The organism is Peribacillus sp. NPDC060253, assembly GCF_042727425.1.
Taxonomy (GTDB): Bacteria; Bacillota; Bacilli; order Bacillales; family DSM-1321; genus Peribacillus.
Window position 1 is genome coordinate 1 of record NZ_JBHXAS010000032.1, and the last position, 45,689, is coordinate 45,689.

Consider the following 45,689-nt stretch of genomic DNA (forward strand, 5'->3'; position numbering starts at 1 on the left):
CAACAGAGAAAATAAAAGTTATTATACAATAATAAAAGGAGGGCTAGGTATGGCAACGATAAATAAACAGAAAATTGTGGATAGCGTACCCCAAAAAGGTTTTTTTGGGAACCCGAAAGGATTATTCACCCTTTTCTTTACTGAGTTCTGGGAGCGTTTCTCCTATTATGGCATGAGGGCCATTCTTGTTTACTATATGTATTATGAAGTTTCTAAAGGGGGACTAGGTCTTGATGAAACAACAGCACTTGCCCTAGTATCCATTTACGGATCTTTAGTATATATGTCCGGTATAATTGGCGGCTGGCTAGCCGATAGGATTTTCGGGACTTCAAAAGCCGTATTTTACGGTGGTATCTTGATCATGCTCGGGCATATTGTCCTTGCTGTACCAGGCAGTCTCTCCCTGTTCTTTGTTTCCATGGTACTTATCGTTCTGGGTACTGGTTTATTAAAACCGAACGTCTCCAGCATTGTTGGAGAAATATATGCGGAAAATGATGAGCGCCGGGATTCCGGTTTCAGTATATTCTATATGGGTATCAACGCGGGAGCATTCCTTTCACCGTTTGTTGTCGGTACAGTCGGAATGAACTACAGCTTCCACCTTGGTTTTGGACTTGCGGCAATTGGTATGTTACTTGGACTCATCGTCTTTGTTGCAACAAAGAAAAAGAACTTGGGCCTAGCCGGGACTCTTCCTGCTAACCCTTTATCACAAGATGAAAAGAAAGCGACATTCACTAAACTGGGAATAGCTACATTGATCGTAGCGGCCATCATTGGCATCACTGCTTCTGCAGGTATCTTGACGATTAAGACCTTTATTAATCTTGTAGGTATCCTAGGGATCGTTATTCCGACCCTTTATTTCATTTTCATGTATCGCAGCCCTAAAACAACTTCTGTTGAACGTTCCCGCTTGATTGCCTATATTCCTTTGTTTATAGCAGCTGTCATGTTCTGGGCGATTCAAGAGCAAGGTGCAACTATATTAGCAAGCTATGCTGACAAACGGACACAGTTGAATTTTGCTGGAATAGAAATAAACCCGGCATGGTTCCAATCATTGAATCCTTTGTTCATCATTACTCTTGCACCAGTATTCGCATGGTTATGGATTAAATTAGGTAAGCGCCAGCCAACCATCCCACAAAAATTCTCGTTAGGATTGTTCTTCGCTGGTTTATCATTCTTGGTAATTCTGCTTCCTGTTTATTTCGGCGGATCAGACTCATTAGTCAATCCACTATGGCTTGTACTAAGCTATTTCCTTGTAGTACTTGGAGAACTTTGTCTATCACCTGTTGGACTTTCAGCAACAACTAAATTGGCTCCAGCTGCCTTCTCGGCACAAACGATGAGCTTGTGGTTCCTGGCAAGTGCAGCAGCGCAAGCGCTGAACGCGCAAATCGTCAGATTCTACACTCCGCAAACCGAAATGGCTTACTTTGGCGTGATCGGTGTTGCTTCCATGATCCTTGGACTGGCCCTGTTGGCCTTATCACCAAAAATTCAAGGGTACATGAAAGGCATTCGCTAACACAAGGCCTGTCAGTTTGTTAAGAAAAAGAATATGTATATGAAGAAGATGACCTCTGTATAGGGTCATCTTCTTTTTTTATTCCAAATGTCATTTTTCGTGTTTCTTGCATAACGGGAGTGGGGGATTCAATTCGATATTATTTTGAAATTTTATTTAAGGTTAAGATTCAAAACTTTATTTATTAACTTTTTTTTAATAAGATCCACACTGAACACTAATACAAAAAACAAAATAATCTTGGGAATGTGTCCGATATCCATTAAAAAATAAATGCAAATTCCTAAAATTAAATAAATCGAAAATAGATAATAAAATAAATACCTAGCTATAGAACGAGCTGAGTATCTATCCCAATTCCGCTTAACACAATGGTCTTGCCTAGCCTTTTTTCCAGCAGCAGCTGCTTGAACATTTGATACATTCATACTGAAAAATAATGAAATACTCAAAAGAATAATTAATGCAGGGTTTACGAACATTTTATATATTTTTGCTTTTTTTTGCCATCACTATTACCTCCTGATTATATCCAGTAAATCCATAATAAATTGTTTTTTAACTTTGATAGATTCCAAAAGTGACCAGTGGAATTCCGGAAATGACACCGTTCCTCCTAGTTTTAGGAAAGACAAAATAGCCCTTAAAAAAGGGCTACTGGAAAGTCTTAAAATGTGATTTTACATTGGTTAAATAAACCTTAGAAATGAAAATGAATGATGCTGTGGAAAAGAGTGATTGGCTATTAATTACTCGAATGCGGGCACCTATAAAGTTGGGCAATTGGTTGCATTTTAGGGAAAGTCATACAATAAATACTGAACAATATCCGAAATGAACTCTCAAAGGTTCTTACAATCTTTAGACGGAAATAAAGGACAGTTAACTTTTGGTTATCATTACCAATAATAACAATGATAAGTATTTTCCTCGATAGATAACAAGGTCTATTACTTAGATTTGAAAATTAGAATATATTTCCCTATGTGAGCGTTAATAAGCTACCACTCCAAATTCCTCATTTTACAAAAACATATAGATTTTTCCATTTATTTGTAATAGTATCATCTTTATTAAAAGCTGAATTTTTTGAAAATGGAGGCGGAAAAAATCCTTAAAAGAATCGTGCATATTGAAGATTCAGATAGCGCGCTAGATCAAAGCAAACTTATTGGAGGATCTCCAATAGACTCTGTTGTATTCAGTAACATATTTTCTGATAGAACGAAAAAAGCTTCTAAAATGCTATATTCACAATTTAATATGGAGACCACTTTAGCCATACCATATACCGATCAACATTCAAATTTAATGAAAGATTACGTTAGCTTACTAACAGAATTAAAAATTGGAAAAATAATTTTGAAGATTGGAACATGGGGAATCAACAATTCATTCATGGATCCGGGTGGATTCCAGTATCAAAATAAAAAATCAATCCAGGATTTACAATCTTGGATTTCTGATTTTAAAAAAAATCATGATATCCCAATTTATTTACATCCGATTAGACAATTATCACTATCCCCTCAATTATTTTATAAAAAGATAATTACTGAATTGAGTGATTTACATATTCCTTTATCAATCGATTTAGGCTGTGTATTGTCTGACTATAAAAACTGGGGAACGGAGAACAAAAAAGAAATTCTTGGGATTCTTAAAGGAAATCCTTTAATCTCAATGTTTTGGTTAAGCGCTGTTAGAAAGGCTGGAGATGCCTATATACCATGTGCTTGTGAAAGAGTGGATGATGAAATATGGGATATGTTGGGTTTATTAACATGTGAAGATTCTGCATTGATATTAATGACAGACAGACTGTCTAATGATTCACAAATTACTGCGGATATAAAAAAACTAATGAATGTAAAGGGAGCCGTGCCTAAACATGAGTACTTCAATTAAGCATGAGATAGCCTTACAGGATTTGCTTGTGAAAATGAGCATTGACCCTAAGTGGAGTCCAGATATCAAAGGTGGAAAATTCCAGCAAACAGTAAAAAAAATGGGCAAAGAAGAACTGCTTCATGTGAATTTACATGCATTTCATTCAGAAAGAAGAGGAAGGTGGTTACAAATCCTAGCCCATTTAACAACCATATTCTCAAATGGTGTCCCCTTATTAAGCGAAGAATTAAATGCCTCTATTGATAATGAATTAATAGAAACAAGTATATTTAACGAATTCTTTTCATCTCCTTTTTTATGGAACATCGAGTTCAGCATTCCTCACCCCCTAGGCTATGGCAAAGGAATAGAAAAAGCTACTGCTTTTATTTACTTTCTTAGATCGCAAAAAGAAATGCTTCCATTAAAACTGGTGGAACTTTTCGAATTAGAATATGCCATATTCAAAGCTTCCTATAAATTACCTAGCAAAAATACGTCCTTAATTGAGGGGACTCTTTATAAAAACACTTCAGCTACAATTATCAAAACTAAATATGATGTATTAAGCGTAATTGAGGGTAACAATGAATTTCATCCATTATTACCATGCGAATCTTTTTATATCGTTTCACCATTAAATAAGACTTATAGAATAAATGCAGATTACTTTAACCTTTTATCTTCTTACGAGGAAGGATATACAACAGATAATCTTAATGATTCTGAAAGACATATAATTTCTTCTGCCTTAAAACTCAGAATACTTTGTGCTAACGCTTTGGATATAGATGAACAGCTTATTACACTTAAACACTAGCATTAATCAGTTTAGTACATGGATATGATATAGCGCACCAAACCAATAATAAATTTTAATACATAGTGGGGGAAGGAGGAACGTATATGGATAAATCAAATAAAGACCTAGATTTAAATGCAGATAAAAAAGAACTTTCATTAAATGAGTTACAAGAGCTTGTTGCTCCCGGGTTTCTTGAAGCCAATCCAAATGGTGGCTTACGAGATGCCGTATTAGGCCAGCTTCTTGGGCCACGTACTGATAACTAATTTTAAGGAGGGGAAGATTATATGGAAAAAATAAAAAAGAATACCGAACTAAATTCCGATAATAAAGAACTTACATTAAATGACCTGCAAGAACTTGTAGCACCTGGTTTTCTGGAAGCTAATCCAAACGGTAGCTTAACGGATGCCGTATTAGGCCAGCTTCTTGGACCACGTGTTGATAATTAAAGAGTAATTGACTAGTATTTAAATTTATTATTTTTGGTGCGTTATGCCATATCCATGTATTGGTTTTATTTAATATCATGTTCAATTTGGAGGTATAAAATGTGCGGTATATCTGGGTTTCTTGGAAGGGAAAATAACAAACCTTTATATGTAAAGCAATGTTTAAATGGAATGATGCATCGAGGACCTGATAATTGCAGAATTGTGGACTTAGATCATATTTCAATGGGAACTGTTAGATTATCAATTAGAGATACTAATGAAGAAGCCAATCAACCATTCATTAGTTCTTCTGGGAGATGGATCGTAACCTTTAATGGAGAATTAAATAATTTTCAGCAGTTACGGATTGAGTTAGATTGTTCATGGAAAACAGAATGTGACACAGAAGTAGTGGCAGAGCTGTTTGAAAAGTTCGGGAATGAAGGGTTACAAAAATTAAGAGGAATGTATTCCATTGCTGCATTTGATACTCATACTGAAAAACTTTTTTTAGCGCGTGATTTTCCAGGAATCAAGCCTCTATATTGGGCAAAAACTAAAAATCGAGAATATATCTATGCTTCTGAATTCCCTGCATTACTAAACACGTTGAAAAGTTTACATGAAGAGTGCCTAATAACAGAAGAGCAATTCTATGAATATCTCATGTATCGAGACACATTACTTGAACCAATGACTTTGATCGATTCTATTAAGAAGGTCTCACCAGGGGAAACGCTCGAATTAAGTTTAGATAAAGAGATCGTCTCACATAAGCTTTCGAATGCTTATGAAAAAAATAAACCAGCAGATTTAGAAAGTCTTTTTACTCAAGCGATAACAAGTGTAATGGAACCGAATCAAAAATTGGGCATGTTCCTATCTGGTGGAGTTGATTCAAGTACGGTTTTATCAGAATTAGTATCTCAAGGTGCCAATGTAGAAGCATTTACGCTAAGGTATGAAAAAACAGGTGATTTTTCATATTCTGAAGTGCCCTTTAGTAAGTATGTTTGTGAATTTTTGAATGTACCCTTAAATGAAGTGATTCTATCAGAAAAAGAGTTTATTGAATTATTGCCCGAAGCGTTATCTAACCAGGATGGATTATCAATGGATCCAACCATAGTTGCATATTATGCTTTAGGAAAAGCCGCAGAAAAAAGAGGTCTAAAGGTTGTTATTACAGGTACAGGCAGCGATGAAATTTTCGGGAGCTATGACTGGCTGCATTCGGATTCAATGGAACAATTCGATCATTGGATGAAATCGGCTACAACAAAAAAATTATTAATGATTGATGAGGATGTCTGGAATCATATTGGTGAAACATGCTTTCAAGACCGAAAACATAAAATAGAAGGTTTCATGACGAATGGAGAAAATTTAGGAAATGCAATCCGTAGCTTTGGTTTTTATCATTTAGAAGCTGATGCGTTACCGAGAGTGGATTTAGGGACAATGAATGCTTCAGTGGAATGTAGAGTGCCATTGTTAGATCAAGATTTTTTACATGCAGCCTTGTCATTACCACCCGATAAGGAAAAAAGCCTTTTCCGTAATCTCAGTAAAAACAGAATTCCTATTGAAATACAAAAAAGACCGAAATGCGGATTTCCTCATCCTGTTTTTATATGGATGAAACATGGTGAACTAGGAAGAGTTGCTTATGAATTTTTAAAAACAAGCCAGTTGAAAGACTTAATCAATTTTAAAGAATTAGATAAGTTCCTGAATGATCGTTCAAGTCTCTTAGGAAGGAATCCCTCTGCCCATTTATATGATTTAGGAAGTTCATTTTGGTATTTATATAGCTTTGCACGATGGTGTGATATACATAAAGTAAAAGTGCCAATTATGAAGCGTCAGGAGGTCATTTATGAAAACTGAAACACTTTCGAAAAAAGAAGCGACATTGGGAAAAAAATTAGGGATAGGTGTTGCTTGGATAGACTCTCAGGAGTATTTAAGATTTATAAACAGCGAATTAGATCCCTTATACCACTATATCGAGGTACACCTCCCATCCAATATTCAAAATGTGCCGTCAAATTTCGAAAAAATTGCTCATTGCAGCACACTGCCATTGGCGGATATACATGAACCAACAAAAGATCTAACAAAAGCAGTCTTTCAACAAGCCAAAGAAATTAAAGCCCATTGGATCGGAGAACACCTTTCCATTTTAGGAACTACAGATGGGCTTCAATTTGGTTATATTTTTGCTCCAATTAAAGATGCAGGTTTAAAGAATAGAGTTATAAAGAAAATTAAGAGTTATCAAGAAACATACGGGATACCGTTTGTTATTGAATTAGGACCTCGATATCATGATTGGGGAGGAGTAGATGTTTTAGAGGACTATAAATTATTGAAATCAATTTCCAGTGAAGCCAATATTCCAATCATTCTCGATATTCCTCATACATGGGCAACTGCTAAAGCGTTTAACAAATCTTTTGAGGATTTGTTAAGCCTTTTGAAAGGAGCTCATATTACCGAGATTCATATTGGAGCTAGCGGTGTATCCAAACAGGGACAGATTTCTTTTGAACAAAGCTGGAATCAACTAGTCATTTGTTTAGAAATGTTCCCTGATGTTCGAGGTATTACTGTTGAGTTGGGGAAAAATACAAAAATAGAAGACTATTGCAATACTGTGAGAGAAGTATCAAAAAGATTCCAAAGCAGTAAATGGAGGATTAATAATGAAAACAATTGATTTTAAAAACTTATTAACTCCAGCAAGTGTAGATATTAATAGCGATGTTCACAAACAATTGCTTTCTCTTAGAAATATTAAAGCTTTAGAGTTAATCCATGCAAATGAAGCTGAAAACCTAAAATGGTTGGGAGATGCAATCAAGATATTCAGGAATTGTAATGCAGTAGAAAGAAATATTGTTCTTAATAAGCCGTATGTTTACTTATGGATTGAACAGTATAAGAATTTTTCCTCAATGGACGAAATAGAAAAACAAACGTGGATTTGGAATGGTTTTCTGCACATATTCTTACAATTGAAATATAAAATAAATGCTACGCTAGAAAATTTCGAGCTCAGATTTAGCGTGGAACCAAAGGATCTTTTTTTCATGAAAGACCTGACAGAGAATCAAGATCCTAAAGAAATTCTGGTAATAAGTGAAAATAACCACATTACTTTTGAAGTGGAAAAAGAAAATTACAAAGTGAATGGAAAAGATCTTAACAAATTATCGAAACATCCATTCATTACAAATGAAGTTTTTTGGTTCGAGGAATATGTAAACATTGCATCCTCTGCCGAATTGCGTATGAATATGGGAAGCACTGAAATTGTATCGCAGGAGATAAAGGAGACTTTTGAAGAAGCGTTGCAATTAATCAAAAATACTTGGCCGGAAATGTTTGACGAAATTGATAATAATATAGAAAACATTGTGTTTTTCAACCCACCTGGTCTACCTTTCTTTTCTGATTTTCGAGTACATGGTATAATCTTTGCTTGTCATGTTTCAAGACCTGTAGTTAAAGTTGCTGAATGGTTAATACATGAGGCAAGTCATGGTAGATTAAATACACTTATGTGCGCAAGGCCCCATATTTTCAACGATATGAAGCCTATTTATAGGTCACCATGGAGAGATGAATTAAGACCTTTATACGGTATTTACCATGGATGCTTCGTGCATTGCAGAGTATTACATTTTTATCGGTTATTGAAACAAAATCGGTCTATTGATCATGCAGAATTAATTAATGAAGAAATAGATAGAATTAGAGAAGAGTTACAACTCGGTTTATCCACGATTCAAGACCATGCTTCCTTGTCGCCTGATGGAGAAACACTCGTACATGACATGCATAATTTGGTTATGGGATAGTTCCAAAAGGTTAAACGTTTTACAAGGTCATTTTGCATTCAAATTAGTTGGGGGTATCTTATTGCACTTATTACATCAATATAAGAAATATACACCATTATTAAATGAAAAAAGGTTTCCTTATTTATGCTTATCTGAATCACTTTCCACACTTGGTAACATGGCACAAGGAATAGCTCTTGCTGCCTATATTTTCACTTTATCTCAATCCGTATTCATCTTTGGTCTATTTCTCATTATTCGTTTCGCACCGCAATTTTTACTTTTTTCAATTGCCGGCAGTATAGTTGATAAATATTCTAGACGGTTTACCTTAACAATAATAAATATATTGTTAGCACTTTTAACATGTGTAATGGCATTTAATTCTCACAGTACAACCACCATTCTTATTATCACATTGCTAATTGGCATTATCGAGCTACCTTATCATCCTGCCCTTTCCTCAAGTATCCCATCTCTTGTGAATAAAGATCAGTTAGGCTTAGCTAACGGGCTAATGGGGATTTTAACAAGTATAGCTAGAGTAATCGGTTCAGCGATTGCCGCTTTCGGATTATTAAATGACACTGTAACCGGTTTGCTGATTTTTAATGCAATTACATTTTTTATTGCTGGAATAATAACTTGGACTAAGCTTCCCACTGCAAATCTGGATAATGATTCTTCTAGTTTGGAAGGTAGCCAGGAAAGCACAAGCTCCAAAGAAAGTGGATTAATAACCAGTGTCAAATATATAAAAAATCACATGGTTCTAAAAAACCTGATTTTCGGATCATTTTTGATTTGGGGATGTCTAAGCATCACAGATGTTTTGTTAGTTCCCTTGCTAAACTCCACCATTCAGGACGGTGAGAAATATTATGGTGTTTATCGATTTATTGCAGCTCTAGGTATGTTGATAGGGAATTATTTAACGGTTCCTTGGAGAGAAAAATATTTGTCTTTGAAAATAACTAAATATGGATATGTATTACCTTTGGTCATTTTATCGTTTAGTAGTATTGGTATTGCTCTGTCACCCTTTATATTAGGTCCCATATTATATTTATTTTTATGGATAGCCATGTTTCTTCCATCCAATTTATTAAATGTTGAACTTCAAACTACGCCAAATCACATTAGAGGGAAGGTAATTTCCATTGCGGATGCATTAGATGGAATTTTATTTATAATGTTGACTGGACTTTTACCTTATTTATCTTATTTCATAAGTGTTGAAAAATTGCTGATAGCTGCTTCTTTACCCTTTGTAGTTATAAGCTTAATTTTAACCTATAGCTTCATAAGATCCTTTTATATCAATAAAAAGAACAAAAGCTTGGAGGTAACATGAGAAGTGAATTTTTAACGAAAAACTTTAGAAATATCAACTTCCACCTTTTGCCTTCGAAAAAGTATTTTCAAACTACAATCGCTGTCAGAATGTATTTGGACCTTGATGAGAAAGTGGCTACTGGTGCTGCATTACTACCATATATTTTACTGCATGGAAGTGAACAATTTAGAAACAATCTTATAATCCAGTCAAAACTTGATGTAGAGTACGGAGCAAAAATAGGAGTTTCCATTGATAAAAAAGGCAATAAACAGGTTTTGTGTTTGTCACTTAAGTTTTACAACCAAAATCACAAAATAATCAATCCGGAAATATTAAATATTTTGCATGATTTATTAACCAAACCATTAATAACAAAGAAATCAGTTGAAATTGAAAAAAAGCTTCATGTATCAAGAATCCATAATGAGATTTTTAATGCGTATAATTATTCTTATAAAAAGAGCCTTCTATATCTACAAAGCAAACCACAAAACTTGTATATTGACCAGATAGGATCCATCCATGAAATAGAAGAGTGGAATGAGACAAATTTGGCCTCTCTCTATCAAAAGATACTTCAAACATCCTCCATACATATGTATGTAATTGGAGACTTTAATGAAGAAAATGTTTTGGAACAATTATGTGGCTATTTCCAGATAGAAACTGATGCCACAGGCCAAACAATTATTCCTCCATGCCCCGTGCAAAGCAATATAAAAACATATAATTCCGAAAAATATCAGTTTAAGCATTCGATAATGACGACATGTTTAAGTACAGGGGGAATCACGTTTAAAAACAAAGATTACCCCGCATTAGTGGTGTTTAATCGGCTTTTAGGTGGGTCCGCACACTCAAGGTTATTTATGAATGTAAGAAATGATCTCAATGCCGCTTATTCAATTATAAGCATACTGGATGCGATAAATGGTCTTCTATTCATACAAACAGCTATTGATCCCGCTTCTGAAGGAATGGTGCTTAGAAAAATATTTGATGAAATCAAGTCGATAAAAGAAGGGGCATTTACAAAAAAAGAACTAGAGGCCACTATAAAAACGTTGATAAATAGTTATAAACTATCTCAAGATTCCCCAATTAGCCTAATTGATTTTCATCAAAATGGGATCGTTAGCGGTCAAGTTAGGTCCATGGATGAAATGATAGATTACATGGATCGTATAAAACCTCAGGATATACAAGATGTCGCTCAAGTTTTACAAGGTTATTCCATTTACACTTTGGGGGAGAGATAAGGAGACCGCATGTTTACTGGTAGTTTTATAGAAAAAAAGAAAATAAACGGGTTAGATACTTATTTAGTAAATAAAACTGGTTTTCACGAAAATTATATTCTCCTATCCATCGACTTTGGAGGGATGGATAGCCATTCCATTTATCATGAAAAAGAATGTAATGGAAAAATCCCTTATGGAACGGCTCATTTTTTAGAGCATCTAATTATACAAAACAATCAATTCGATGCCTTACATAGATTTGGGGAAATGGGATCTTCTATAAATGCTAGTACGAATTATGAATATACCTCATTTGTAATATCTTGTACGGAACAGCTTGAGTTAAATATTCAAATGATTTTAAAACTTGTTCAATCCATCTCTATAACTAATGACATAGTGGAAAAAGAAAAAAAAATCATTAAGCAAGAAATTTTACATTCACAAAGTAATAAGAAAGCCAAATGCTTCACTAATTTATTATCAGACTTATACGGGGATGAAAGCGGGGGAGCACAACCAATCGTAGGGAATTTCGCGAGTATAGATTCAATGGATGCCAACATCATGGAGAGGTGTTTTCAGAAATTCTATTCTATTGAAAATATGAAATTGATTATAATTGGAGATATAATCCCTGAAGAAATCTATTCAATTATAGGAGATGAGGTTACGGGTTCTACTTTGAAAGAAAAAAATAGATACTTGCCTTTATTACCTGTCAAAAGAGAGAGTTTAAAGATCGAACCGATTAATACTAATCAATCGGTCTTATTATTGGGAAGTACGATTGCCAATGAAAGTGTGACCTCATCTGATACGGATATCCAAAATGAATTTATGATAAGAATAGGATTAGAAATACTATTTGGCAGAACCTCCGACTTTCAGCAAAAAATCTATAGTCACTCTCTTGTTGATAGAGACATCGATGTAAAATACGAAATATCCAATAGTTATTCTTTCGCCTTTTTAAGTGCCATTACAAGCAAACCATGTGTACTTATGGAAGAAATTAGATTTGCAAAAAATAAGATACAAGCGCGAAGTATCGATGATTATGAATTTTTGATTTCTAAACGAAGGATTATCGGAATGATTATCGACGTATATGATAATCCAACAAAATTAGCGAACTCCATTCTTCATTATTCTACAAGAGGAATGAATTTCTGTGATGTTATTAAAGTGATTAACAAGATTACAAAAAAGGAGGTTATTGATGCTTTATATTCACACATTTTAATCTAAAATGAGCAAGCGGCCATAAATTCCTTTGAGTCTTGTGGCATAATAATTTTTTTACTGGGTTTTCAGGTAAGAAGGATTATAGTAAAGAGGTTTTGGGACGTTTTGCGAAGAGGTTGGATTTGATATAGGATGTTTTGGCAGCTTACCAGATTTATAATGGTGTGAACTGGGGGTTCAGCTTTTTTCAATGAGGAAATCCTTGTGGACCTTATCCGTGTTCTTTCTTTTAATGGCTGCTTATTTCACGAAAACAAAAGATTCAATCGAAAAAGAACCGGAATGAAACACTCATCCGGTTCTTTTTGGGTCATTTTGCTGCTGGAATCAATCCTTTATGAATGGAGACTTCTTGTATGGACCGGTAGACGGTTTCGACCATGATCTTCAGTTCCTTTTCTGACATGGAAAGAATCGGCATCATCGTGATGACTGGACCAAGCTCCCGAATGATCAGGCCATTTTCCCGTGCGGTTTGGATGATTCCGGAAACGACGTTTTCCTGGAGCGTGAACGTTTCTTTTGTTTGGCGGTCTTTCACGATTTCCACTCCAATCATGAAGCCGCGCTGGCGGATATCGCCGACTATCGGAAGTTCGTATAGCGCTTGCAGTTTTTCGGATAGATATTTTGATTTTTTCTGGATGTCTTCAATGAGATTGCGGCTTTCCATTAGCTCGATATTCTTCAGGGCGAGTGCACAAGCTAGCTGATTTCCTGTATAGGTGTGGCCGTGATAAAAGGTTTTATGTTCTTCGAGTTCTCCTAAAAAGGACTGAAAGATCTGCTCGTTCATGATGGTTGCTGCAAGAGGCATATAGCCGCCAGTGATCCCTTTGCCCATGCACATGATATCAGGGACGACATCTTCATGTTCGCAGGCAAACATCGTACCGGTGCGACCGAATCCTACGGCCACCTCGTCACAAATTAAAAGGATATCGTACTTCCTGCATAATTGTTCGACCTCTTTTAAAAAGCCTGGTGGATGGGTTATGATGCCTGCGGCACCTTGAACGATTGGTTCGATGATCATTCCTGCAATTTCCTCTGATTGTTCTTGCAGTAACTTCTCCAGTTCCTTCAAACAATGGTTTTTCACTGCTTCTTGATCTCCGTATTCTGTCATGTGATACACATATGGTGAAGGGGCGGAAATCCGTTCGAATAATAGGGGCTTAAAGATTCTATGGAATAGATCCATTCCGCCCACACTCACGGCTCCAACCGTATCACCGTGATATGCTTCGTCCAGGGAGACGAATTTGTTTTTATGCTGATGTTTGACGGGATCGATATTCTGCCAATATTGATAAGCGACTTTAAGGGCGATTTCCACAGCTGCAGACCCCGTGTCAGAGTAGAAGACCTTCGATAAATGACCAGGTGTGATCTCAGCCAGTTTTTTTGCCAGTAAGATCGATGGTACATTTGCAGATCCCAGCAGGGTCGAGTGCGCGACTTTGTTCATTTGTTCAATAAGAGCGCCGTTTAATTCCGGCTCATTATGTCCGTGCACATTCACCCATAATGAAGCATAGCCGTCCAAATATCGTTTGCCATCCACATCAATCAGGTAGCTGCCTTCGCCGCGCTCGATGATTAACGGTTTACTTTCCCGATACGTTTTCATTTGTGTGAATGGGTGCCATACATATTCCTTATCCCATTGTTCTAATTCCTGTCCATTCATGCTTGGAACACCTCTTTCAGTTGTTGGGTATAATCTTGATCACGAAGTAAATCAAGGGTAAGGCTCCTTAAGTCTTTTCTAACATCGGCAAGTGTTGGAATGCAGGCGAGACCAGTGAGACCTGTCAGCTTTTCTATGGTTGCGATATTATCATTTTGAATCCGATCATCTGGAATATAATGGTTATATACAATCGCTTTAACGTATATATCATGAATTTGGGCATAGGAGTGTGTCGTCACGACATGATGGATCGCGCCTAAACCACATGTGGATACGAATACGACAGGCATGCTGCAATCCCTAATGAAATCCTTCGTCATATAAAAACTGTCCGATCGTTCAATGAGCGGGACAGCCAATCCACCTGCACCCTCGACTAATACGATGTCATACATTTCCTCAAGCTCATGGACTCTTTCCACGACTTTCTTTACATCGATCTGACTACCAGTTAATTTAATCGCCAAATGTGGAGAGGTTTCAGGTTCAAGCATGTAAAACCCTGATCCCTTTACACCTAGTTCCTGCTCGAACCAAGAAATGTCCGGGTATGTTTTCGATTCCTCGATGATTCCAGTTTGAAACGGCTTGAAAATCGTAACGCTTTTTCCTAATGCTTGAAGTGACAGATAAAGTGCACTCGTGACAATCGTTTTTCCGATATCCGTGCCAGTTCCGGTTATAAAGTAGGCTTGGCCCATGGATGATTCAGCTCCTTTATGTTTATATATCTTGCAATGCGTGGACGTACTTGTTGAATGATGACAGCACATAGAATGCACAGCAGCAAATCACCTGGTGTAGGTAATAAGAAGCCGTAAAGAATCGTTTGGTTGATTGAAAGCGGCGTTTCCACAATCCACTTCATTGCGCCGTACAGCCAGATGCAGCCGATTAAGTAAACAGTGAGCAATGTGGCAAGATTAGCAAAGAAAATGGAACGAATCGTGGAGAGATTATACCGGTTGATCAGTCTCCCGTTTACATAGGCCCCCAGTATATATCCTAGTAAATAGCCGAAAGTTGGTTTGAATATATAGCCTAACCCACCGCCCTCAGCAAACACCGGAACTCCGATGAGTCCAATCAAGACGTAGCATAACTGACTGAGCAAACCAAGACGTGGCCCCAACAATGCGCCGGCTAAATAGACTGCCAGAATTTGCAGCGTGAATGGTATGTATGGAATCGGTATTTTAATAAAGGCACCAATTGCGGTTAATGCGGTAAAAAGGGCCACATAAGAAATCGTTCTTGCTTTCAAGTTTCTAACCTCCTTTTTTGAAGTTGTAGACAAGATGCCCACTATTAGTTTGCCTGATTCATATTTTATATGTCAACTAATTTGTAGTTTAGTTAACATATAAAGTGCAATCTTCCTGATGATCAAAAGGACAGACTAGGAAAATATTGAAAATTAACATTGAATAATATTTTGTTTGTATGGTATTATTCATCCATATGTTAACTATAAAATGAATTGGTTAACATATTAAAGCGTTTGGAGGTTCGCTTATGACGGGAAATCTATTTTTGAATGATGAGCTTACTGCTGAAACATTATCTTATTCTGCAGAAAGCTTCAAGCGAGGATGGGGCGGATGTTTACACAAACGGTACGGGGCCCTCATCATGGTGGATGATGCACATGCGAGGCTGCAGTCGATATCATTCTAACTGAACCCGAACGCAGAACGCATCTTCAAAACATGAGCCGACGTCTTTTTAACGAATTGTCCGCTCTTGGCTACACAGTATCTGGGGGAGAATCTCCATTATCTGCGGTGAACCGGAACGGGACATTTTCCTTTCCAAATAATTACATAAGTACGGAATTTACGCATCAGCGATTCGTCCTCCAACAGTAAAGAATGGAGCTTCTCGAATTCGGCTCACTTTAATGGCGACACATCATGAACAACACATCAATCAGGTGATAGATGTGTTGAAAACAATCCGTTCCAATGGATTCAGTTAATAGGGGATTCGTCGCGGCAACAGTTATCGGAAGGCATATACAACACTAAAAGAAAAGAGGAATGGGATTTGGAAACATTAACAAGGGATTGGAAGAGGTTAGCGGAAAACGTAATCAAAGGGTATAAAGTGACAGCGGATGAGGCATTATCCATCGTGCAAGCCCCAGATGAAGAAGTTTTGGAAATTTTGAATGCAGCATACCTCATACGTAAACATCATTATGGAAAAAAGGTCAAATTGAATATGATCATCAATACGAAGTCAGGGTTATGTCCCGAAGATTGCGGTTATTGCTCGCAGTCCATCGTATCGGAAGCCCCAATCGATAAATATGCATGGCTGACTAAAGAAAAGATTGTCGAGGGAGCACAAGAATCAATTCGTCGTAAAGCGGGTACGTATTGCATCGTTGCTTCCGGCCGGCGTCCAACCAACAGGGAAATTGATCATGTCATTGAAGCCGTCAAAGAAATCCGCGAAACAACGGACCTTAAAATCTGTTGCTGTCTAGGCTTCCTGAATGAAGAACATGCCGGCAAACTAGCGGAAGCTGGGGTTCACCGCTACAACCACAACTTGAATACATCACAGGAAAACTACAGCAATATTACATCGACACATACATATGAGGACCGGGTAGATACAGTCGAAGCTGTGAAAGATGCTGGAATGTCTCCATGTTCCGGTGCCATTTTCGGTATGGGGGAATCTGAGGCGGAAACGGTGGAAATCGCTCTATCCTTACGCAGCCTTGATGCGGATTCCATTCCTTGTAATTTTCTCAATGCAATTGACGGAACGCCACTTGAGGGAACTTCCGAGCTTACACCTACTAAATGCTTGAAATTGATTTCAATGATGAGATTCGTTAATCCGAGTAAAGAAATTCGTCTGGCCGGCGGTCGTGAGGTCAACCTCCGTTCCGTGCAGCCCATGGCACTTTATGCAGCCAATTCGATCTTCGTCGGCGATTATTTAACGACAGCTGGCCAAGAACCAACGGAGGATTGGGGAATCATCAAAGATTTAGGGTTTGAAATCGAAGAGTGTGCTCTTTAGAGCAGTAAGAAAACATGGCAAAAGAGAACAGGAAGGCTGCTGATCCAGTAGCCTTCCTGTTTTAAAATGTCTCGTGAATGATAGAGCCTGTCCGGGAAACATCGTAATCACCTAAAGCATCGATTTCCGCTCGAAATGGTTCCGAGGATAGGATACTTTTGACGATGTTTATGATGTGCTCGTTTTTCGGCGTTTTTAATAGAACAAGGTCGTAGCGTTCCGTAATTAATGGAATGAAATCGACTCCGACCATTTTTGCCGCTTTTTCAATTCCAACTCCTACATCCGCACCCCCTGACGAAACAGCTGATGCCACACTTAAATGGTTGGTTTCTTCGTTTTCATACCCTTTAAGGTTTTTGGATGGAATTTTGTGGATCCTTAGCTGCTCATCAAGAAGGATTCTTGCACCAGAACCTCTTTCCCTATTGATGATGGTCAGGTCCTTGTTTAAATCAATCCAGCTGGTGAGATTGAAAGGGTTACCCTTTTTAACATATAAACCCGCTTTTCTTGAAACGAGATTAAGTAAAATATAGGGGTAGCCGACCAAGATCTTTTTTATATATGGAAGATTATATTCACCTGTATCTCCGTCAAACATGTGTAAACTCACGATGTCCGAATCACCATTGTACATGGATATAAGTCCGCTCAAACTTCCTATATTGGACCGTAGTGTTTTATGGCCGGAATCCTTCGTGATATACTGCCCAAGTATATCCAGCACCATGTCCTGACCGCTGATGACAAGAGTTTGTGTTTCCTTCACTTCGTTCTGATGAGGCTCGGCAACAGGGACCTGGGATGCATGGGATTTCCCGTCAGTGATATATTTCTCCAGGTCCTTTGCATCCATTCTCATTTGCCTGCCCACTCGGAATACAGGCAGTTCCCCTTTTTTAACAAGGTCATATATCGTCAATTTAGATACTTTTAAAAGCTGTGCAACTTCTTCGATTGTATAGGATAGCTCCTGCGACATGTGCATCCCTCCGCCCTTATTGTATCTTAGTGCCCTTTAGAAAGTAAATTCACAGGGAAAGGGGATTGATGTAAACCCTGAATTTTTGTTTTATACTGTTATATCTAATTATAACTAGTTATAATTAGATGTAATTATTTATAACAAGATAGGAAGGAAAAGTGACAATGAAAAAAATATATCTAATGATTTTCTCGATTATGCTGCTTGTGATTGTGGGGACTGGGTGTTCAAAAGATGAAGGGGAAAATACGGAAAAGAAGGCGCAGCAAGACGGCGAGAAAGTGGAATTGACGGTTTCCGCAGCTGCAAGTTTACAAGATGCTTTAAATGATATAAAAGCGGATTTTGAAAAGGAAAACGCAAATGTGAAAGTTCAATATAACTTTGGCGCTTCGGGAGCTCTTCAGCAGCAAATATCCCAAGGTGCACCTGTTGACCTGTTTTTCTCAGCTGCAGAAGATACATTTGATAAATTAGTGGATGAAGATCTTATTGAAGAGAAAAACGGGATCGATTTAGTCGGTAATGAACTGGTGCTGGTGGTGCCAAAAGATTCAGATAAGGAAATGGGTTCGATGGAAGACCTCACAAAGGCTGATAAGATTTCGATCGGTACGCCAGAGTCTGTACCAGCAGGGCAGTATGCGAAACAAACATTGGAAAACTTGAATCTCTGGAAAGAGGTTGAGGATAGAGTGATATATGCCAAGGATGTCCGGCAAGTGCTTACATATGTAGAAACGGGAAACGTGGAAGCAGGGCTCGTTTATAAAACGGATGCGATGAACTCATCAAAAGTTGATATCGTTGCAACAGCCAAGGAAGATATACACGATCCCATCATTTATCCGGCAGGCATCATTAAAGAAAGTTCTCACCCTAAAGAAGCGAAGCTATTTTACGACTATCTTCAAAGCGAAGATTCTGCCAAGATTTTTGAAAAATATGGATTTGGAGATTTGGACTAATCCCGCAGTTTTGTTAAACGATCAGCTTCTACCTAAAGATAGATTTCTTTCCATAAAATAAAGGCCACCAATTTGGTGGCCTTTATTTTTGTCGCTCAGCATGGGTGAATGAGGGGAATCCTCCAAATTTATGAATTCTCCTTATCTTCTAATGTTTTATAAAGACACTTATTCAAGTCAATCTTAACGCAATTTGAAAAAAGGATTAAAAATTAATTAAAAAGCGAAATAAAAAGCAAAATAATGCTAAATTGAAGAAAGAGCATTTCAAGAATTAGTGGAAACGATTAAAATGCAGGACTTTGGATAAATATAGAGGGAATTGAAATTTTAAACGGAATATTTAGGTTCGTGTAAAGTATGGAGCTAATATTCAAATTCGATAAATACATATGGATATGGATGCATATTCCACTCAAGTAGGAGGGTTTTAAATGAAACAGCGTATTTTGGTTGTAGAAGATGAAATCCAGATAGCAACGATATTAAAAATAGAACTCGAATTTGAGGGGTATGAAGTGCTTGTTGCCCATACCGGCAAGGCGGGGCTGGAAGCCGCATTGCACGAAGAATTAGATTTAGTACTTTTGGATGTTATGCTACCTGAGCTGAATGGCATTGAGGTTTTAAGAAGGATACGAAATGAGAACACATTACTGCCAATCATCCTATTAACAGCTCGTAATATTACAATGGATAAGGTGGCAGGGCTGGATCAAGGAGCCAATGACTATATAACGAAGCCTTTTGAAATCGAGGAATTATTGGCAAGAATACGTTCATCCATACGTCAGAATTCAATAACTGCCAATGCTACAAGAGAAGAGGAAACAATCTTATCAATAAAAGATTTATTCATTAATCTCGATACGAGAGAGGTTAAGAGGGGGGATTCTTCCATAGCGTTAACCCCAAAGGAATTTGATTTACTCGTTTATTTACTTTCCAATAAAAACAAAATCGTGACGCGAGAAAATATCCTGATGAATGTATGGGGTTATGAGTATGAAGGGGAGACCAATGTAATTGATGTGTATATCCGTCATTTAAGAAAGAAAACGGAAGAAGGTTTTTCTGATCCGATCATTATTCAAACGGTTAGAGGAATTGGCTATACAGTAAGGGAGAAATAAGTAATGAAAATTACAACAAAAATTAACCTGATTACGACAGCTTGGATACTCTGTGTGTTGGTTGCAGTCAATGCTGTTGTATTTATTTCTTTCATGAAAATTACTGTAAATATGGAAGAGGATGTATTGGTGCACAAAGCCCAAAATGTCATTGCCGAAATAAAAATGGATGATGCGCCTCAAGAAATGGAAAAAAAATTAACCACATATTTAACGAATCATTCATTTATAAGAATTATACAACCTGACTCGCAAATTAGAAGTGAAGTGTCCAGCGACCATTATTTGCTTACTAAATTTAAAGGAGAATTTTCTAGCGAACAAGAAGCCCATAGAAGCACAATTAGACAAGCTAGCAAAGAAGAACAAATATTAATCGTTAGGGTTCCCATCCTATCTAAAGGTAAAGTTGTTGGAACTTTAGAAATTGGAGATAGATTACTAGGACTGGAATTAGGGAAGGATGTATTACTTTCCATTCTGACATTTTGTACCCTATTAGGGGCAGGGTTATCGCTGCTAGGCGGCAGGTGGTTATCAAGTGTAATTATGAGACCTATTTCCAATATGATAAATACGATGGAGGATATTGAACAAAGCGGTATACCCAAAAAAATCATCATTCAACATGAAACAAAAGATGAACTGCAAAAAATGGCGGTTACTTTCAATCGGATGATGGGCAGATTGGATGTGAATTTGGATAAACAGAAGCAATTCATTTCAGATGCTTCTCATGAAATAAAGACACCGCTAACGATTATAAAAAGTTATGCCGATCTCTTGAGAAGACGCCGCATAAAAAGTGAAGAAAAAGCACTTGATGTGATAAATGTCATTCATTCAGAGGCAACCCGAATACAGAAAATGACGGAAAGGCTGCTGGAATTAGCCGATACGGAATTGGAAATTACCTTAGATTATAAATCAGTGAATGTAATAACGTTATGTGAGAACGTATTTAAACAATTCAAAGAGGTTTATGGGCGAGAAATAAACTTTCATTACGAAGAAGATTCCATTACGGTTATAGCAGATGAATTGAAGATAAAACAGGTGATCATCATTCTTTTAGATAATGCAATCAAATATAGTACAGACAAAATTGATGTGTATGTAAAGGTTCAGCTATACTCTACCGTCATTCGGGTAAAAGACTATGGTATTGGAATACCTGAGCGTGACATAGAAAATATCTTTGAGCGTTTTTATCGTGTGGATAAGGCTAGAAGCCGTGAGACAGGTGGATCAGGGCTAGGTTTATCGATAGCAAATAATATAATGAAGCAACATAATGGAGAAATTAAAGTGGTTAGTGAAGAAGGAATTGGAACGGAAGTGGCATTATTCTTACCCAAAAGGTAATCCGTTTCTTGTGCATGAAAATTTGCCGTAAAATACAAGATTGAGGTGTTCTGTGAGTGACACAAATATGGATGATTAGCTTGGGTATCATATTATTGTTTTTTCTAGTTTATACGATTGTCCCTACCGTAATTATTCGTGTAAGCGGATCGGGCATAACCCAAAAAAACAAGAGAAATAATGGGATAGCCCTAACTTTTGATGATGGTCCCAATCCTGAATATACGACACGATTACTTGATCTTTTAAAAAAGTACGAGATAAAGGGTTCGTTTTTTGTTGTGGGCAGTAAAGTGAGAAATAACCCTGATATCATTAAACGAATGCATGATGAGGGACATACAATTGGGATTCATCACTTTGATCATGTTTCAAGCTGGATCCTTTCGCCCTTTCGTTTAAGGAAACAGTTAAATATGACTGAAAAGGCCATTACGGATTGTACGCATGAAAAAGTCACCTTTTACAGACCGCCGTGGGGCCATTTTAATCTATTTACACCCATGATCAGTAAAAAATATAGAGTGGTCATGTGGTCGGCCATTTTTGGAGATTGGAAGGTGGAAACATGCAAGAATGACCTGCTAAATCAATTGCGAACAACGTCAACGGAAAGTTCCATTATCTTGCTCCATGACTGCGGGGAAACCTTGGGTGCGGATAAAGAAGCACCTCACTATATGATTGAAGTTTTGGAAATTTACTTAGAGGAAACAATTAAAAAGGGAACAAAATTTATTACATTAAAAGACTTATAACTGATTCGAGGGGATTTTATGAACATAGATAGTATTTTACATTTTATTGACTTATATGGCTATCTTATCATTTTTCTTTTTTTGTTCATGGGCATTGTGGGCATTCCCGCTCCAGAGGAATCTCTTCTATTTTTAATCGGAGTCTTAATTGGACAAAATAAGCTCTCTTTTGGTTTAGCAACCCTGAGTGCATTTCTTGGAGCCTTTTTAGGGATGCTTATCGCTTATGTATGTGGGAAATATGTTGGATATCCATTTATAAAGAAATTTGGGAAATACGTGGGCATTACCAATGAACGATGGGAGAAAGTACAGGAAAAGTATATGAATAATGTCCAAAAAACAATCGTGTTTGGGTTTTATCTACCAGGAATAAGGCAGATTAGTCCGTATTTTGCAGGAATCAATAATATTCCCCTCTTTAAATTCATTCTCTTTTCCCTGCTAGGCACGTTTCTCTGGACTGTCCCTTTTATAGTGGCAGGGTATTATATGGGCAACGCCTTTCATATAAATCCAGAATATGTTCCACTTTTAGGTGTCGTATTCATCGTCTTTTTTTTGATATATGCTTTTATCAATTACATGAAGAGCAAAAAAAAGAATGGATAGAAGACTATTCAAGCGGGCTGCCTAAGTTTAGGGAACGGGGGCTTGTGATAAGGTGAACGTATCATTAAAAATTGATTAAAATGAAAGTTATTAACAAAAAAAGTGTTATATTGTAAAGGGAAAAAAACTCTTGAACATGCAAAACGTCTTTTTTCCAAGTCCGTAATCATTACATTAAAAAGAATGATTTCAATAGGGGATGACATATATGAAGAAGGTTTTGTTTTTACCTCTCTTCCGCATGCAGTCGGGACATCATCAAGTTGCAGAGGCCTTAATGGATATGTTTAAAAAGCATACAGACGGAGTTATTTTGAAAAAAGTAGATTTGTTAAGTTATACGAATAATTCTTTAGAAAAAATGATAACAACCGGTTATTTGAAATGGATCCGTTATGCACCAGAAAGCTATAATCTCGCCTACAAAAACCTTTTTTACGTTAACTCGCAGAAGGAACGTTCATTTAAATGGTATCAACATATATTTTTGAAAAAAATGGAACAATTGATAGCGGAGGAAAGGCCAGATTTAATTGTGTGTACACACGGATTCCCTTCCTATCTTTTAAGCCAGTTAAAGATAAAAGGGAAGTGCAGCACCCCGATTATAAACGTGTATACGGATTTCTTTATTAATAATGTATGGGGAAGCAATGGGATTGATTTTCACTTTCTTCCAAGTCAGGAATTGAAAGAAAAGCTATTAAGCAAGAATCAAATATCGAAACATAGTATGATGGTAACAGGTATTCCTGTGCATGAGGAAATCACTAAAAGGGCACGTGTATTTAACAACACAGATCGCCCCAAAGTTTTAATCTCAGGAGGAAATAGTGGTTTGGGCGGGATTTTGAATTTAGCTGGTGAATTAAAAAAATCAACCGCTTTTGATTATTTTGTACTTTGTGGTAACAACAAAAAGCTACATGATGAGATTAATACATGGGGTTTAGCTCATATTAAACCATTGCCTTATATCTCATCAAGAATTGAAATGAACAAAATTTATGATGAAGTGGATGTAATCATCACGAAACCAGGTGGTGTCACCATTAGTGAAGCACTTCGAAAAAGGCTTCCGATTTTCGTCCATTCGATGCTGCCAGGACAGGAGGAAATTAATCTACAGTATTTAAAAGACAATAAACTTGTATTTGAAATCAATCCTAAATCTTCATTTGAAAAACAAATGCTTACTATTTTAAAGGACCATGAAAAAATGGATCAGTGGGATAAATCGATCGAAACCTATCAAAAGGAACTGGAATTGGAAAACCCTGAGGGAATGGTTGAAATTATGAAAATGATTCTTAATCTGAAACAAGCCGATAAGCCATCATATTTCACAAATCAGTCAAAAGTTATTTATAGCTAGGGGACATTCTATTTTTCCTGCCGTCAAGCGGCCCCATTTTTAATAATAACATTCGAGATTCATATAAGAGAAAAGAAAGAAAACGAAAGAGAGAAGTTGAATGATAAACGACTTTATCCAATCTATTTTACTTACACTCATGGATTATGGGTACCTAGGAATTACACTTGGACTTATGATTGAAATTATTCCAAGTGAAATTGTATTATCCTATGGGGGCTTTTTAGTTTCCCAAGGAAAAATTGGCTTTGTTGGCGCGGTTATTGCTGGAACAATTGGCGGAACCATCGCTCAGATATTTGTTTATTTAATCGGATATTATGGTGGAAGACCATTTTTAGAAAAATATGGAAAGTATATATTCATTCACAAAAAACATATTGAACTATCGGAAACTTGGTTTACTAAATATGGACCAAGCGTCATTTTTACGGCTAGGTTCATTCCGGTTGTCAGACATGCTATTTCCATTCCAGCAGGGATTTCCAAAATGCCATTAATGAAGTTCACGAATTATACGCTGCTAGCTGTACTTCCGTGGTCTGTGCTTTTTGTATTCCTCGGGATGAAGTTAGGAAGCAATTGGGACCAGATTAACGAGATGGCCAAGCCCTATATCCAGCCAGTCGCATTCGTGGCGATCCTCATTATTGCCGGAATGATCATTCGCGGGTTCATGAAAAAAAAGAAAAACAAAGGTTTTTTATGATTTTAAATAGTGAAGGGACCTCCTATTAGGTGGTCTTTTTTTTTTGTCGACGAGATGGTGAATCTCTAGGGTTATTCCCTTTATTTTGAAACTTTGGTATGTGTTATCCGTATATAATGTGAGTAAATACCTATTACCAAGGAGGATAATAATGTGGAGAAAGCAATAGTTGATTATCTTATTGTGGCTCTGTTGATTATTGGTTTCACATACGGTCTTATTAGAGAAATTAGGCAATGCGTTAGCATCATAAAAGGAAATAAATCTGATGATGTTCATTACAAGAGGAGACTGATTGGGAACTATCTATCTTGCCTATCCTATGTGGGCTTTCTTTTTTCTTATATTTTGAATCTATTATTAGTATTAATGATTATACCAGATGCATTTTTCACAAGTGATAATACGAGTTTTTGTTGTTTTGGGTTTCTTGCGATGCTTTTAATCGCTAAATTTGGGATTATTCCAAAAGAAATGAAAGAAACTAATTACAAAATATGAGCCACGAATACATAATTGAGAAAGTGAAAATATGAAGTGAAGGAAATCCGAAATGACCCCACATATATGTCCTTTATGAACATAAGAAGATAGATCGTCATTCGAACGAAATGGAAAAAAAGATGTTTGCCGAAACTTCATGGAAGTGGGTGATTAAATGGAAAAACCAATCAAAATCGAAGATTATAAGCCCGAGTGGGTAAGTGAGTTCGAACAGGAAAAAGCGAGGATAATGGAGGCATTAAAAAATTATCCCCTTTTTGTTGAGCATATTGGAAGTACATCTGTCGAAGGATTGGGGGCAAAACCCATTTTGGACATCATGGCTGGCGTTCATCATTTAGATGAGGTGGATATGTTCATTGAACCCTTGCAATCGATTGGGTATGTATTTGTCGCACATAAGGAATTTCCCGAAAGGCGTTTTTTTAGAAAAGGTCAATGGAGAGCGGGGACACACCATTTGCATTTCTATAAATACGGAAGTGAACAGTGGAAAAATCAACTTTCATTTAGGGATTATCTAAGAACTCATCCTAACGTACGGAACCAACATCAGCAATAAAACGGGAATTATCTCAAATCCATCCAGCTGATGTGGTGGGTATACGGAATCGAAAGCTCCATTTATTCAATTTGTTCTGGAACAAGCGAATAAAGAACGTAATGGGTATGTGATTTTTTTAAAAAGGAAACGTTTATTATTTTTTGCACGCTCCAGATCAATGAGATATAACCTGCATTGGAAAAAGGAGGCTTTCATGAGAAAGGTCGAGGTCGTTTCACATAAGAAAGAGTGGTCGATTCTGTTTCAAGGTGAATGCAAAGAATTACAGGATATATTTGGGGATGAATTGATAGGGCTATACCATATTGGCAGTACGGCGATACCTGCCATTCATGCCAAACCTGTAATAGATATTTTGGCAGTCGTTCGTAGTATAGAACGTGTCGTTGGGTTTAATCAAAAAATGGAACAGATAGGTTATGAAGCCAGGGGAGAGAATGGGATCGCTGGACGAAGATTTTTTAGTAAAGGCGGGAATGAGAGGACGCACCATATTCACATGTTTCAAAAAGGACATGAAGAAATAGCCAGACACCTCGCTTTTCGGGACTATATGTTGGCCCATTCCTATGAAGCACAAAGATATAGTCAGCTGAAACAGCGCTTGGCTGCACAATTCCCGAATGATATCAATGGATATGTAAACGGGAAAAATGATTTTATAAAAGAGATGGATGAACGAGCAAAACACTGGCTGAAATCGATGAATAAGCAGGGTGATCATGATGCTGATAAAGTGGATATGATGCCAAGTGAGTGTGGAAATCCAAAGTTTTAGGTTAAGGTTGAATCTAAGTCACCCTTACGAAGTTTAGGAGATGAAACAGTTAAACGGGGTTTAGCAAAAGTATGGATCTACCCCGTTAAAAGTACACCCTCAAATAAAATCCCGACTTTATCTTTGAAAGAAAGAGATAGATTCGGGATTTGTTTTTTATTAAGTTTTAAAACTTATTTGGGAATTGTTTGATAATCCCTTCTGTTAGGGTGTCAGCCAATTTAATAATATGATCTTCACCTTTATCAAAAGCAGAAATTTCCGCATCTGTATCCTTTTTTATTCTGGATACAACTTGGTCTGTAAGCAATTTTAAATGTGTATATAGCAATTCCTTTAATTCATCATTGCTCCAATTCGGATTGGCTTTACTAAGGAAAAGAGCAATATCATCAGCGTTTCTATACCATTCAGCATTAAATTTTTTCAGATTTTCCTGGTTTCTGCTTTTTGCTGCATCCACCACTTTTCCTGCAAGAACGATGTGCTCCCTTAACAGTTCAGCTAGTTTGTTGCCAGCTGCATCGCCATAATAAGGTTTGATTGCATTTCCTATATCATCCTGATTTTTTAATAACCTATTCAGTACCTCTTCTTTGTCATCCAAATCTGATAAGGCGCTTACCATATAGCTTCTTGTCCATATAGTATGGTCAATCCAAAGTTTCTGTAAAGAATGTTTTAGCTGTTCCGATGATTTACTAATACATTGTCTTTGTTGAGCCCCTTTTCCTTTTGCCTCAGTGGTTAGAGGAGAAAAGATCAAAGCAAAAGACATAAACAAGATCATTAATGTTAAAAATCGGTTTTTGATAAAAATCATCTCCTTTATATACATTTAAATGCTCCATTATTATTTGAGTAATTTACAGGTTTTACTCTTCACGGAAAAATTCGGAACCGTTAAGGGTAATAATACTGACCCATTGAATGCACCTTATTTTTGCCGAGTTAATGCCAATCACCGCATGACTAACGGTTGTGTAAACTACTAGCACCGCGTATTCGAGTTTTTCATTTTATTGAAATACAGGATTGACAGCTTAGGTGTATTACGGGTATAGTACATCCATAAGGTGTATGAACCACTTGGTACATACACGCAAGACAATCAGACTTTTTTTAATAAATAGGGGGTGGTTTTTTATGAACGTAAATACCCGGGAACCGGTATATCTGCAAGTCGTTAGGCATTTTAAAGAACAAATAGCCATTGGCAAATTCGTGGCCGGACAGGAAATTCCCTCTCGAAGAGAACTGGCCGCTTCATTGAACATAAATCCTAATACTGCTCAAAAAGCGTATAAAGAAATGGAGGAACAGGGCTTGATTCATACTGAACGAAATTTTCCCAGTCAAATTACGACGAACGAAACGGTTTTACAGGCTGTGAGGCAGGAACTTATTCTGGCTGCCGTTGATTCGTTTGTCGATGCGATCCGTCCTATTAATGTGCCAGTTGATGAACTGCTTCGTGTGGTTAAAGAGAAATATTCGGAAGAAATAAGGGAGGGGGAAGAAGAATGATCGAAGTAAAAAAAATCTCTAAGAATTACGGCCGGAAGAAAATCTTGGACGGTGTTTCTTTTACCGCCAATAAAGGGGAAGTCACTTGTCTGATCGGGATAAATGGTGTCGGTAAAACGACTACACTCAAAGCCATTATGGGCTTGACGCCATATAAAGGCGAAATCCTGATTGATGATCAAAAAATGACAAAGGACAGCTATGAAAAAATCACCTTCATTCCAGACGCACCAACGATGCTTCCGCAAATGACGGTTAAACAGGCAATGGTGTTCATGGAGGATTTCTATACATCATGGAACACGGAAAGAGCCAATCAATTAATGGGATTCTTTAAGCTGAAAGAGGAGACCCCCATTTCGGAATTGTCAAAAGGGAATACAGCTAAGCTTAACTTAATGCTGGGTCTGTCCCTTGACGTGGATTATGTACTGATGGACGAACCGTTTTCGGGCATCGATATGTTTAGCCGTGAGCAAATCGCCGATGTCTTTGCAAGTCACCTTATTGAAGACAGGGGCGTCATCATCACGACCCATGAAATTGGTGATATTGAACATTTAATCGATAAGGTCATTTTATTGGATAATGGTACAGTGCTGAAAGAGTTCAATACAGAAGAAATGCGTGAAGAGGAAGGGAAATCGGTAGTCGATGTAATGAGAGAGGTGTATCAATCATGATGCGTTATTTAAAACTAGTGAACTTTGAAATCAACCGTTTCAGTAAAATCTATCTTAGCTTATTGTTGATCACCTTGGTTTCACAATTTGCTGGAGTGATCATTGTAACGAACAGTCTTCTTAATGATGCCAGGAAGATCATGTCGGAAGAAAAACTATCGGAGGCCGCTTATATTACCAATTATGGAGGCATTGATTTTACCCATATCGCCAATACGCTTTTGTTTCAAGGACCGATCGCGCTCAGTGCCGTTGCTCTTATTTTTTACATTTTCCTTATATGGTATCGTGATTGGTTTGGAAAAAATACGTTCATTTATCGCCTATTGATGTTACCGACATCCAGATTGTCGATCTACCTTTCCAAGGCCACGGCCATCTTTTTGATGGTGTTAGGATTGATTGCTTGGCAGATTATCATTTTACCAATGGAAAATGCCCTTTTTGATTCAAGGGTGCCTGAAGCGTTCTTGAACATGGAAATGTCGTCTGCTGGAATAATCAAATTCAATCCTGTCTTGAATTTAATTATTCCAACTACATTCACGCAATTCTTGCTTTCCTATGGGATCGGTCTAATGGTCATGGCTATATTATTTACAGCGATCATGTTTGAAAGAAGTTTCCGTATAAAAGGTATCATTTTGGGCTTGGTGTATTGCGGAATAGCTGCAGCGTTGTTTTTAACTCCTGTTTTCGCAATGGCAAGTGATGTTTTCTATTTTTACCCTGGTGAACTTGTTGGAACACTGATCGCTTTAGGAATCATCGTGACAGGAATTTCGATTTGGCTTGGTTCTTGGTTATTAAAAAACCGCGTTACTGTATAACAACAACTTTTAAGGAGAGTGAACAAGGTGAAACGTTATCTATGCAGCATCATAATTGGATTGGTAGTCATTTTAAGCATCGGGACCTATTATGTCAAAGTAGCTTCCTCCGCTTCAGGACTTCCAATGTATACGTTCAAGAAGCTAGAAGGTAGTAGCAAAGAGCTTGATCCGGTAATCATACATGGTTCACATGAAGCCGATCCCTATTATGAATCATTAACGATTGAATCCAATCAAACAACATATGACAGCGAAAAGTCTTACTTTGAAAGTTTAACTGGAAGACAAGATGCTCAAATGGGAAGATTAATGAAAGAACATCGTTCATTTATGCGTGGGAAGGATTACATCGATTCTTTTTATGAAGACAGTGATTTCCTAGCTTACGCCTCGGTGAATGAAGATTTCACAAAGAACGGAAACATGGAAGCGGAGTTTGATATCGCTTTATTGGAGAAGAAAGGCAACGATGAAACTTCTTTCAGTTTGGAACTTCCCGATCAAGTGAGAAAAATGAATACGAATGTGGTGGATGTGCAATTGGTCCATTCAAAGCTACAGGTATTAACGACTAATGATGTGAATTCCAACGATGACAAGCAAACGAAAGAGGTTCATCTGTATACGATCGATTTAGCTAATAAGAAAGTAATAAGCGATAAAACTCTATTTTCCGAAACTTATAAAGGCAATGACCAAGTCGAAGTTGGGATGCCAGTTGATGTTGCTCCCACCCAGTCAAACAACATGATTTTATTTTCTGTAATCAAAGGGGTAAATCATGAGGATGGTTCGTATGAGGAAAGGCCAAATGAAAGCAAACTGCTATCTTATAATTATGAAACGGAAAAAATGGAACATGTTAAATGGCCAAAAAATGAATCGCTTAGCCTAGACAAGATAAGAAAAGGCTTTGGGGATGGGAAAAATCTATACGTAGTTGATAATCAATCCAACAATTATCACATTAAGACGATTGATCTAAGCAGTCAAAAGGTAACGAAGGATCTAGAGCTAGACCTAGCTGTTCATAAGAATGAAGAATACTTCGCCACCGTTAAGAATGGAAGTGTGTATTTACTTCTAGGTAATGACAGATATCCAGAAGAAATGGATTATAAAACTAAACCGCCTCAATTGCTGATCGCCGATTTAAAGACCGGAAAGACTTTATATAAAGGGGAAACAGTCATCCAATCAGCAGAGCAAAAGAAGACCAAAAATCTTGGTTTTTATGTAGAAAATATAGAAGTCAAATAAGGACCACTATCACTAGAAGCTTTCTCAAAAGTAAAAACTTTTGAGCGGCTTCTTTTTTAGTAATGGTCGAAATATCTCACTGAAGGTCGAATTATCACCAACAACTGACGAATTCCCATGTGCAATTTCACGGACTGCTTATCTCGGACAGATTCCAAGAATCGAACTCGTGGAACAAAGGCCATGAAAAAAGGATATCCTCCAATAGGATATCCTTTTTTCCGTTATCGGTTAAATGGAAACGATTTTTGCTCGTGCAGTCCGTTCTTTCCTGCCGTGCAAGAAGTAGTAAAGAACGGAAGTTGCGATGACCACAACGCCAAGGATGACATAAAGTGTGCTATAGCCTGTTACTGGAATGATGAATCCCAGAATATAAGGGCCAAACCCAAGTCCTGCATCAAGCATGATAAAGAAGGTGGATGTTGCCATTCCCATACGGTGAGGAGGTGTCAATTTCACGGCAATAGCCTGTGAGCTTGATTGCATGTTACCGAATCCAAGGCCGATGAGGAAACCAGCTGCCAATAAAGTGAAGCTATTGGTTGATATACTTAGTAGGAGCAACCCGACACCGAAAATCATGAAAGCTGGATACATAATGAAGTTCGCGCCTTTCCGGTCCATTAGCGGTCCTGAGAAAGGGCGTGATAATAATACGGCTACTGCGTAAACGACAAAAAAGAAGCTTGCAGTATTGACCAGGTCGATTTCTATGGCATAGAAACTGATGAAAGAAAGGACGCTGGAATAACAGAATGCCAATAACAGTGTAATGAATGAAATGGGCAGTGCCTTCGGTTCAATAAAATTGGAAAGCTTGAATCCTTTACTTTCAGATACTTTTGCCGTTACTTTCAATGCTGGTACATACAAGAAGAATGCTGTAATCAGACTGATAATCCCTAATGCCAGGCAGAAACTGAAAATGACTTTGAAGCTTGTATGTTGGGCCATATAAAGACCGATGAAAGGGCCGATTGCTGTCGCAAGTGTCGCGCTCATGCTGTAATAGCCGATGCCCTCGCCTTTTCGTGTTGTAGGGATGATCTGAGCGACGATCGTTCCTGTCGCAGTACTAGCCATCCCCATCGCCATACCATGAATCAGCCGGTTAACGAGCAGGAAGCCAATTCCTAGATCCACAAAATATAGAATGGTTGTCAATGTGAAAAAGATCAAACCGATGAATAATGTTTTCTTCCGGCCGATTGAATCAATGAAACGGCCGATGAATAGACGTCCGATTAATGTTCCTATTATGAATATACCCGATATGAGTCCTGCTTGACTTGTAGATGCATGCAATTCATTTACAGCATAGATGGCAAGTGTCACCATCAATAAATAAAAGATTAAAGTTATGAAAAAATTAATGGAAGAAACGATGATGAAGTCCTTCGTCCATAATTTAGGTCTGGATTGTTCCATTTTATTATCTCCTTACTTTATGATGTTATTTCTTATTTCGCCCATGATGCGGATGGCTGCGAGTTGTTCCTCTTCGGTGATCCCTTTTAGGATGTCCTGTTCGTATCGATCGATTGTCACGCGGACTTCACTGTATATCTTTGATCCAAGCTCCGTAAGCCGCATTCTTTTTTCGCGTCTATCCTTGCTTGGGACATGCTCGACATACCCAAGCTCTTCTAAACGGGTGATGGTCCTCGTAATCGTGGGTTTTTCAACATTTTGGTAATTGGCCAGTTCTACTAGAGTTGCAGAACCATAATTGGATAAGTAATGCAATATGGACCATTGCGCTCGGTGTAAATCATGCTGGTTCAGCTGTATATTTAAATTATTTTCAAAAGGCCGGTACAGCAGCAATAGTTCTTGAAAGAATTTTTGGAAAGTCTTTATTAGAAACACTCCTTATAATATATAGTTACCAAGAGTAATTGTTACCCTGAGTAACTATAATATCAAAATTAATCCATTTTGTCCACTCGGATTTGAATTGTTTAGTTAAATTGGTTTTTAGTTAAAATGAGGGGGAATATAGGAATAGGAGATGATGTGAAGTATGTATAAATCTATGATCGCGTTGATTGCCGCAGCAACAATGCTAACTGCTTGCAATAATGACAAAGCGGATGAAAACGGGGAAAAATCTGTGCAAACAGCAGATGAAACTCAAACAAGTCCTAAACATGAGAAGTGGTCTTCTTTACCCGAATATGACCAAATCATCGAGCAAATCGGCAACGAAGACTATACTTTCAATAAGGAAACGGATAACGATGATAAACGAGTATTCCTTATTGAACTGAACGGTAAAAAACAATATAAAACCGTTTTCGTCAAAAATACCAATCGCCTGAAAATTATCAAAATAAATGGCGGTGGGGAGGTTTATGACGAAATCTTAAAATAAGTGGACCTGCATAAGTGTTGTATAGAGACCTTTATTGGTTTGATAAAGGGGCGGGGGAAAAGGACTGTAATGTAGCAGCCCTTTTTTGTTCTGTAAACCTTGACTAAGGTTATCGCATCATAATATTATGCCCGTTTCTCCAAGAGCACTGAAAAAATTTGAACGCCGGGACATGTGGGGATGACAGTTGTCAAAAGGTTTCATCCATCATATTGAGCTGTATGTTTCATGTTTAAAAAGAGGACCATTGATTTTGGGGGCTGGTTTTGGACGAGATGGGCTATGAGCGATTTCAGGAGTGGGAAAGCGGGTGAGATGTACATCGTTTTTGTACAAACGGAAACAAGGTTTCTTGACATTCCCTATCATAGGGGGCGAGTGGGTCTTAACCATCTAGTTTTTCACGCCACTTCCCGGCAACTGGTTGATGAGATCACCAGAAAGGTAAGGAACAGTGGAGTTACCATCCTATATGCTGACAAGCATCCATCGCCGTTGGGTAGGGTCATTATGCTGTATATTTCGAAAATCGAACTCGCGGCCCCTTAATGGATCATACGGAATAGTTGGCATAGCTATAATGGCCGTTATGTTCATCTTTACCTTTCTCGGGTTGTTCAGGTTCTGGACCAAGGTAAAATGCTTCGATTAATATAAATGCACCGAAAACCTGGGCCCAGCTGCCAAGCAAAAGGATTTGCTCTCCCATTCGCTTTTTTTTATTTAAAATGAAAATACTCCCAATAGATTCAAAAAAAGAGCCCGCCGCAATGAGGGCATTTCCTTTAATTTCAAGAGATCGTGAAAGGGACTCCTCCGTCAAAGATGCCCCGATTGCTTCAAAAACGGCACCTAGGCCTTGGATTCCACTGCCGAGCGCATCCGTTCTGGTGCCCTCATCTTCTGAGCCATTCAGCTGCATATCTATTCCAACTGCATTTGCTGTATTACCTGCAGCCTCAAGCCAAGCACCGAAAATGAAATAGGATTCCGAAAGTTCATTTTCCGGATTTATCATTTTTGTTCGACCGATTGCTTGCAGCGAATTTCCAACGGCTTCAATGACATTCCCTTTTAAGAGCAGATCTTTTCCGAGGTTAGTACCCGTTAAAGTTTGCCGGGTTTGACCGATTGCACCAGCGAGTGTGCCAATTCCTAATAACCATGCTCCTGAAATAAGGAGGTCATCTCCATGAGTGGTCATATCTCAAACGCTCCTTAAAAGTGGTTACATTATATTATTCAAAAGCCATTGTTTGTTTCATGTTGCTTAAAGTCAGGTAAGGAGCACGAGTGGACGAATGATATAATTTTTAACCATTTATTGGTATAATGGCGATTGGAGGTGATGGCATGTCTTTTAAATATATTTTTCAAATGATAATCGCTGCAATTTTCTTTTTGCTTTTTTCAGTTTGTACCTGGTATGAAGGCAGCGAAATTCTTGATAATCCGTGGGAATGGAAGTATTCAACATATTTTTCACAAGCATCGGATGATCAAGTGATGGATGCCCAAGATATTTCGGATTTGGACTATTTTGTGTATGCCGCGAAATTCAAGCCGACATTTCCAATATTTATGATCCTTGCAGCTTCGTACTTAATCATACTTACGGGTTATATCCTTTTCAAAGGAAGTATAAAACGTATGGCTCTATTTTTGTCTGGATTGGGTGCCCTTTTTCTGCTTTCAAGCGTATTTGTATCCAATACCCCGACGGTAGGAGGAACTATCTTTCAAGTTTTCTTTCTCATAAGCGGGATGATATCCATAATGGGTGCAGCTCTATATTATTTTTGGATGTCAAAAGGATTCAAGACTGAAATATGATGTCACTTCATGCAAATGAAACAGCGAAGCTGCCGATACATACGAGACATTTTTTTTTTTTGCAAATAGGTGACACAAAATGACCAAAATTAATAGTCATTTCAGCGATATTCTAAAGAATTGAACTTACCTGAAATATGGTTTATAGTTAAGTCGAAATTAGTAGACCAATTGCTATATTCAGTTACGGACCTAATGCCTTCAATCGTTTTTTAAAAGAATAAAGTGAAATGGTGATAATATGTCAGGCAAAATCAAAATTGAACAGCCAAAGATTCCCAAGGACTTAACTCAAGCAAATTTTCAGGAAATTTATTATAAAGATGAGCCTTATCTGGATTCTTGTATCATAACTAATTGCACGATTGATAGAGAAAAGATGGACCAAATCGTTTTATCACAGGTTGTCTTTAAACATGTGACATTCAGTGATGTATCATTCAGGAATATTGAACTGACGGATGTAATTTTTGACCATTGTGATTTGACGAATGCCGATTTCATGGGTGGCTCGATTCATCGGGTTGAATTCAGAGAGTCCAAATTACTAGGCATTAATCTTTCCGATGCCAGTTTAGGAAATGTCCTATTTGAGAATTGTAACTTAAATTTAAGTGCTTTTGGTTATGCTGCTTTAAAGCAAGTGAAGTTCGAACATTGCTCTTTGGACAGTGCCGATTATTATGAGTGTAATTTCAAGAAAGTGATGTTCGATACATGTCAACTAAACGAAGTGAATTTTTCTCGGACTCCGCTTAAAGGAATTGATCTTAGCAGTTCTCAATTTCAAAGGCTAACCGTATCCCTGGAAGATTTAAATGGATGTGAAGTTTCCCCTGACCAAGCGATAGGCTTTGCAGCGATGCTTGGACTAAAAATTAAAGCATGAACCTGTGATAAATAAAATCGTAAACTGAGAGCTTGCGATGACTTTTGGGGCCACAATTTGGTGGCCTCTTTTTTAGTTGGCTGGCCGATACGGTGGATCCATGAAAACATGGTGTATTCCATCCATTTGAAATACATATATTTTTATGTGAATGAAGAGTACAGAATGTTTGCACAAACACAACATTGCTTTACAATATCTGTTAGATGGGTTGGGGGTGGAAATGTTGATTATCAATAAGGTCACTTTATATAGTCATGCATTGAATGATATGCGTACTTTCTATGTTAATGAGTTAGGATTTGAGTTGCTCGCGGATACTCAAGATGGCTTTGAAATTAAAGTTGGGGACAGTGTACTTGAAATTAAAAAATATCTACACGAAGAAAAGCCTTATTATCATTTTGCGATGAACATACCGACCAATTTATTTCTTGCTGCAAAAGAATGGGCAAAATCAAAAGTGGAATTAACTAGGGAAGATGATGAGGACGAAGTTTATTTTAGCTTTTCGGATGCACATGCCTTTTATTTTTTGGACCCTTCAGGCAACATTGTCGAGTTCATATCGAGATATGCCGTTTCACCGAAATCTGAGGCAGTGTCTTTTTCTGCTCAAGAAGTCCTGTGCATTAGCGAAATAAACATTACGACTGATGAAGTTAGAGTACTAGGAAATCAGTTGATCGGTTTGGGTATTCCCGTAAGGAAAGATGAGCCGATAAGAGAAGATGGTTTAAATTTTATAGGGGAACATGAAGCAGGCTCGTTTTTACTTTTAGGCCCTAGGAAAAGGCGTTGGATCTTTTCGAAAAGAGAATCGGAAATTTTTCCACTTTCGATAGTCATTGATGAGCAAATAACAATTTCAGTGGATGGGGAAGGATATATGAAATTGAAAAAGGGGGATGATTGATTGATCAGAAATTTGGAATGAGGTAGATTTATATTTTGGGTGAAAAGCTTCAAACGTCTGAACACATCGTGAATTCGATATTGAAAGCAAATGCAGAAGCGGGGCTGCCTGCCATTGATGTATCCCCAGGCCAAGGGAAATGCCTTCATTTACTCGCAAAAACCAGTGGAGCGAAAAGAATAGTGGGAATTGGAACTCTTGGCGGCTAAGCGGTGTTTGGATCGCGGGCGTTGCCGGATTGATGGCAGGTTGATAACGCTTGAATATGAGGCTAAGCATGCTAAAGTGGCTGAGGAGAATATAAAGAATGCGGGAATGGCCAATAAAATCGATATCATTGTCGGGACGGCGCTCAAAACTTTGCAAGCTCTTAAAGAAAAGGGATTGTCCAGTTTCGATCTTATTTTTATTGATGCTGATAAACCTAATAATCCCGAGTATCTTATATGGGCGTTGGAACTTTCGCGGCCTGGGACCGTCATCCTGGAATCGTTCACGGAGCATGAAATGAAAAATCGTCGTTTACATACAATTGTTTATAGTTCGCTCAATACAGTGAATAAAACACCATAAGCCAAGGAGCCAGCCATGAAAAAAAGAGGTAGTTTAACCATAATAGTAGGCGTGATCGTTTTCGGAATCATTGCCACGATTGCAGTAGTGTCTCAATCCACAAAGAAAGAGATGGGCAGTAAAAGGCCATTTCCACAGCATACAGTCTATCAATCAGGAACGATAAAACCAAACAATGTGTCACAAGAGGAAATGGATAAGGCCGTAGCCGGATTTTATGAAACTTGGAAAAATGAATACCTTAAGCAGCCTGCCGATAAAAAAGATGAATATTATATTTTTTATAATGATAAAGGATATGCAGAACCCAAAAACGCAGTGACCGTTTCTGAAGCACATGGTTACGGGATGATGATAACGGCAATCATGGCAGGCAGCAAGGATAAGCAGTATTTCGACGGTCTCTATCGGTTTTATAAAGCGCATGGAAGTATCAATGATCCTTCTTTAATGGCTTGGCAGCAAGTAAAGGATAAATCGGGTAAGATCATAAATACACCAGGTGATGCTGATTCAGCAACTGATGGTGATATGGATATCGCTTTTTCGTTATTATTGGCTGATCGTCAATGGGGAAGTGAAGGGGAAATCGACTATCTTGCCAGAGCAAAAGACATCATGGAGGCGATCATGTCGAATGAAATAAATCGATCGCAATCGATGATTAAACTAGGAGACTGGGCGGAAGATAATGATGATGTATACGGGCAATCAACTCGTGCATCGGACCTTCTTCTCAATCATATGAAGTCATTTGAGGCGGCAACAGGGAATCATGAATGGGAAGATGTAACGGATAAGGCTTATCATATCATTCATTCCATTTATGAGCAGAAAAGCGGTAATACCGGACTTATGCCGGACTTCATTGTCCAATCCAAGGGAGGATACAGGCCGGCACAAGCTGACTTTTTGGAAGGGGAGAATGATGGCAATTATAGCTGGAACAGCAGTAGGACCCCTTGGCGCTATACGATTGATTACTTACTGACTGGTGATGACAGAGCGCTGCCGCAGCTAAAGAAGATGAATGATTGGATTAAAGCGGAAACGGGTGGTAACCCTGAAAATATCCAATCCGGCTATACACTTAGCGGAAAAACTGTAGAAGAAGGAAATAGTACAAGCTTTGTTGCTCCGTTCATGGTGAGTGCCATGGTTGATCCGTCCAATCAGCAATGGATTAACCGATTATGGAATAGGATGATGCAGGAACAAGACGATGATGACTATTTTGCCAATACGATTAAATTACAGACATTGATTGTGGTTTCAGGCAATTGGTGGGCACCATATTCCAATACATGAATGTCCAAGATTTGAAGAATAGGTCACTTACAGCTTACTTTCCCAATATGAATGATATAGAAAAGGCCATAGGATCAGTGGTTTTTTTCATGTTCATAGTGAACACTGAGGTAAAGTTTTATAAGCAAGCTTTAAACATTCAACACATAAACCGGACAAGAGTAAGGTAAATCCAGGAGAAACCGTTTGTACTGTGAAGGAATTAATTATATATTAATCCTTGAGTACATTCATTCATGGATTGAAGTATGATGATGAAAAGAAAAGCTCGGAGGAGACAATCATGAAAAATATTAATACAGAACAAGAATACCGTGAACAAATCAAACAAGAGGGACTGACAGTCGGGATTTTTACAACTACTTGGTGCCCAGACTGCAAACGTTTAGACATGTTCATTGATGAGATCACTCAAGAACATCAAGACAAACAGTGGTTTACGATCGATCGTGACGAGTTCCCTGAGATTTCTGAAGAGCAAACCGTAATGGGGATTCCATCTTTATTAGTCTTCAAAAATGGTGAAAAGATTGCACATCTGCATAGTGCAAATGCAAAAACTCCAGAGGCAGTAAATGAATTTTTAAATGACCTGTAAAATGGCAAAGGTGAACCCCGCATGATGTCATCATGCGGGGTTCACCTTATTTTGAGGTCGCAAATGCCTTTTTAGTAATTTTTTCTAAAAATAACTTGATTTTTAAGATGAAACGGGTTTTAATTATAGATACCAAATATCCATTATGGATATCTAACATCCATATAAGTACTTAAAGAGGTGAAAGGATTTGCAATTAACAAAAGGGGTCGAGCAAGCCATCTGCATCATAGTTATACTCTCTACCCAGGATAAAAATGTCCCGCTGGCGTCTAATGAGATCAGCAGGAGGTTAGAAGTGTCTCCTTCTTATTTGAAAAAAATCATAAGGAAATTGGTCGTGAAGCAAATAATCACTTCCGTTCCTGGTAATAATGGCGGCCTTTCTCTTGCCAAAAGTGTAGATAAGATTAAAAACCTTGAAATTATTGAAGCGATGGAAGGCCCGATTTCGATATTTCCAGATACAGGACTTATAGAAAAAGCGTTTAAAGATGGAGAGTATGCAGAAAAGGGTATGGACGTTCTTCGTCGGATGTTTTCTCAAGCGGATGAACTATTAATGGAGTTCTTTTCCAGCCGAACAGTAGCAGATTTGCTTAAAGAAAGCTTTGGCACCACGGATATTCCAACTCTTAATTGGAATTCGTCGTCATTGAGTGAATTATTGCGTGAAAAGAAAGGTGAAAAAGAGTGAACATGTTAAAACAAGAATGGAAGCTTTTCCTAACAAATCGAAAACTGCTTGGTGTCGCTATTGTTTTGCTGTTTGTACCGATTATTTATGGGGGGCTATTCCTTAGTTCTGCTTGGAACCCATACGGCAATACAGGTAAACTGCCTGTTGCCGTCGTGAATAATGATGTGAAGGCAGAGTATGAGGGTAAGACCTTAACAATCGGTAATGAGCTTGTTGAACAATTAAAGGACAATGATGATTTAGAATGGCATTTCGTAACGGAAAAAGAAGCGAAAAAAGGATTCGATGATGGTACATATTATATGGTCGTTACCATTCCAGAGGACTTTTCTAAAAATGCTTCGACCGTCATGGATAATAAGCCTAGGAAAATGAATTTAACGTATGATGTGAATCCTGGACGCAGTTTCGTTTCTGAAACGGTCGGAAAACAGGCAACGAATAATTTAAAAACGGAAATTGCTGAAAGTGTAACAAAGGAATATGCGGAAGCGATCTTCTCGCAACTGGACGAGATCGGAGAAGGATTTGGTGACGCAGCGGATGGAGCATCGAAACTTGATGATGGCGCTGAAAAACTGCAAGATGGAAACAAAGAAGTGACAGACAATCTGAATAAATTAGCTTCTAGTACATTAACTTTTAAAGATGGAGCGAATAAACTTCAAATTGGCGTTGGCAAGTTTTTGGATGGAGTCAATAAACTTGAACGTGGTGCGACGGAATTGAACAAGGGGATTTCACAATATACTTCCGGTGTCGGACAGTTGCAAACGGGTGTGAACGAACTTGCATCAGGCACAGGGGAATTAACGAATAATAGTGAAGCACTTGTACAAGGTTCTTCCCAACTTTCCACTGGGCTGGCCCAAGTCGTTCCAGGAGCCCAAAATTTAAATACTGGATTGACGGAAGCTCAAACGGGCAGTGCGAATTTAAATGATGGCTTGAATACATTATCAGAAAGTGCAAACCAATTAACGGACCAATCTACAGGAATCCCGAAGCTGGCAGCGGGTCAGCAGAGTTTAAATGAGGGAATCACTAAACTTTCAGAAGGAAGCCAAGCGTTAAATGTCGGACTGAAGAAGATGGATGGTCAATTGCCTACAGACGAACAGCTGAGTCAGCTTACGCAAGGACTTACAAGTATTCAAAGCGGTGTAAATCAATTGCAAAAAGCGGTTCCTGCAGGAAGCAGCACGTCCGGTACTGTATCCAGCATTACTAAAGATCTCGAGAATAGCCAAAGAGCTTTGACGGAACTTCAATCAACGATTGAGAACAATGGACAAAGCACGATCCAGTCCGTTCAAAACACTGAAGCATACAAAAGTATGACAAGTGAACAACAAACAGAATTAATCGGGGCCATTCAAAACGAGCTTCAAATCCAAGCAGGAGCCCAAAAGCAAATTGCATCGTCTCTTGCAGCAAATATATCCGACTTATCAACACAATTGACGGATAAAGTAATGCCAGTATTGAATGGTTTAGGTCAGCTTCCTGAACAGGTGACCAACTTAAATAACGCTGTGAATAAAGTGAATCCTAACACTGTTTCAGCATTAAATGGATATGCAGCATTAAGAAGCGCACTGGAGGATCAATTGATTCCGGGTGCAACCCAATTGAATACCGGGTTGAATGAGGCTGTTATAGGCAGCAATCAATTAACGACGGCAACCCAAAGTTTAAATGAACGAACACCAGAACTAGTGAATGGAATCAATCAGTTAGCACAAGGTGGTTCATCGTTAAATAATGGCTTATCAAAACTAACTGAGGGATCTGGTCAATTGGTTGATGGAGTTTCACAACTTCAAGTAGGCTCCGCCTCTTTAGGAACTGGTTTAGAGAAGTATACATTGGGTGTTGGGCAAGTTGGCGAAGGGGCGAACAAACTTGCCGATGGAGCCAATCAATTGAATGCCAACTCAGCATCCTTGAACAATGGTTCATCAGCACTTGTTAAAGGTACTGAACAATTAGCAAGCAATCTGCCCACTTTAAGCAATGGTGTCATCCAACTTACTGATGGTGCAGGTAAGATCAATGAAGGTTCATCAGCACTTGCCGAAGGTTCAAGTAAATTGGGGGATGGAATCTCGACCCTACAAGATGGAACGGGCGAACTTTCGGAAAAACTAAGTGATGGTGCTGAAGAGATAAGTAAAAATAAAACAACGAATGATAATTACAGCATGATCGCTGAACCAACAAAGGTCAAAGAACAAAAAAGCAGTAAGGTACCTAATTATGGTCATGCTCTAGCTCCTTATGTGCTGTCTCTAGGGTTATTTGTAGGAGCGATTGCCTTCAATATGGGATTTCCGACAGGCATGCCGTCTACAAGACCAACATCAGGAGTGGCATGGTGGTTCAGTAAATTCACGGTCCTATTTATACAAGCGACGCTTTCAGCACTAGTTTTGGATGCGATCATGATTTGGGGAATGGATTTACAGGTCGAGAATATGGGGCAATTCATAGGAGTTTCCATATTGACTTCCCTTACCTTCATGTTCATTGTTACCTTCTTAACCGTAGCTTTTGGAAATCCAGGTCGCCTTTTAGCGATGATTTTCCTTGTATTACAGCTAGGTGCAAGCGGAGGAATGTTCCCTGTGGAGTTGACCAATAACTTCTTCAGTGCGGTTCATCCGTTCATACCAATGACGTATTCTGTCATGGGCTTCCGTCAGGCAATGAGCACGAGCCTTGGAGCGGATGCTTTAACAACAAGTATACTGTTCCTTACTGGATGCATCATCGTATTTAACCTGTTCTTATTGCTAACGATGGTTATACGGAAGCGCAAAGAACAAAATATTGAAATGGATGCATAAAATTATGAGAAAACCCCCGGTTTAAATGCACCGGGGGTTTTTTTATGTTATTTCATTAGGCTTGTCCATCTGTGTATCATTTTCTTTTTCAATGACTTTTAACCCGTCTTCTCCTGGATTTTCAATAACATGTTTAAGGATGGAAAGTTTGTTATCCCAAAATTTTTCGTAAAAAGAAAGCCACTGTTTCAATTCCGTTAAAGGTTCTGGCTGAAGCCGAAAGCGTTTCTCTCTTCCTATCTTCCGGCCACTGACTAATTCAGCTTCAGAAAGAATATGTAGATGCTTGGCAACCGCTGTACGGCTCATGGAAAAGTGAGAAGTGATTTCTGAAATAGGCAATTCCCCTTCTGAAAGCAATTGAAGGACCTTTCTTCGGGTTGGGTCGGCGATAGCCTGAAAAACATCATACTTTTCTGCTGAAGACACTTAGCCCTCAACAACCTTTTTCAGTTTTAAATGAACGATCTGTTCCCAGCCATGTGCCATCCTATCGCGAATCACTGAGCTTTTTTCGTTCGGTTTCGGAAGAATCGTATCCGGCTGCTTCCAACCACCATGAATAAGGGTAAACTCGGTTTTACCATTCAGTTCTTTTAAAATGAACGAAACGACCCAACCGTCCGTATCCCAAGTGAATGAAAGCCGATGAGGAGCATCTATCTCTATTACCTTACAAGGAGATGGGCCAAAGGGTGATTGCACATGGAACTCATGTCCCACTTTCGCTTGAAAATCATTTGGCATGAACCATGAAGCTATCCCCTCTGCAGTGGATACTGTATCCCAAACTTTTTGGATAGGCGCTTCAAGAATAACCGTCTGCTTGACATCTTGTAATGTTGGTTGATTTTCCATACTGATTCTCCTTTATTATTGAAAAATATAAAACCATTTGGTTTCGCATTTATTGATTATATAAAACCTTTTGGTTTCATGTCAATAATTTGTCTCCAGCCATTCTGTTTTATTCATGAAAATCTCCAAAGAGAGGGGGGACGCCAGTCTATGGAATGATTCTTAATTACCCAATTCTTCAATTTGTTTTGCTAAGCTTGTTATATTATCGATGGATTGCATAATCTCTGAATCTTCCAAAGCCTTAGGGTCGAGTTGACCATTTTCAATGTTATTCAGATATAATTCAATCCCATCTGACAGCTGTTGATTTGATTGGACGATTTTTTCATGGATGCCTTCAGCGATTTGAGGTGGTTCGATTGCATTAAATTCTTCAATCTCCGTTTTCATCAGTTGCAGTTCTTTTTCAAGATTTTTTCTTGCCTCGGTATCCGTGACGGCATCTTGGGATAATGCAGGTACTTCATTGGAAAATTCCTTAATGGTACTTACATACTCTGTCGCATTATCGGCATATTCCAATGATGAATTGACTTCTCCCAAAAGCGAGCACCCGCTTAATGTAAGAATGGACAGAAAAGCTATGGTTATTATTTTTTTCATATGTGCCTCCATTGTGATTTTATAGTGATGATCAGATGGGCAAGAATCGTTTTTTATAAATGGCTGCTATGGAATTCAATATGAAGCTTGGGATTTTCTTCGGAAAAAATGACTTCGAATAGAAAAGGTGAAAAGCACTTTTCAGGTCGTGCCATTGATTGCAGGATTTCACTTGTTTGAACCTTGCTACATCAATGATCTTCACCTTTTTTTCGGAGGTGATAAAGATGTTTCTTAAATGGATATCAGAAGGATTCAATCCTTCTTTCCTTGCTAATTGTAAGGCATGGTCAATCTCCTCGATGTTTTCTTTCGTTATCGGGATTCCTAATGTTAAACATTCAAATAGAGTGTAGCCTTCGATGTGATCGATAACCAGATAATTTATTCCCGCATCATATAGAGTTGGATAATAGTCGATGGATTGGACTGTTTTGTATATTTCAGCTTCTACCTTAGCTGTGTGAGTGTGGCCCGGGAAAAATACTTTTAATGCTTTATTGGTGGAATGTATTCGGAAAACATAAGCGCTGCGGCCCTTTCCGATAAGTGATAAAGATTGATCGACATCAAGCAAGATGTTTTTTTTATCATCGGAAATCTTAACGCTTTGAGCTAATTCATTATAGTTTTGCATACTTTTCACCCCTAATTGTTCAATTTTTGATTCAAAAAAAGACGGTATAACCGATTGTTGGTTATACCGTCTTTAAAAAGTAAAAGACCTCACCAAATAATCGGCAAGGTCTTGCAAACAACTAAAATCAGTTGCCAATAAAGCCGAGGATAAAAAATCCTGTATTGACGACTTTATTGTATAGCTACTCCCCTTAACAGAAGGATTCATATAAAAATATATAGTAATTATATAGTTTATGGCCTCAATCCGTCAAATATTAGGATTGGATGGCCTCCTGCTTACCCTACATATATATTCGATACATTTAAAAAAATGTACTTCTTATAAGCAATTAATTGGAGTGCGAAATAATTATTTTGATATATCTTTTATTCGCATTATCCTTCCAAGGGAAATTATCG

Annotated in this window: 49 protein-coding genes and 1 pseudogene; 38 read left to right on the forward strand and 12 right to left on the reverse strand. The window is 38.0% G+C overall.

Annotated elements, in window-relative coordinates:
- Positions 1 to 49: 49 nt before the first annotated feature.
- The 11 genes from ACFWE9_RS10860 to ACFWE9_RS10910 all read left to right on the forward strand — a co-directional run bounded on the left by ACFWE9_RS10860 (position 50) and on the right by ACFWE9_RS10910 (position 12,351).
- Positions 50 to 1,543, forward strand: coding sequence for a peptide MFS transporter (locus ACFWE9_RS10860; RefSeq protein WP_230158843.1), 1,494 nt, complete (start codon positions 50 to 52; stop codon positions 1,541 to 1,543).
- A 1,095-nt stretch (positions 1,544 to 2,638) separates the two neighbouring features.
- Positions 2,639 to 3,451 (forward strand): hypothetical protein, encoded by an 813-nt coding sequence (locus tag ACFWE9_RS10865; RefSeq protein WP_377356738.1) that lies wholly within the window; start codon positions 2,639 to 2,641, stop codon positions 3,449 to 3,451.
- Entirely contained in the window at positions 3,435 to 4,253 is an 819-nt protein-coding gene (locus tag ACFWE9_RS10870) for a hypothetical protein (protein WP_377356740.1), read from the forward strand. Before ACFWE9_RS10865 ends, ACFWE9_RS10870 begins: the two co-directional genes overlap by 17 nt.
- Before the next feature lie 86 nt (positions 4,254 to 4,339).
- Complete coding sequence (locus tag ACFWE9_RS10875; RefSeq protein ID WP_230158848.1) at positions 4,340 to 4,504, forward strand: hypothetical protein; 165 nt, start codon at positions 4,340 to 4,342, stop codon at positions 4,502 to 4,504.
- A 21-nt stretch (positions 4,505 to 4,525) separates the two neighbouring features.
- Positions 4,526 to 4,690, forward strand: coding sequence for a hypothetical protein (locus ACFWE9_RS10880; RefSeq protein WP_230158850.1), 165 nt, complete (start codon positions 4,526 to 4,528; stop codon positions 4,688 to 4,690).
- Positions 4,691 to 4,789: 99 nt separating this feature from the next.
- Positions 4,790 to 6,562: an asparagine synthase (glutamine-hydrolyzing) gene (gene asnB, locus ACFWE9_RS10885; protein WP_377356742.1), complete on the forward strand. Its 1,773-nt coding sequence runs from the start codon at positions 4,790 to 4,792 to the stop codon at positions 6,560 to 6,562.
- On the forward strand, positions 6,552 to 7,394 hold the full coding sequence (locus tag ACFWE9_RS10890) for a multinuclear nonheme iron-dependent oxidase (protein ID WP_230158857.1): 843 nt from the start codon (positions 6,552 to 6,554) through the stop codon (positions 7,392 to 7,394). The genes asnB and ACFWE9_RS10890 overlap by 11 nt, the downstream gene beginning before the upstream one ends.
- Positions 7,381 to 8,538 carry an aKG-HExxH-type peptide beta-hydroxylase gene (locus ACFWE9_RS10895; protein WP_230158858.1) on the forward strand — a complete coding sequence of 386 codons (1,158 nt, stop codon included), beginning with the start codon at positions 7,381 to 7,383 and terminating at the stop codon, positions 8,536 to 8,538. Before ACFWE9_RS10890 ends, ACFWE9_RS10895 begins: the two co-directional genes overlap by 14 nt.
- A gap of 61 nt (positions 8,539 to 8,599) precedes the next feature.
- The gene (locus ACFWE9_RS10900) at positions 8,600 to 9,874 is read left to right on the forward strand and encodes an MFS transporter (RefSeq protein WP_377356744.1); all 1,275 of its coding nucleotides are present in this window, start codon (positions 8,600 to 8,602) and stop codon (positions 9,872 to 9,874) included.
- Complete coding sequence (locus tag ACFWE9_RS10905; RefSeq protein WP_230158861.1) at positions 9,871 to 11,118, forward strand: M16 family metallopeptidase; 1,248 nt, start codon at positions 9,871 to 9,873, stop codon at positions 11,116 to 11,118. The genes ACFWE9_RS10900 and ACFWE9_RS10905 overlap by 4 nt, the downstream gene beginning before the upstream one ends.
- 9 nt (positions 11,119 to 11,127) lie before the next feature.
- The gene (locus tag ACFWE9_RS10910; protein ID WP_377356747.1) at positions 11,128 to 12,351 is read left to right on the forward strand and encodes a M16 family metallopeptidase; all 1,224 of its coding nucleotides are present in this window, start codon (positions 11,128 to 11,130) and stop codon (positions 12,349 to 12,351) included.
- A gap of 307 nt (positions 12,352 to 12,658) precedes the next feature.
- Here ACFWE9_RS10910 and bioA read toward each other — a convergent pair whose 3' ends face one another.
- The 3 genes from bioA to ACFWE9_RS10925 are packed head-to-tail and all read right to left on the reverse strand — an operon-like array spanning position 12,659 to position 15,308.
- The gene (gene bioA, locus ACFWE9_RS10915; protein WP_230158865.1) at positions 12,659 to 14,041 is read right to left on the reverse strand and encodes an adenosylmethionine--8-amino-7-oxononanoate transaminase; all 1,383 of its coding nucleotides are present in this window, start codon (positions 14,039 to 14,041) and stop codon (positions 12,659 to 12,661) included.
- A complete protein-coding gene (bioD, locus tag ACFWE9_RS10920; RefSeq protein WP_230158866.1) occupies positions 14,038 to 14,745 on the reverse strand; it encodes a dethiobiotin synthase in 708 nt (235 codons plus the stop codon). Before bioD ends, bioA begins: the two co-directional genes overlap by 4 nt.
- The gene (locus ACFWE9_RS10925) at positions 14,724 to 15,308 is read right to left on the reverse strand and encodes a biotin transporter BioY (RefSeq protein ID WP_230158867.1); all 585 of its coding nucleotides are present in this window, start codon (positions 15,306 to 15,308) and stop codon (positions 14,724 to 14,726) included. The genes bioD and ACFWE9_RS10925 overlap by 22 nt, the downstream gene beginning before the upstream one ends.
- A gap of 251 nt (positions 15,309 to 15,559) precedes the next feature.
- Between ACFWE9_RS10925 and ACFWE9_RS10930 the strand changes: the two genes are divergently transcribed.
- Positions 15,560 to 15,721, forward strand: coding sequence for a hypothetical protein (locus ACFWE9_RS10930; protein ID WP_377356750.1), 162 nt, complete (start codon positions 15,560 to 15,562; stop codon positions 15,719 to 15,721).
- A 369-nt stretch (positions 15,722 to 16,090) separates the two neighbouring features.
- Positions 16,091 to 17,083: a biotin synthase BioB gene (bioB, locus tag ACFWE9_RS10935; protein WP_230158870.1), complete on the forward strand. Its 993-nt coding sequence runs from the start codon at positions 16,091 to 16,093 to the stop codon at positions 17,081 to 17,083.
- A gap of 61 nt (positions 17,084 to 17,144) precedes the next feature.
- Here the strand turns inward: bioB and ACFWE9_RS10940 are convergent, their stop codons facing one another.
- Positions 17,145 to 18,068, reverse strand: coding sequence for a helix-turn-helix transcriptional regulator (locus tag ACFWE9_RS10940; protein ID WP_230158872.1), 924 nt, complete (start codon positions 18,066 to 18,068; stop codon positions 17,145 to 17,147).
- Between the two features lie 167 nt (positions 18,069 to 18,235).
- Between ACFWE9_RS10940 and modA the strand changes: the two genes are divergently transcribed.
- The 10 genes from modA (at position 18,236) to ACFWE9_RS10990 (ending at position 26,838) form a co-directional block, all read left to right on the forward strand.
- Positions 18,236 to 19,039, forward strand: coding sequence for a molybdate ABC transporter substrate-binding protein (gene modA, locus ACFWE9_RS10945; RefSeq protein ID WP_230158873.1), 804 nt, complete (start codon positions 18,236 to 18,238; stop codon positions 19,037 to 19,039).
- A 434-nt stretch (positions 19,040 to 19,473) separates the two neighbouring features.
- Positions 19,474 to 20,172, forward strand: a complete 699-nt coding sequence (locus tag ACFWE9_RS10950) for a response regulator transcription factor (protein ID WP_230158875.1) — start codon at positions 19,474 to 19,476, stop codon at positions 20,170 to 20,172.
- A gap of 3 nt (positions 20,173 to 20,175) precedes the next feature.
- Positions 20,176 to 21,537, forward strand: a complete 1,362-nt coding sequence (locus ACFWE9_RS10955; protein WP_230158877.1) for a sensor histidine kinase — start codon at positions 20,176 to 20,178, stop codon at positions 21,535 to 21,537.
- 56 nt (positions 21,538 to 21,593) lie between these two features.
- The gene (locus ACFWE9_RS10960; RefSeq protein ID WP_230158878.1) at positions 21,594 to 22,295 is read left to right on the forward strand and encodes a polysaccharide deacetylase family protein; all 702 of its coding nucleotides are present in this window, start codon (positions 21,594 to 21,596) and stop codon (positions 22,293 to 22,295) included.
- An 18-nt stretch (positions 22,296 to 22,313) separates the two neighbouring features.
- Positions 22,314 to 22,907, forward strand: a complete 594-nt coding sequence (locus ACFWE9_RS10965) for a DedA family protein (protein WP_230158879.1) — start codon at positions 22,314 to 22,316, stop codon at positions 22,905 to 22,907.
- A gap of 208 nt (positions 22,908 to 23,115) precedes the next feature.
- Entirely contained in the window at positions 23,116 to 24,282 is a 1,167-nt protein-coding gene (locus tag ACFWE9_RS10970) for an MGDG synthase family glycosyltransferase (RefSeq protein ID WP_377356754.1), read from the forward strand.
- Between the two features lie 100 nt (positions 24,283 to 24,382).
- Positions 24,383 to 24,991: an undecaprenyl phosphate transporter UptA gene (gene uptA, locus ACFWE9_RS10975; protein WP_230158882.1), complete on the forward strand. Its 609-nt coding sequence runs from the start codon at positions 24,383 to 24,385 to the stop codon at positions 24,989 to 24,991.
- A 153-nt stretch (positions 24,992 to 25,144) separates the two neighbouring features.
- Entirely contained in the window at positions 25,145 to 25,492 is a 348-nt protein-coding gene (locus tag ACFWE9_RS10980) for a hypothetical protein (protein WP_230158884.1), read from the forward strand.
- A 157-nt stretch (positions 25,493 to 25,649) separates the two neighbouring features.
- Positions 25,650 to 26,057, forward strand: coding sequence for a GrpB family protein (locus ACFWE9_RS10985; protein WP_356714451.1), 408 nt, complete (start codon positions 25,650 to 25,652; stop codon positions 26,055 to 26,057).
- A 196-nt stretch (positions 26,058 to 26,253) separates the two neighbouring features.
- Positions 26,254 to 26,838, forward strand: coding sequence for a GrpB family protein (locus ACFWE9_RS10990; protein ID WP_230158964.1), 585 nt, complete (start codon positions 26,254 to 26,256; stop codon positions 26,836 to 26,838).
- 166 nt (positions 26,839 to 27,004) lie between these two features.
- Here the strand turns inward: ACFWE9_RS10990 and ACFWE9_RS10995 are convergent, their stop codons facing one another.
- On the reverse strand, positions 27,005 to 27,676 hold the full coding sequence (locus tag ACFWE9_RS10995; RefSeq protein ID WP_377356757.1) for a glycosyltransferase: 672 nt from the start codon (positions 27,674 to 27,676) through the stop codon (positions 27,005 to 27,007).
- A gap of 308 nt (positions 27,677 to 27,984) precedes the next feature.
- On the opposite strand from ACFWE9_RS10995, the gene ACFWE9_RS11000 reads away from it, so the two are divergent.
- Genes ACFWE9_RS11000 through ACFWE9_RS11015 form a run of 4 tightly spaced genes read left to right on the forward strand, consistent with a single transcriptional unit; the run spans position 27,985 to position 31,141 of the window.
- Positions 27,985 to 28,365 carry a GntR family transcriptional regulator gene (locus ACFWE9_RS11000; RefSeq protein WP_230158888.1) on the forward strand — a complete coding sequence of 127 codons (381 nt, stop codon included), beginning with the start codon at positions 27,985 to 27,987 and terminating at the stop codon, positions 28,363 to 28,365.
- Positions 28,362 to 29,048 carry an ABC transporter ATP-binding protein gene (locus tag ACFWE9_RS11005; RefSeq protein WP_230158889.1) on the forward strand — a complete coding sequence of 229 codons (687 nt, stop codon included), beginning with the start codon at positions 28,362 to 28,364 and terminating at the stop codon, positions 29,046 to 29,048. The genes ACFWE9_RS11000 and ACFWE9_RS11005 overlap by 4 nt, the downstream gene beginning before the upstream one ends.
- A complete protein-coding gene (locus tag ACFWE9_RS11010; protein WP_230158890.1) occupies positions 29,045 to 29,878 on the forward strand; it encodes a hypothetical protein in 834 nt (277 codons plus the stop codon). Before ACFWE9_RS11005 ends, ACFWE9_RS11010 begins: the two co-directional genes overlap by 4 nt.
- Before the next feature lie 27 nt (positions 29,879 to 29,905).
- Positions 29,906 to 31,141: a hypothetical protein gene (locus ACFWE9_RS11015; protein WP_377356760.1), complete on the forward strand. Its 1,236-nt coding sequence runs from the start codon at positions 29,906 to 29,908 to the stop codon at positions 31,139 to 31,141.
- Between the two features lie 231 nt (positions 31,142 to 31,372).
- Here ACFWE9_RS11015 and ACFWE9_RS11020 read toward each other — a convergent pair whose 3' ends face one another.
- A complete protein-coding gene (locus ACFWE9_RS11020; protein WP_230158893.1) occupies positions 31,373 to 32,572 on the reverse strand; it encodes an MFS transporter in 1,200 nt (399 codons plus the stop codon).
- A gap of 12 nt (positions 32,573 to 32,584) precedes the next feature.
- Positions 32,585 to 33,004 (reverse strand): MarR family winged helix-turn-helix transcriptional regulator, encoded by a 420-nt coding sequence (locus ACFWE9_RS11025; RefSeq protein WP_230158966.1) that lies wholly within the window; start codon positions 33,002 to 33,004, stop codon positions 32,585 to 32,587.
- 163 nt (positions 33,005 to 33,167) lie between these two features.
- Between ACFWE9_RS11025 and ACFWE9_RS11030 the strand changes: the two genes are divergently transcribed.
- Both ACFWE9_RS11030 and ACFWE9_RS11035 read left to right on the forward strand, forming a co-directional pair.
- A complete protein-coding gene (locus tag ACFWE9_RS11030; protein WP_230158894.1) occupies positions 33,168 to 33,518 on the forward strand; it encodes a hypothetical protein in 351 nt (116 codons plus the stop codon).
- 187 nt (positions 33,519 to 33,705) lie between these two features.
- Positions 33,706 to 34,084, forward strand: a pseudogene (locus ACFWE9_RS11035) (VOC family protein).
- On the opposite strand, the gene ACFWE9_RS11040 reads toward ACFWE9_RS11035, so the two are convergent.
- Positions 34,072 to 34,722 carry a DUF6944 family repetitive protein gene (locus ACFWE9_RS11040; protein ID WP_230158897.1) on the reverse strand — a complete coding sequence of 217 codons (651 nt, stop codon included), beginning with the start codon at positions 34,720 to 34,722 and terminating at the stop codon, positions 34,072 to 34,074. The pseudogene ACFWE9_RS11035 and the gene ACFWE9_RS11040 overlap by 13 nt on opposite strands.
- A gap of 149 nt (positions 34,723 to 34,871) precedes the next feature.
- Here ACFWE9_RS11040 and ACFWE9_RS11045 point away from each other — a divergent pair, with 149 nt between their 5' ends.
- From ACFWE9_RS11045 to ACFWE9_RS11085, 9 genes are all read left to right on the forward strand, one after another.
- Positions 34,872 to 35,351, forward strand: coding sequence for a DUF4306 domain-containing protein (locus tag ACFWE9_RS11045; RefSeq protein WP_230158899.1), 480 nt, complete (start codon positions 34,872 to 34,874; stop codon positions 35,349 to 35,351).
- 241 nt (positions 35,352 to 35,592) lie between these two features.
- The gene (locus ACFWE9_RS11050) at positions 35,593 to 36,240 is read left to right on the forward strand and encodes a pentapeptide repeat-containing protein (RefSeq protein WP_230158901.1); all 648 of its coding nucleotides are present in this window, start codon (positions 35,593 to 35,595) and stop codon (positions 36,238 to 36,240) included.
- 223 nt (positions 36,241 to 36,463) lie between these two features.
- Positions 36,464 to 37,156, forward strand: coding sequence for a glyoxalase (locus ACFWE9_RS11055; RefSeq protein WP_230158902.1), 693 nt, complete (start codon positions 36,464 to 36,466; stop codon positions 37,154 to 37,156).
- A gap of 35 nt (positions 37,157 to 37,191) precedes the next feature.
- Positions 37,192 to 37,365 (forward strand): hypothetical protein, encoded by a 174-nt coding sequence (locus tag ACFWE9_RS11060; RefSeq protein ID WP_230158903.1) that lies wholly within the window; start codon positions 37,192 to 37,194, stop codon positions 37,363 to 37,365.
- A gap of 7 nt (positions 37,366 to 37,372) precedes the next feature.
- On the forward strand, positions 37,373 to 37,729 hold the full coding sequence (locus tag ACFWE9_RS11065; protein ID WP_377356764.1) for an O-methyltransferase: 357 nt from the start codon (positions 37,373 to 37,375) through the stop codon (positions 37,727 to 37,729).
- Between the two features lie 15 nt (positions 37,730 to 37,744).
- Positions 37,745 to 39,037 carry a family 8 glycosyl hydrolase gene (locus ACFWE9_RS11070; RefSeq protein ID WP_230158907.1) on the forward strand — a complete coding sequence of 431 codons (1,293 nt, stop codon included), beginning with the start codon at positions 37,745 to 37,747 and terminating at the stop codon, positions 39,035 to 39,037.
- 241 nt (positions 39,038 to 39,278) lie between these two features.
- Complete coding sequence (locus ACFWE9_RS11075) at positions 39,279 to 39,635, forward strand: thioredoxin family protein (protein WP_290370586.1); 357 nt, start codon at positions 39,279 to 39,281, stop codon at positions 39,633 to 39,635.
- A 190-nt stretch (positions 39,636 to 39,825) separates the two neighbouring features.
- Positions 39,826 to 40,332 carry an RrF2 family transcriptional regulator gene (locus ACFWE9_RS11080; protein WP_230158910.1) on the forward strand — a complete coding sequence of 169 codons (507 nt, stop codon included), beginning with the start codon at positions 39,826 to 39,828 and terminating at the stop codon, positions 40,330 to 40,332.
- A gap of 2 nt (positions 40,333 to 40,334) precedes the next feature.
- On the forward strand, positions 40,335 to 43,184 hold the full coding sequence (locus tag ACFWE9_RS11085) for a YhgE/Pip domain-containing protein (protein WP_230158967.1): 2,850 nt from the start codon (positions 40,335 to 40,337) through the stop codon (positions 43,182 to 43,184).
- 42 nt (positions 43,185 to 43,226) lie between these two features.
- Here the strand turns inward: ACFWE9_RS11085 and ACFWE9_RS11090 are convergent, their stop codons facing one another.
- The 4 genes from ACFWE9_RS11090 to ACFWE9_RS11105 all read right to left on the reverse strand — a co-directional run bounded on the left by ACFWE9_RS11090 (position 43,227) and on the right by ACFWE9_RS11105 (position 45,285).
- Positions 43,227 to 43,613: an ArsR/SmtB family transcription factor gene (locus ACFWE9_RS11090; RefSeq protein ID WP_230158911.1), complete on the reverse strand. Its 387-nt coding sequence runs from the start codon at positions 43,611 to 43,613 to the stop codon at positions 43,227 to 43,229.
- Positions 43,614 to 44,042 (reverse strand): SRPBCC family protein, encoded by a 429-nt coding sequence (locus tag ACFWE9_RS11095; RefSeq protein WP_230158912.1) that lies wholly within the window; start codon positions 44,040 to 44,042, stop codon positions 43,614 to 43,616.
- A gap of 162 nt (positions 44,043 to 44,204) precedes the next feature.
- The gene (locus ACFWE9_RS11100; protein WP_230158913.1) at positions 44,205 to 44,648 is read right to left on the reverse strand and encodes a DUF6376 family protein; all 444 of its coding nucleotides are present in this window, start codon (positions 44,646 to 44,648) and stop codon (positions 44,205 to 44,207) included.
- Positions 44,649 to 44,679: 31 nt separating this feature from the next.
- Positions 44,680 to 45,285: a protein kinase family protein gene (locus tag ACFWE9_RS11105; RefSeq protein WP_230158915.1), complete on the reverse strand. Its 606-nt coding sequence runs from the start codon at positions 45,283 to 45,285 to the stop codon at positions 44,680 to 44,682.
- Positions 45,286 to 45,689: the final 404 nt, after the last annotated feature.

Coding starts and splice junctions, on each gene's coding strand:
- ACFWE9_RS10860 (WP_230158843.1), top strand. CDS start 50: ATGGCAACGATAAATAAACAGAAAATTGTGGATAGCGTACCCCAAAAA.
- ACFWE9_RS10965 (WP_230158879.1), top strand. CDS start 22,314: ATGAACATAGATAGTATTTTACATTTTATTGACTTATATGGCTATCTT.
- ACFWE9_RS11010 (WP_230158890.1), top strand. CDS start 29,045: ATGATGCGTTATTTAAAACTAGTGAACTTTGAAATCAACCGTTTCAGT.
- ACFWE9_RS11085 (WP_230158967.1), top strand. CDS start 40,335: ATGTTAAAACAAGAATGGAAGCTTTTCCTAACAAATCGAAAACTGCTT.
- ACFWE9_RS10995 (WP_377356757.1), bottom strand. CDS start 27,676: ATGTATATAAAGGAGATGATTTTTATCAAAAACCGATTTTTAACATTA.
- ACFWE9_RS11030 (WP_230158894.1), top strand. CDS start 33,168: ATGTATAAATCTATGATCGCGTTGATTGCCGCAGCAACAATGCTAACT.
- ACFWE9_RS10930 (WP_377356750.1), top strand. CDS start 15,560: ATGACGGGAAATCTATTTTTGAATGATGAGCTTACTGCTGAAACATTA.
- ACFWE9_RS11000 (WP_230158888.1), top strand. CDS start 27,985: ATGAACGTAAATACCCGGGAACCGGTATATCTGCAAGTCGTTAGGCAT.
- ACFWE9_RS10950 (WP_230158875.1), top strand. CDS start 19,474: ATGAAACAGCGTATTTTGGTTGTAGAAGATGAAATCCAGATAGCAACG.
- ACFWE9_RS11095 (WP_230158912.1), bottom strand. CDS start 44,042: ATGGAAAATCAACCAACATTACAAGATGTCAAGCAGACGGTTATTCTT.
- ACFWE9_RS10970 (WP_377356754.1), top strand. CDS start 23,116: ATGAAGAAGGTTTTGTTTTTACCTCTCTTCCGCATGCAGTCGGGACAT.
- ACFWE9_RS11050 (WP_230158901.1), top strand. CDS start 35,593: ATGTCAGGCAAAATCAAAATTGAACAGCCAAAGATTCCCAAGGACTTA.
- bioD (WP_230158866.1), bottom strand. CDS start 14,745: ATGGGCCAAGCCTACTTTATAACCGGAACTGGCACGGATATCGGAAAA.
- ACFWE9_RS10870 (WP_377356740.1), top strand. CDS start 3,435: ATGAGTACTTCAATTAAGCATGAGATAGCCTTACAGGATTTGCTTGTG.
- ACFWE9_RS11045 (WP_230158899.1), top strand. CDS start 34,872: ATGTCTTTTAAATATATTTTTCAAATGATAATCGCTGCAATTTTCTTT.
- ACFWE9_RS10990 (WP_230158964.1), top strand. CDS start 26,254: ATGAGAAAGGTCGAGGTCGTTTCACATAAGAAAGAGTGGTCGATTCTG.
- ACFWE9_RS10985 (WP_356714451.1), top strand. CDS start 25,650: ATGGAAAAACCAATCAAAATCGAAGATTATAAGCCCGAGTGGGTAAGT.
- ACFWE9_RS10910 (WP_377356747.1), top strand. CDS start 11,128: ATGTTTACTGGTAGTTTTATAGAAAAAAAGAAAATAAACGGGTTAGAT.
- modA (WP_230158873.1), top strand. CDS start 18,236: ATGAAAAAAATATATCTAATGATTTTCTCGATTATGCTGCTTGTGATT.
- asnB (WP_377356742.1), top strand. CDS start 4,790: ATGTGCGGTATATCTGGGTTTCTTGGAAGGGAAAATAACAAACCTTTA.
- ACFWE9_RS11020 (WP_230158893.1), bottom strand. CDS start 32,572: ATGGAACAATCCAGACCTAAATTATGGACGAAGGACTTCATCATCGTT.
- ACFWE9_RS10890 (WP_230158857.1), top strand. CDS start 6,552: ATGAAAACTGAAACACTTTCGAAAAAAGAAGCGACATTGGGAAAAAAA.
- ACFWE9_RS10875 (WP_230158848.1), top strand. CDS start 4,340: ATGGATAAATCAAATAAAGACCTAGATTTAAATGCAGATAAAAAAGAA.
- ACFWE9_RS11040 (WP_230158897.1), bottom strand. CDS start 34,722: ATGACCACTCATGGAGATGACCTCCTTATTTCAGGAGCATGGTTATTA.
- bioA (WP_230158865.1), bottom strand. CDS start 14,041: ATGAATGGACAGGAATTAGAACAATGGGATAAGGAATATGTATGGCAC.
- ACFWE9_RS11005 (WP_230158889.1), top strand. CDS start 28,362: ATGATCGAAGTAAAAAAAATCTCTAAGAATTACGGCCGGAAGAAAATC.
- ACFWE9_RS11055 (WP_230158902.1), top strand. CDS start 36,464: ATGTTGATTATCAATAAGGTCACTTTATATAGTCATGCATTGAATGAT.
- ACFWE9_RS10940 (WP_230158872.1), bottom strand. CDS start 18,068: ATGTCGCAGGAGCTATCCTATACAATCGAAGAAGTTGCACAGCTTTTA.
- ACFWE9_RS11070 (WP_230158907.1), top strand. CDS start 37,745: ATGAAAAAAAGAGGTAGTTTAACCATAATAGTAGGCGTGATCGTTTTC.
- ACFWE9_RS11100 (WP_230158913.1), bottom strand. CDS start 44,648: ATGAAAAAAATAATAACCATAGCTTTTCTGTCCATTCTTACATTAAGC.
- ACFWE9_RS10880 (WP_230158850.1), top strand. CDS start 4,526: ATGGAAAAAATAAAAAAGAATACCGAACTAAATTCCGATAATAAAGAA.
- uptA (WP_230158882.1), top strand. CDS start 24,383: ATGATAAACGACTTTATCCAATCTATTTTACTTACACTCATGGATTAT.
- ACFWE9_RS11105 (WP_230158915.1), bottom strand. CDS start 45,285: ATGCAAAACTATAATGAATTAGCTCAAAGCGTTAAGATTTCCGATGAT.
- ACFWE9_RS10955 (WP_230158877.1), top strand. CDS start 20,176: ATGAAAATTACAACAAAAATTAACCTGATTACGACAGCTTGGATACTC.
- ACFWE9_RS10905 (WP_230158861.1), top strand. CDS start 9,871: ATGAGAAGTGAATTTTTAACGAAAAACTTTAGAAATATCAACTTCCAC.
- ACFWE9_RS10865 (WP_377356738.1), top strand. CDS start 2,639: ATGGAGGCGGAAAAAATCCTTAAAAGAATCGTGCATATTGAAGATTCA.
- ACFWE9_RS10895 (WP_230158858.1), top strand. CDS start 7,381: ATGAAAACAATTGATTTTAAAAACTTATTAACTCCAGCAAGTGTAGAT.